Source organism: Phenylobacterium sp., from assembly GCF_041691455.1.
In the GTDB taxonomy this organism is placed as follows: Bacteria; Pseudomonadota; Alphaproteobacteria; order Caulobacterales; family Caulobacteraceae; genus Phenylobacterium.
Map to the genome: position 1 here is coordinate 1 of NZ_JBEPUO010000006.1, position 57,671 is coordinate 57,671.

The window sequence follows — 57,671 nt, forward strand, 5'->3', positions numbered from 1 at the left end:
TGGTGTCCGCCGCCATGGACACCGTCACCGAGAGCCGGCTGGCCATCGCCATGGCGCAGAACGGTGGGCTCGGCATCCTGCACCGCAACCTCACCGTCGAGGAGCAGGCAGACCAGGTCCGCGAGGTGAAGCGCTACGAAAGCGGGATGGTGATCAATCCGCTGACCATCCATCCCGACACCCCGCTCAGCGAAGTGCGCGAGATCAAGGCCCGGCGGAAAATCTCCGGATTCCCGGTGGTCGACGCCAAGGGCAAGCTCTGCGGCATCCTGACCAACCGCGACATGCGCTTCGAGGGCAGTAGAGATGTTCCCGCCAAAGACCTGATGACGCACGAGAATCTGGTCACGGTGAAGGAAGGTGTCAGCCAGGACGAGGCGCGTGACCTGCTGCGGCGGCACAAGATCGAGCGGCTGATCGTGGTCGACGACGACTACCGGGCGGTCGGCCTGATCACCGTCAAGGACATGGAGAAGTCCGAGGCGCACCCGAACGCCGCCAAGGACGCCCACGGCCGCCTGCTGGTCGGCGCGGCCTCCACCGTTGGCGACGCCGGCTATGAGCGCTCCATGGCGCTGGTCGACGCCGGCGTCGACGTGGTGGTGATCGACACCGCCCACGGCCACAACGCCGATGTCGCCAAGGCGGTCGGGCGGATCAAGCGCGAGACCAACCGGGTGCAGATCGTGGCCGGCAACGTCGCCACCTACGATGGCGCGAAGGCCTTGATCGACGCCGGCGCGGACGCGGTGAAGGTGGGCATCGGCCCGGGCTCCATCTGCACGACGCGGATCGTGGCCGGCGTGGGCGTGCCGCAGCTGACGGCGATCATGGACGCGGTGCGCGCGGCCGGCGGCTCGGACGTGCCGGTGATCGCCGACGGCGGGATCAAATATTCCGGCGACCTCGCCAAGGCGCTCGCCATGGGGGCCTCGGTCGCCATGATGGGTTCGGTCTTCGCCGGCGTCGACGAGGGCCCGGGCGAGGTGTTCCTCTACCAGGGGCGGTCCTACAAGACCTACCGCGGCATGGGCTCGCTGGGCGCCATGTCGCGCGGCTCCGCCGATCGCTACTTCCAGAAGGACGTCACCGACGCCCTGAAGCTGGTGCCCGAGGGCATCGAGGGCCAGGTGCCCTACAAGGGCCCGATCGCCCCGATCCTGCACCAGATGGTCGGCGGCCTGCGCGCGGCCATGGGCTATGTCGGCGCGGCCAACCTGGTCGAGTTCCGCAAGCGCGCCCGGTTCATCCGCATCACCGGCGCCGGCCTTCGCGAAAGCCACGTCCACGACGTGATGATCACCCGCGAGGCGCCCAACTATCCGAGCCCCGTCTAGGGCCGGCGAAGTCTCTACGGCCAGCCGGCCGATCCCGAGCCGGCGGCGCAATGGGGGAGGCAAGCTATGGGTACGGCTGTTCCTGTGGAGTTGAAGCTGCTGTTGGCGGCGGTGATCATCGGTCTGGTGCAGATCGTCTGGGCCGCGGCGGCTGGGAGCGGTGGCCAGCGCGACTTCGCCTGGCTCGCCGGTCCACGCGACGAGGCCCGGCCGGTCAGCGGGACCGCGGCGCGCCTCGACCGGGCGTTGCGGAATTTCCTCGAGACCTTCCCGCTGTTCGCCGCGGCGCTGATCGCCTGTGTTGTCACCCAAAAGCTGGGGACCCTTACGCTTTATGGCGCAGGCCTCTATGTGATCGGCCGGGCGCTCTATGTGCCGCTCTACGCCTCCGGCGTGGCGCTCGTTCGCACGATCGTCTGGACGGTCAGCATCGTTGGCCTCGTCATGGTGATCGTAGCTTTCTTCAGGTGATCCTCTTTGCGTGACGCCGGACGCCTCGCGGCGGCAATAGATGTCCTGACCCAGATCGAAGAGCGCCACCGGCCTGTGCGGATGGCGCTGAAGAATTGGGGCGAGGCGGCGCGTTACGCAGGCTCGAAGGACCGCGCCTTCGTCTCCGGCCTGGTGCTCGACGTGCTGCGCCGCCGCCGGTCGCTGGGCTGGCGTATGGGCGACGAGAGCCTGCGCGCCGCGGCCCTGGGCGCGCTGAGATTGGTGTGGGACTGGCCGCTCGATCGGATCGCCGAAGCCGCGGGCGAAGAGCCGCATGGGCCCGGTCCGCTCAGCGAAGCCGAGCGGGCGGCGCTCGAGGCCCCGCGGGACCTTGTCGGCGCGCCGGACCCCGTGCGTGGCGACTATCCGGATTGGCTCGACGCCTCCATGACCCGGGCCTTCGGCGAGGCCCGCGCGGAGGAGGGGGCCGCGCTCTCCGAACGCGCGCCGGTGGACCTGCGGGTCAATCTGCTGAAGTCCGATCCGCAACGGACGCTGAAGGCGCTGAGTTCGCTCCTGGCCGAGCCTACCGACCTCCTGGCGACCGCCCTGCGGATGCCGGCCCTCGACCCGATGACCCGCAGCGGGGCGGTCGAGACCATCCCGCAGTTCTCCAAGGGCTGGTTCGAGGTGCAGGACCTGGGCTCGCAGATCGCCGCGGCGTCGGCGGGCGAGGTGAAGGGCAAGCAGGTGCTCGACCTCTGCGCCGGGGGCGGCGGCAAGACGCTGGCGCTCGCCAGCGCCATGGGCAACTCGGGCCAGATCTACGCCTATGACTCCGACGCGCGGCGGCTGGCCGACACCATCCGGCGCGGGGACCGGGCGGGCGTGCGCAACCTGCAGGTCCGCTCGCCGGTGAACCCCGAGCCGCTCAAGGGCCTGGAGGGCAGGATGGACGTGGTGTTCATCGACGCCCCGTGTTCGGGCGCGGGCTCCTGGCGGCGGCATCCCGACACCAAGTGGCGGCTGACGCGGGACACGCTCGACAAGCGGATGGCCGACCAGGACGCGGTGCTGGACGCGGGCGCGCCCTTCGTGAAGCCCGGCGGGCGGATGGTCTATGTCACCTGCTCGGTGCTGCCGGAGGAGGACGAGGACCGCGTCGCGGCGTTCCTGGCGCGCACACCGGGGTTCGTGGCGGCCCCAGCCACCGTCGATCCAAAGCTCACCCGACACCTCACGCCTGACGGGTTTTTGCGCCTGACGCCCCGCACCTCCGGCACGGACGGCTTTTTCGTCGCCGTGCTGGAGAAACCCCGCTAACGGAGCCCCATGCCTACGCCCGCTCACGAACGCGTTCTCATTGTCGATTTCGGCAGCCAGGTGACCCAGCTGATCGCCCGGCGGCTGCGCGAGAGCGGGGTCTATTGCGAGATCCATCCCTACGACAAGGTCGAGCCGATGCTCGACGCCTTCGCCCCGAAGGCGGTGATCCTGTCGGGCGGCCCGGCCAGCGTGCATGAGGCGGCAAGCCCCGCGGCGCCGCAGAAGGTCTTCGAGCTCGGCGTGCCTGTGCTGGGTATCTGCTACGGCGAGATGACCATGTGCGCCCAGCTCGGCGGAGCGGTCGAAGGCGGCCATGACCGCGAGTTCGGCCGCGCCGAGATCCTGATCGAGCGCCCGTCGCCCTTGCTCGAAGGTCTCGGCGAGGCGGGTTCGCAGGAAACCGTCTGGATGAGCCACGGCGACAAGATCACCGCCATTCCGCTCGGCTTCGAGGTGGTGGCGGCGTCCGAGGGCAGCCCCTACGCGGTGATCGCCGACGAAGGCCGGCGGTTCTATGGCATCCAGTTCCACCCGGAGGTGGCCCACACGCCGCGCGGCGCCCTGATGCTGCGCAACTTCACCCACCGGATTGCGGGCCTCACCGGCGACTGGACCATGGCCTCGTTCCGCCAGGAGATGGTGGCCAAGATCCGCGCCCAGGTCGGCCAGGGCCGGGTGATCTGCGGGCTCTCGGGCGGGGTGGATTCCTCGGTGGCGGCGGTGCTGATCCACGAGGCGATCGGCGAGCAGCTCACCTGCGTCTTCGTCGACACCGGGCTCCTGCGGTTGAACGAGGCCGAGCAGGTCGTGACCCTGTTCCGCGATCACTACAACATCCCGCTGGTGCACGTTGATGCGTCGAAGGAATTCCTCGGCGAGCTGGCCGGGGTCAACGATCCGGAGACCAAGCGGAAGATCATCGGCCGAGTGTTCGTGGAGATCTTCGACCGCGAGGCCGCGAAGGTCGAGGGCGCGGCTTTCCTGGCGCAGGGCACCCTCTATCCGGACGTGATCGAGAGCGTTTCGGCGAGCGGCGGTCCCTCGGCGGTGATCAAGAGCCACCACAATGTCGGCGGCCTGCCGGACTACATGAAGCTGAAGCTCGTCGAGCCGCTGCGCGAGCTCTTCAAGGACGAGGTCCGCGCGCTCGGCGTGGAGCTGGGCCTCGACCCGGCCTTCGTCGGCCGCCACCCGTTCCCGGGCCCGGGCCTCGCCATCCGCATCCCCGGCGACATCACCCCTGAAAAGGTCGCGGTCCTGCAGCAGGCCGACGCCATCTACCTCGACGAGATCCGCAAGGCCGGCCTCTACGACTCCATCTGGCAGGCCTTCGCCGTGCTGCTGCCGGTGAAGACGGTCGGCGTCATGGGCGACGCGCGCACCTACGAGAACGTCTGCGCGCTCAGGGCCGTGACCTCCACCGACGGCATGACCGCCGACTTCTTCGAATTCCCCTGGGAGGTCCTGGGCCGCGCGGCGACCCGGATCATCAACGAGGTCAAGGGCATCAACCGGGTGGTCTACGACGTGACGTCCAAGCCGCCGGGCACGATCGAGTGGGAATAATCAACGAGCCCGGAAGGGGCTGGTTGAAAGTGTCGCAAACCACTGAAATAAAAAGTGAATTATCTCGACATCTATCGGCATCTATCGGCGGCCGACGGCATCGTTTGACGGTGGGAATGGCGGATGCCGTCAGGCTTGCGGGTCCCTGATTTGCTCCATACTGTCACGTGAGTTCGACCGCCTGACGGTCTTTTTCAGGGACCAAGGTACGGAAATAATTGATCTTTGTGGGTATTCGGAGGGTCCAAAAACCCCTGACGGTATTTCCGGGCTTGGCAGAGGCAATGCTGACCGACGCTGCACTTCAAAACCTTCGGCCCCGCTCGAAGATCTACAAGATGACGGACCGGGACGGGATGTACGTCGTGGTCGCCACTTCGGGAGCCATCACCTTCCGCTATGACTACCGCATGCACGGGCGCAGGGAGACGCTGACCATCGGCCGCTACGGCCGCACCGGCATCTCCCTGAAGCTGGCGCGCGAGAAGTGCCTCGATGCACGTCGGCTCGTGGAGCAGGGGGTGTCGCCGGCCCACGAGAAGCAGCGGGACAAGCGCCGGCTGCTGGAGGCCAAGAGCTTCGGGGAATTCGCCGAGAAGTGGTTCAAGGATGCGCCGATGGCCGACAGCACCCGGGCTATGCGACGCTCGGTCTTTGATCGCGACCTGACGCCGTTCAAGTCGAGGCTGCTGAAGGAGATCGAGCCGGGCGACCTGCGGGCGATGTGCGCCAAGGTTGTGGACCGTGGGGCGCCGGCGACGGCCCTGCACGTCCGCGACATCGTCAAGCAGGTCTACGGCTTTGCGATCCTGCACGGCGAGAAGATCGCCAATCCCGCGGACGAGGTGGGTCCGGCTTCGATCGCGCGGTTCGTGATCCGGGACCGGGCTCTGACGCCCGCTGAGATCCGGTTGGCGTTCGGGCAACTCGAACAAATCCCGACGCTGCCGACCATCCGGCTGGGGCTGAAGATCATCCTGCTCACCATGGTCCGCAAGAGCGAGCTGATGGACGCGGTCTGGGACGAGGTGGATTTCGAGAAGGCGGTCTGGAGCATCCCGGCGGCTCGGATGAAGCGGTCCAAGGCCCACAACGTCTACCTGTCGCGCCAGTCCCTCGACATCTTCATCGCGCTGAAGACCTGCGCCGGGAACTCCCGCTACGTCCTGCCGTCGCGCTACGACGCCGACGCGCCGATGTCGCGCGCCACCTTCAACCGGATCACCACGGCGATGGCGGCTCGCGCTCAGGAGGCCGGCCTGCCGCTGGAGCCGTTCACCGTCCACGACCTGCGCCGGACGGGCTCGACCCTGCTGAACGAGGTCGGTTTCAACGGCGACTGGATCGAGAAGTGCCTGGCCCACGAGAGCGGCCGAAGCTCCCGGGGCGTCTACAACAAGGCCGAATACGAACAGCAGCGCCGGCACATGCTCCAGGAGTGGGCGGACATGGTCGAAGCCTGGATCAGTGGTCGGCCGCACACAGTCACCCTGACCCCACCGGCCCTGGCGATGGGACCGCTGTCGGTGGCGGTTTGATCCCGGGCTTGAGGATGATGTGGCTGAGGCCCACCTGTCGCGGATAGCTGCCAAGCTAAAGGCCCGCGATACAGCCGGGCATGGGGTTCTGAGGCATGCGACGGATACTTTCTGGCATTGCTTACGACACTGAGACCGCGGAGTTCGTGGCGAGTGGATCCCATGGCGAAGATGCGCCATCGGCCGCTTACTGGCAGCTGTACCGGACGGACTCAGGCGCCTGGTTCGAAGTTGTCGCGGACCATGAAGGCATCGTGGAGGCGTTCGTTGCGCTCACCAGCGACGAAGCCTCGAAGTGGTTGGAGCGCAACGCGAACCACCTCGTCGAACGGTACTTCGGCAGGATGCCGGAGCTTCTGCCGAAGGAGCCGGACGGTGTGATCTCGGCGGTGACCCGCCGCAATATCTTCGACGCCATTGCATTGCAGGGGATCAACTGGTCGGGCCGCATGGCCGAGGATGAATTTCTGCTGCGGGTGTTCGATCTTGAGCAGCTGCCGTCGAACGATCACCGGTTCAAGACGATGCGCGGTGACGTCTGGCAGCACCGCGTCAACAATCCGAATGACTGGGAGGACGACTGGGTCTTCTCGGACCGCAGGCTAAGTCTCCTGAGCGCGCCCAACGAGGTCTTTCTGAAGTTCCTGTCCGAGATCGCGCACCCGCTTGTGCAGCCCGACCAGGCAGAAGCCGAAGCGTTCGTCGCCCTAGCCAACCGGCATCTTGCCCGGGACGGGTTCCAGCTAGCGGTCGTCGATACGATCTCCGGGCGCAACATCTATGCCGGAGGCCGAACCCTCAGCTTCCATTCCGATCTGAACGACGCGCGCCGGGTGGCCGATGCGCTTTCGTCCAGCCAGGTGTTCGCACAGATCACGCGGATGAAGGACAGCGTCGAGCGTGACCCGGCGCTCGCGATCGGGTCGGCCAAGGAGTTCGTCGAGACGATCTGCAAGGCGATCTTGGAAGCCCGTGGGGTTGCGCCGACCGGCTACCTCGACTTCCAGCCGCTGGTCACGATGACGCGCGAAGCCCTGGCCTTGAAGGTCGATCCGGCCGCCGAGCGGACGCTCAAGAGCTTGTTGGGCGCTCTGGGAACGATCGTGAATTCGATCGCGGAGCTGCGCGGCCAACTGGGGACGGGACACGGCGCGGCGGCGAACGCGCCGACGCCGCCGGTCGAGATCGCACGGCTCGCGGTGGGGGTCGCGACCTCCCTCGGTGTCTTCCTCTGGGAGCGCCACCGGGCTCACCCCTGAAGCTTCGCGAACTTGCGGGCAAGGGCCTTGACCCTTCGTGACGCCGCCGCAGCTCCGGACGGCAGGCGGGACCCGGGGACAGCGGACCGCAACAGCGGATTTCCCCTGGCCTGGCGGCCATTCCTCGCGGCGCCAATCCACCGTTTCCCTGCGGTGCGGAACGCCATCCCAGGGTCCTGGGGCTGGCCTCCGGAGCCGCACTGGGCGGCTCTCTCAGGAGACTCGTCATGTCCCAATCCGATCAAGATCGCGACCATCGCGCAGCGACCATCGCTCATCTCAACGACAAGCTGCGTCTCAACCCCGGCACGGGCTGGGTCATGACGTCGGGCGTCCATGCCAAGGGCGTCGCCTTCGTGGCCCACGCCATCGCCGCGGTCGGCGCCTTCAATGACTTCACCGACGGCGATGACCTCTACGGCGAGCGCGACTTCGGGGCCCTCCGGCTGGCCGGAGAGCGGCTGTTCTGGAAGATCGACTACTATGACCAAGCGCTGGAGAACGGCTCTCCCGATCCGGCTGATGAGGCTCTGACACGGCGCGTGCTGACGCTGATGCTGGCCTCGGAATATTAGACTGGTCCGCCTGCGGCGCCTTGTGTGCCGCAGGCGGACCTCACCGCGGACCCTGGGCGCGCGCGGCGACTATTTGAGTTGGTGTCGAGGAGATAGACGACGGGGAGGCCGTGGTCTGAACGGGAGCAAGCGCCTGAGGAAGTCCTAAAGATCGAGCGGCGACGGGCTTTTCGAGGTTGTCGCCCAGATCAGTTCCGGGAGCTCCCCGGGCGCTTCCGTGTCTGAAGCCTGGAGCCCAGCCAGGAGCCGAAACTTCCAAACCGTCAGCTGCGAGTCCTGGACACTCTGAAGACCCGAGTAGTCGAACAACCCGTCTCCGAGGGACCTTTCGACCCTATTGCCGCCATGCCTAATCAAGGACTCCAGGAACGCATTGCCTTCGGCCCGCAACATGCTCGCGCGAACATTATAAGTCTGCGGAATGATGACCCCGAACTCATAGAGGGCGAGGCCGCGCGCGATGTACGCGAAGAGCTCGGCCAAGCTCTCGCCCCGAAGCGGCAGGGTCATCATCCTCACAAAGCGGCCGCCAACGAATTGCACACTGTAGGTCTGATGAGCCGCCAGCTCGCGGCGCAGCTTCTCGTTGCCGGCAAGGCGTGCAGGGACAGAATCTTCAAGGGTTTGGGCTGCGTCTTCGTGCCGACTTCCAAACGGGAGAACCGCCGTCAGGTAGTGCTCAAGCTTCGCCTTGGATCCATTGCAGCTTTGGCACGCCGGCACCTTGGGAAGGTTGCCGCGCTTGCTGAGAGGGAAGAACTCGCGCGCGAACACGTGATCCGCCGTATCCGCAGCGCCGAGCCCTCCGCAGTAGGTGCAGGTTTTGCCTTTGGCACGCCTATTCGACATGCCCGCGCCCGGCGGACGGATGCTCGCGGTCAAGGTCGATGAATTGTCTTCCGCTAGAGGCAGGCGATGATGCCTCAGTGCTTCTATGAGGTCCCCGCGTTGGCGACTTGCCTCTGGCGAGAGGCGGAATAGGAAGTCGGCGTCGCGGGCGTAGATTTGACGTCGAGCGTTAGAGATCATGGCGCCGTTGAAGCTGGCAATCTCATCTTCCGTGGCGACACTGACGGTCTCTTCGCCTTCATAGTTGCCGATAAGCGCCATGCGTTCTGAAATCGCGAAAAGCACTACGGTGCCCGGTAACCCGTAGCCCAGCGGCCGGTGCTTCGGGGGTGCGGGCGGTGCGCTCCATAGGAGGCATACCGGCTGATCGCAGGTGATGAAGCCAGAGCCTTCAGGCCGCGCAAGCAGCACGCGCCAGGATCGTCGGAAAAAGAGCGGCAGTACATTCTCGAATACATCGAGTTCGCTGAGGACGTGAGTGGCTGGCGAAACCCGGATCTCGTACCCACCGGCCTCGAACATGGCCCGCATCTTCAGCCTGTCCACGACGACGTCGGACGGGATGAACCCATTAACTTTCGCGCGACGGACCTCGCTCTGGAAGAGATGCTCGGACGATGTCGCAAGATCGACCATCGCCTTCACTGTGGTTTCACGGGCGTTTGTTGCGCGGGCGCGCGTCCGGGGGTTCTTTACCGCGATCAAGGCGATGAGATTGAGTATGAAAGCCCGGTCTTGCTCATCAGACAGGTCGCCAGCCGCGACACGGCGTTCTATGGCGACGCTCAGTTCGCTCTCGAACTTGGAGAAGCCAGTCTCCAATGCGTCAATTGCCTGCCCAGCGTCGGCAAGCGAGTGGAAGTCCCGCTCTTGTGTCACGTTGAGCGGGCTGGTTGTGAAACTCTCCAGGCCCTGGACATCGACTACATAGAGCTGCGGGTTCCTAGGTTCTGTTGACGAAGTGCCTAACCCAGAGTCGGGTTGAGGCGATGAGTATGAAGCCGAGGTAGCTGTCGGCGGTCTTGTCGTATCGGGTGGCGAGCCTGCGGCTGTGCTTGAGCTTTGAGAAGCAGCGCTCAACCAGATTTCTCAAGGCGTATAGGTGGCCGTCGATGACGGGCTGGACCTTGCGATTGCGCCTGGGTGGGATGACGGCGGCGATGCCCTTGGCCTCCAGGTCGGCGAGGATGGCGTCGGCGTCGTAGCCTTTGTCACCGAGCAGGACCTTGGGTGCAGGCCCAGGCTCGGCCATGACCGGGGCGTAGCCGTTGACGTCGGAGACCTCACCGCCGGTCAGGACCACGGCGACGGGCAGGCCCAGGCCGTTGGCCCTCAGATGGATCTTGGTCGAGAAGCCACCTCGCGAGCGGCCAAGACCTTCATCCTGAGCATCTGCTTTTTTTGGGCGCCGGCTGAGTGCTGGTGAGCGCGCACGATGGTGGAGTCGATCATCTGCACGCTGTCCCGGCCCTCGCCGCTATCGTTGAGGGCCGCCAGCAGCACATCCCAGACCCCCGAAAGCGTCCAGCGCCGGAACTGCCGGTAGACCGAACTCCACTTGCCAAAGTGGTCGTGCAGGTCACGCCAGGGCGAACCCGTCCGCGCGATCCAGAACACTCCGTCCAGCACAAGGCGATGATCCCTCGGCCTCCGGCCGCGCCGCGGCCCCCGCTCGATCACAAAGGGCTCGAAGAACGCCCACTCCTCATCCGACATCAACCCACGAACCAACGCCGCTCTCCCAAAGAGCAGCCTTGAATCAGCGATCAGATGATTTGGGAATCCACTTCGTCAACAGAACCTAGGGTCCGGCGCAAAGCCCTTCAGGTAGCACTGGGGGACGTAGTGATGGCGGCGTGCGGTCATTGATCTGCATATGGGGCCGCGAACCCGCGTTACTGCGCCAGGAGTGAATTTGGATGTGGATATTCATTCCAGACCTCGACGATTCAAAAGAGCCGTGGGTGGGGACGGTTACGCCGCCGGCCCAGCCGGGGGCTTCCTGGACGTTCGAACTGATCCGCCAGGTGGAAGAAAGCGTAAGCTATGACGCTTCGACCCTGGATAATCGTCCAGCGGTGATCGGGCTGGTCAATTACCAGCAGAAATGCACGCTGCTTCGACCGCGGGTGCTCCACATAGACCCGGGGTCGCTGGGCGTCAGACTCCCCCTCCAACGCACTCGGATCACGGGCGAATTCGACGGATTGCTCACCGACCTGGCGGTCGAAGACGTGACGGCGGAGACCTTCGACGGGTTTGAACTCGACTCATCGAGCTTTGGCGTTTGGTACGCGCCGCCGGCATTCACGTCGCGGCTGGACGGCGCCACCCGCACCTACAAGATCGAGATTCCCGACACGAAGACGATCAAACTACCGTTGCAAGGCCTCGGCACGCTCACCGTCATGACCGCCGCACAGGTCGCGGAGAAGGGCCGCACGGCTCAGATTCGCTCGTCCGCCTTCCTTCACGTGGACTTCGACTATCCCGCGTCCCTGGAGTCGACCATTGAGCTCAGCCTCGAGCTCGAGCAGCTGTTTGGTTTTTTGATCGGCTACCGAGGACCGTTCCCAAAGATCCGTACATGGCTGAACAAGACCTATCGCGTCGGCTCTTACGACCTGCCGGAGGACGGCGTTCTCGAGATGGCCGGGATGGATTGGAAGCCCGGTGAAGAACCCCACAGGATGGAATGCATTCACCGCGACGGACTTGGCGGCGCAACGCTGGAAAGCGTCTTGGGCATCTACCTGGTGGACCGACCGGGTTTCCTCATCCGCTTCAACGCCATCGAGATGTGCCGTCATTTCACGAGCAACCTGAATACCCAGTTCTCGATCATCATCCCGGCTTTCGAGAGCTATCTGAAGGCGCGATACACGACCCCCGACGAAGCGGACTACACCTCTTCGGAGGCCGCGTTCTTCGCGTGGGTCGATACAGCGCCTGACGAGGCGATCAAAGACTTCTCCCGCAAGCACCTTAGCGTCGTCGAACGAAAGGCGCCGTCCCTCCAGACCCTCGTGGGCCGGGCGATTGCGATGGCCAACGAGAAGGGCTTCGTCTTTCCGACGACGCTCGCCAAGCGCATCGCAGCTCGGCGCGGAAAGCTCTTTCACAGTGTCGCGGGGTTTGAGGAAGGCGAGGCCCAACTCTTCTACGAGGAAGTTCGGGCTGTGGTCGGCCTGTTGTTGCTGCATACCTTCGACGACCTCGGTGTCGATGTCAGCTACATGGGCCAGGACTACAACGTGCGCGAACTGCGAACCTTCACGGCGAGGGGTGCGCCGAAGGACGGGGCCTAGGGCGGACCATTTGTTCGCGAAGTGCAGGGCTCATCGGCGGACGAGGGCCACCAGCCGGAGGAACCTCGGGTCGTTCATGAGAGCCTTGTCGCCCGTTGAGATCGCATCGAGGGCAAGCGCCAGGTCACGAGGGTAGACGGCCCCTTCTGCTCGACCGATCGAACGGTCGAGCAGATCGAGCCATGCGCCAGCCGTGTCCTTGTTCATGACGGGCGGAGTTTTGCTGCGTGACCCGTGCTCGTCTTCAAGTCTCGCGTAGAACCCGAAAGCGTGCAGGCTCCAGGCTTCAAACGGGACGACCAGCGGCGCGACGGAAGCCACCGCATCGGCGAAGGCTGCCCCGGCCGCTGCTGGGAGTTCGGCCAGGACGTCGGACAGGGGGCCTGACCTCAAGGTCTGATCGGACGGCCAGACTTGCGCCAGGAAGGGCTTCACTCCGGCCGTGAACTGGGTTTCCGGATCTGTTTTCTTGAACGCCAGGAAGCCATTCATCGCGCGCGCCGCGGCGATGCGAACCTGTTCGCCTCCAAGCCGCAGCATTTGCTGGGCGTCTGCCAGGGGAATAATGGGCTCGTCCCCATCGCGCATGTCCCGGAGCACGGAGTACACCACCGTCTGCGCGAGCCCGGCTCGGGTCTTGGACGGAAGCGACTGGCCGCGCGCGACCAGCACAAGCTTGGGCCCGACCGTCTTGAGGGAGTCCGGCGAGAGCCCGCGGCGTGCGATCGCGTCCCAGATCTCGAGATCCTGGTGTTCTGCCTGGGCAAGCGGCCCCAGCAGATGGACCTGCGCCCATTCTGGGTCGGCTTTGCGCATGTATTCCAGGAACGACAGGAACCGGTGCAGGACCTGCAGCCGGACATCTCCGGTGGCGGTGAACGCCAGATCGCGGACTGCTCGGAGGTCTCCTCCTTGGAAGGGATGCGGAACCAGGGTCAGGTCAGGAAGCACGTTGAAGAGCGCCGAGATCAGGTGGCCGGCGGACGAATTGAGGGACTCCATCGCCAGGCGGTCGTCTCGCTCTTTGCGCTGGCCGTCGAAGTTCGAACCCAGGATCGCCGGCGACCTGTTGCTCACCGCCACCGCGGCCGGCCACAGCCGCATCCAGGTCGCCCAGAATCGATGATCGGAGGGGAAATGCTTGGACCAGACATCGAGCCAACTCGCATATGCATCGACACCTCCTGCAAGGACCGCCGATGGCAGTCTGACGAGGGCGTCCAGCAATCTGGCGGCCAAAGCGTCTGGTCCGGCTGCGGCGCTGCGACCGCGTTCAGCGTCGGATCGCGCAAGATAGGCCAACACACGCGGATATCGGGCTGGCTCAAGGACTTCGAGAGCGTCCTCGGCATGATCCCGCAAATAGGCTCCCGCTGTCTCTGATTTTCCCCCGTACCCGCGCTCGCCGAGATCTTCTTCCAGGGTCGGCAAGAGGACTTTGATGTCGTCGACATCGTAGACGCCAGCCTCTGTGCGCCAGGGGAAATTATAAGCGTTGTCCATGTCGGAGGTCACGGTGGTCAACTCTGTGTAGGCCTCGCCTCGTGCCGCGAAGTCGGCGATCCAGGCCTGAGCCGCTTTGGACGCCGATCCGCCGCCGAGCTCGATCCGCCGAAGCTCCCGGCGAACCCAGCTGCGTCGCGCCGCGTCGCGTTCTGATTTGCCCAACCGGCGCAAGAAAAGATCCGCGGGAGGGGTTTGCAGCAGCCGTCGCTCGATAGCGGCTTGGTCATCAGGGGACAGCTCGGCAAAGCGCTTCGCCCGCAGTTCGGCGATCTCGGGGAAGTGGCCCAGGCTCCAGAAGCGGTCCCCATCGACGCCGCGAAGGAAGGTCGCAACCTCGGCGGGGCTTGCCAGGCCCGGCACCCGGGCTGCGGCGGCCCAAAGACGTTGGAATAGGGGATCGGGGTGGCGGAGCCAGCCAGCAACCCGCGCACGCGCTGCGTCGGGCGCGAGTATGAACAGCTTGCCGAGGATCTCGTGCAGCAGCTTCACCAAAGGAGCGAACCCATTGCGGAATTCGTCGGGATCGCTCTGGCCGCCGTTCACCTCGGGAAGCTGAACCGCATAGACCCGCTCGATCCAGTTGGCGAGATAGACGGCCGAACCGCCGATCCGCGCGGCGCGGGCGAGGCCGTATGCGAGCTCGCTTTCCAGCTTGTCGGCTAGCAGGCTGAAGAAGGCGACGTCGTCTACTGTGTCGAGGTGGAGATCCTGCAGTGACAGCAGGTTCTCGGCGCCGAGATTTAGGCTCACGAGGCGAGAAACTTCAGTGGGGCGAGCCTTGCGACGGGGGTCTCGCGCCGCCTCGAAGCTGAGCCTGGGCCGGACCAGCTCGACGACATGGCGCACGAACGTGAGGGGCGGCACGCCGTGCCCCAGGGCCTCGGTCATCTCGAGGCGGGCGTCTTCCGGCCATTCGGGCTCGTCCCAGGCCTCGCAAACCCAGGACCAAGCCGCCCGATAGGGCTCCTCGAGCTGGGGGTCTCTGTAATTCAGGAGGTTTCGTAGCGCGTTGCGCTCCGCGCTCGGTTGACTGCGTAGCCCGGCGGCCCAGTCAAAGGTGGCCTTCTCCGCGAGCCGACCTTCCAGGAAGGCGACTGTCGCGCGCTCGATCTCGCGCTCCAGGATCGAGGCTCCGGTTCCGCGCCGGATCACGAGCCCACCTCCCGCGCGATCCGATGCGCTTCGGTTAGCCAGTCGGCGCCGGCGCCGAAGCCGGAGAGCTTCGTGAGCATCTGAACGCGTTCCTGCGGCGTGGAGCGACGGATCAGATAGTTGAAGACGGAGCGGTCAGGCTCGGACGCCGTGGCGACAGCGGATTTCGCCAGCGCGCGAAGCCGACCCGTCAACCAGCGGTCGTCCAGGGCATCGGGGATGCTGTCGGCCCAGGCCTTCAGCAGGGCCGGAAGCTCGGCGTGGGAGTTGTCGGGACTGTAGCAGATCGGCTCGATCCCACGGTTCTTCCAGTCCGCGGCGGTGTGGTCGTCGTCGCTCTTGACCGGAACCAAGGCGTAGCGGGTCTTCAGGTCGGGAAAGTGCGTCTGGTCGCCGGCCACCGCATTCAGCAGGTAGCGCATCGGGGCATCGTTGACGCTGTACCCGACGATGACGAGGTAGAAGATGCGGGTGGCGTCGTAGACGAAGTCTGAGGTCACCCGCCGCCGCATGTAGTAGTCGCCGAAATCCTGGTCGGTCAGGATCAGCTCCGAAGTCCGCGATGCCTTTTCTGGCAACAGGCCGTGAATATGGAAGACGCCGCGGAAATCGGCCCGGCGGCTGGGCCGCGGCAGGTCGTTCAGCCCATAGGATGAGACGTCGGCGTCGGGGCCGGCCGCCGACTCGTGCAGTCGGTCAAAGTTGGTTGTGGCCAGGAAGAGTCGGCCTTCGCGCCGGGCCAGCCGGTCGATCGCCTTGTGAACCGCGTTGGGCGGGCGCTTACCGCCCAGGACCTCAGCGGCCGCTACGCGCATCCGCGACCCGCGCCCGGCGTCATCGTGACGCCGCTCGATCATGCCCAAGGCGACGTCGTAGTCTCCGTCCCTGAAGCGCTTGAACTCGGCCTTCTGGCCTGGATCCAGGCTGCCGGTGAAATCCGTCCAGGGACGGGGCTGGCGTGGCGGGACTGCTGCGTCTGCCTCTCGGGCGTCGTCAATCATCGCGGTCAATGCCGAGGCGAGCCCGGTATCCACCTTCGCGCAGATTTCGAGAACCAGGCCCCGGAAGTCAGGAAGATTTGACGGAGGTGGGCGGGAAACGCCGGCGCCGGTCAGAAACAGCACTTCGCCCCGGTCCCTGGCGAGCAGCAGCTCCAGGGGCAGTCCAGGCAGTCCAGGTCCCAGGAAGACGTGGTCATCGCTCACGCCCCCTTTGTCGCGGGCCAGCACCAACATCGCCAGCGTTTTCGGTGAAGCTTGTATTAGCCTTGACGGCGGCTGGCTGGGCGCAATCCATTAGGCGCTGTGTCCTGAGGATTCGGCGTGGTCTATGCCTAGGGTGAGGTTCGGGGATCTTCTGCAGGATGAGGCTGAGCATCTGGCGTTGACCGTCTCAAGGCCGACCGCCGCGGCGCCGGGGTACACGCCCACGATGCTCTTGACCGAGTGGCTGACCCTGAACCTCCGAGGCGATTGGGCGATGCGAGTCGACGCCCGGTCGGTGGCGCTCAGGTTCGCGAGTTCGGACGACCGCGAGCGGGCGAAAGCGAAGCTCGGCGAGAGCGGCACCGGCTAGGCTTCAGGTCGCCTTCAACGCTTTCGGCTTGTCCTTCAGCTTCGCCAGGACAGGGTGATCGATCGGCGCGAACTGGGTGTGGACCTGGGTGGTCGTCGAGAGCGCGCCGTCGCGCAGGTAGGTCTCGCTCAGCGGCCAGTCCGGGGTCTCGCGCATGATGAAGAACTGTGAGAGCTCGGAACGGTAGCCCAGGCCGTAGGGCCCGAACTGGGCGACCAGCATCACCGCCACCGCGCTAAGCGCCTGGAAGGCGCAGAGCAGGTTGGCGCGTTCGAACTCTCCCTCCCGGTTGTGCTTCACGGCGTTGTAGTCGGCGTACCAGGTGAGGTCGGTGGTCGGGTGGGCGCCGAGGCCCCAACCCTCGAACGGCCGAATGGGCTCAAGGTCGGGGAACGCGGGAAAGCTGACCAGAAAATCCCGCAAGCCCATGATGTCGACAAGCTTCACATAGTCGGCGGTTGTGAACACTTTTCGGTGCGCGCCGTTGGCGACGAGGACGCCCCGCCAATGGGTCTCGACCTCGGTGCAGGCGAGGATCAGCAGGTTGCGGATATCGTGGCCATAGGCGCTGAAGGTCATCGGGCCCGGCTGGACGGTCTGGCAGATCCGCTGCAGCTGGCGAAGCAGCGACAGCGCCTGGCCTCGCGCCGACGCGACCATCGCCGGCTCCAGATGGAGGGTCGGGTTGAACAACAGGTGCGCGTTCTCCTGGGCGTTGAGGAGGGGCCGCGCGATGCGCCGATGATATTGGCCCTGGTCGAGACGCAGTCGGACGAAGGGATCGCCCTGTTCAAACCAGGCGGGCGTGCGCTCGCGCATGACGTCGAGCGCCGTCTTTCCGGGCTCGGCGTGGAAGTCTCCCGGCACGACACCGCCCCGGTTGAAGACGTCGTAGGCGATCTTGTCGTCGACGAACCAGGCCTGGTTGGGGTGCTGGGGACTGACGAGGCGGATGAAGTAGGGCATGGCGGAGCCTCGGGCGACGAGAGAGGGCCATTCGGTAGCGTTCTGGGGGTGGAGGGGAAAGCCTTCCCCTGCCGCCGAACCAGTGTCTCGACGGACCCCTTCGAGCGGGGAGGTCCCCGCATCGCCCCAAGGTGGAGGGGGAGGAAGGACCGGGAGGTGCGGCCCCGCTTTGGGGGTCGCTGACCATCCTGGGAGGGTGCGATGTCCGCATCCCACGATCATCTCGCCGTTGAATACGAACCGTCCGAGGACTGGATGCCGGCGGCGCCGGCCACGCGCCGCCGGCCTGAAGGCGCCGCGGAGCGCCTGGCGCGCTGTGGCCCGCCGGTCCTGACTGACGCCGAGGCGTTGGCGCTGTTGGTCGGCTGCCAGGCTGACGAAGCGGCGGGGCTTATCGCCGCGTTCGGCTCCCTGACCGAGGTCCTGGCGCAGCCTCGAGCCGACCTGGCGCGACACATTTCGCCGTCCGCTGCCGCGCGGATCACCCTCGTCCACGACCTGGCGCGTCGAGCCCTTGAAGGGCCGCTTCGCCGTCGCGACGTGCTGTCGTCCTGGTCGGCGGTGCAGACCTACCTGAAGGCGGCCTTGGCGGGCGTGCCTCGCGAACAGTTCAGGGTCCTGTTCCTTGACAAGCGCAACCAGATCATCGCCGACGAGGTGCTGGGGACCGGCACGGTCGATCACGCCCCGGTTTATCCGCGGGAGATCGTCCGGCGGGCGCTGGAGTTGAACGCCTCCGCCTTGGTCCTCGCCCACAATCACCCGAGCGGCGATCCGACTCCGTCGTCGGCCGACATCCAGATGACCCGGGAGGTCGTCGATGCGACCCGGGCGCTGCGCATCGCCGTCCACGACCACATCATCGTGGGCGGCGCGTCGGTCGCCAGCTTCAAAAGCCTCGGCTTGATGTGAGGCTGGCGATGTCCCTGGCGTCCATCGTCCGCGTGATCGGCGGCGACCTTTATGCGGGCGGCCGTTGCGCCAGCGTGCCGGGGCCAGGGCATGGGCGCTGGGACCGTTCGGTGTCCTTGCTGCTGGTCGGCGACCGGGTGGTGATCAACACCTTCGCCGGCGAGGACTGGCGCCAGGTCGCCGACCAGCTGCGCAAGCTCGGTCTGATTGGACCCTCGGGCCGGCTTCTGGATGGCCAGTCGGTCGCCGCGCTTCCGGAGATCGAGCGCCCAAGCCCAAGGGTCCGCGTCGCCTGCGCGCGCCAGCTTTGGGAAGACTCCCGGCCGTTGAGCGGCACGCTCTCCGAACGCCACTGCGGCCTGCGGGGTGCCGATGGCACTCGTTCCGATGCGCTGCGCCACCACGTAGCCGTTCCTGCGGCGGTCTATCGGGGCGCCGGCATCCGGCGCCCAGCCCTGATTGCGGCGATCCAGACGGCCGACGGCGAGCTGTGCGGCGTGGAGGTGACCTACCTCGCGCCGAACGGCGAGCGGGCCCGCATGGCGACGCCGCGCAAGACGGTCGGCGCCTGTCCGGCGGGAGCCGCGGTGAGGCTCGATCCCTGCGGCCCCCGAATGCTGGTGGGAGAGGGGGTGTTCACCACCCTGTCCGCCGGTCGCCGCTTCCGCCGGCCAGCCTGGGCGCTTCTATCGGTCCGCAACATGGTGCGTTGGCGTCCGCCGCTGGGGGTCGCGGACGTTTTGGTGGCTGGCGACCGGGGCGCGGTGGGGGAGGCGGCGACCGAGGCGTTGGTGGGAGAGCTGAAGAGGGTGGGTTTCGGGGCCTTCGGGCGCTTGCCGCCGGCGCCGTTCGCCGACTGGAACGACGCTGTGCGGGGCGAGGGCCTGGAGGGGGAGGAAGGACTGGGAGGGGTGGGCGCGGCGGACGGATGGTCCGGGTCGCCGAAGCCCGAACCTGGAGTTTGACCATGCGTCTCGCTTTCGCGGATCCCCGCAACCTGACCACCTCACCGCTGAACATGAACCACGGCCGGCCCGCGCCGGACGTCAGCGACATCCTGCCGTCCGTGCGTAAGCGCGGCGTCCTCCTGACCCTGCTGGTGCTGGAGACGATGTCGGACGGCAGCGCCGTTCCCGACACCTTCGAAGTGGTGGCGGGACGCCGGCGCATGCACGCCGCCCAGGCGGCGATCGCCGAAGGCGTGGAGATCGACCCCGTGCCGATCGCCATCCTGGAGCCGGGTGACGATGCGGCTGCGATCGAGGCCTCGCTGATCGAGAACCTTGGCCGTCTGCCGCCCGACGAGGTCACCTGCTGGGAGACCTTCACCCGGCTGATCAAGTCCGGCCGTAGCCCCGAACAGATCGCGGCCACCTTCGGAATGTCCGACGTCGTCGTGAAGCGGACCCTGGCGCTCGGTGGTCTTCTGCCCCGGGTGCGCAACCTCTACCGGGCCGAGGAGATCGACGTCGCGATCGTGCGTCAGCTTACCTTGGCCACCAAAGCGCAACAGAAGGCCTGGCTCGCGCTCTACGACGACCCCGACCAGCGCGCGCCGCAAGGCGCGCAGCTCAAGGCCTGGCTGTTCGGCGGGGCGTCGATCCCCACGAAGCACGCCATGTTCCCGCTCGATGCCTATCCCGGCCAGGTGGTGGCCGACCTCTTCGGCGAGGAGTGCTACTTCTCCGACCCCGACGCCTTCTGGGCGCTGCAGAACGCCGCCATCGCCGACCGGGTTGAGGCGCTCAAGGCCAGCGGCTGGATTGACGTAGAGGTGATGGCCGCCGGCGACCACTTCTACACCCACGAATTCGAGCAGGTCGGCCGCAAGCTCGGCGGCCGGGTCTACGTCCAGGTGAGCGCCAGGGGTGAGGTGGCGTTCCATGAAGGCTGGCTCACCCGCAAGGAGGCCAAGCGGGCCCGAGCCTCGGCCGAGCGCGAGGCCCGCAACGCCTCGGGAGAGCCACCGCCCGCCGAAAGCCTCCGGTCGGAAATCACCGGCGCGCAGGAGACCTACATCGACCTGCACCGCCACGCCGCGGTGCGGATGGAACTGGTGAACAACCCCGCCGCCGCGCTGCGCCTGTTGCTCGCTCACGCCCTGACCGGGACCGGGCACTGGCGGGTCGACGGCGCCGACGGCCACATCGCCGATCCCGCTGTGGCCGAAAGCCTCGCGGCTAACTCGGCGGCTGAGGCTTTCGAGGCGCGGCGCCAGGATACGGCGAAGACGCTCGGCCTGGAGGTCGCTGGCCACGCCCTGGTCGGCAGTCGCTTCGCCGGGGCGGGTGCGGCGTTCGCGAAGCTGTTGGCAATGTCGGACGCCGACGTGCTCGATGTCGCGGCCGTGGTGATGGCCGACAGCCTGAGGATCGGCAGCGTCGAGGTCGATGTCGCCGGCGCCTGGCTGCACACCGAGATCGCTCAAGTCTGGCGCCCGGACGCGGTCTTCCTCGACCTGATCCGGGATCGTGAGACCATCAACGCGATGCTGCGGGAGGTCGGTGGCCGCAAGGTCGCCGAGGGCAATCTCACCGAGAAGATCAGGACCCAGAAGGGCATCCTTCGCGACTTCCTGGACGGGGAGGGCGACCGTCCGAAGGCCGAAGGTTGGACGCCTCGCTGGATGGGCTTCCCGGCCAGCGCCTACACCCGGCGCCCCTGCGGGCCCGCGGCCCGCTCGCGGTCGGCCGCGCAGACGCTTCGGAAGGTCGTTCGCGCTGCGCCGAAGTCAGGGTGGCCCGTCGCCGCGCCCGAGGCCATCGCCGCTGAGTGAGCCTGGCCGACTTGGCCCCCGTCTCGTGCGGGGGCCATTTCCGCGCTGGAAGCACCAAGGTGGTCCGGCGTGACGTCCTCCGCGTAAGATAACGCTGATGCGCCACGCGATCTTCTATTTCCTCGAACTCCGGATCCGGTTTCGCCGGAACCCCGAGGCGCGCGCAATCGTCGACCGGTGCCTCTGGCTGATCTCTGAGGCGGCCAAGGCCGATGACTTGCGGCTGGCCGAGCTGGAGCTCGAGGTCGAACGGCTTCGCGAGGACCTCGCGGCGAGGTTTGGGGAGAAGCCCAAGGTCACCCACCACTAACCGCCGATGGAGGGGGAGGGAGGGCCGAGCAGGTGAGCCGGGATAATGGATCCGGGCGCCTGGAGGCTCCCATGACGCATATCCCTCATCGTTCTCTGCCGCCGGCTGGAGGCAGTCGTCCAGCATCCGCATCGTCGCCCGACAGGTCCTGGTCCCATGCCCGGGTCGAGCGGCTTCGAGCCTTCTGGGTCGAAGAAGGCTTGAGCGCCACCGAGATCGGCCATCGCCTGGGTGTCACCCGCAACGCCGTGCTGGGTAAGGTCCATCGGCTGGGCCTGTCCAATCGACGGCCGGCCAGGACGTCGGGCGCTCCAGCGCCAAGGGCGCCTCGGCTCCCGAAACCGCCGCGCCCGGTTCGTGCGAAAGCAATTCCGACACTGCGTCAGGTCGAACCGCCCCGTGAATCGCCGCGGGCGGAGGTCGGCCCTGGGCTGGTGCCCCGCCTTGAAGACCTTGGGCCTTGCGCCTGCCACTGGCCAGTGGGCGACCCGAGCGCCGAAAGCTTCCGCTTCTGCGGGCGGCGCACTGGGGACCCGCCCTACTGCGACGCGCATCGCGCGGTGGCCTACAAGCCCGGCGGACCGCAGCCGGTCAGCGGGTTGATCCGCCAATTTGCTGGCCGATGAGTGGCCCTGGGTGGTTCGAGCGGGAGTGGGGAGTCGCGACGGGGCCGCCCCGACCGAACGCCGGCAAGGGTGCGCTATCGCCCCCTGCGGGGCCCTGGCCTGCGCCCGGACAGCGCGGCGGGAGGGTCGCGAGCTTCAGCTCGAACCCCAACCCAGGAGTCCAGCATGCGTACCCATCATCCCGGTTTCTTCAACACCGCCGACCTCGACGGTTTCGACGCCCTGACGGCCGCACTCGAGGATCCTCGTCCGCATCCAACCGAGCCGGCTCTGCGCCAGCTCGGCGAGGCCATCATGGCGGAGCTCCTCGACCTGGTCCTTGGAACGGCGTTGGAGGACCACGTCACCACGATCTGCGAGACCTTCATCGGCGGACTGCACGCCGGCGTGACACGGCTTGACCGGGACGCCGACCGGGCCCGGGACGACCTGGCGAGAGCCTTGCGCGATTTCGACGGCAGCGAGGTCGCGGACGGCGACCTGCAGGAAGCCAAGCATCGCGGCGACGCGGTCGATGTCGCCGCCCGGGCGCTTGAGCGCGTGCGCGACGCCGCGGCCGCGAGCTATTCGACGGCCACGGGTGAAGTCTGGAGCCCGTGGCGCGGGTCCATCCGGGGAAGCGCGGTCACCGCTGCTCAGATCGACGCTCAGGAAGCCTTGCGGGCCATCGAAGCCCGAAAGCTCAATTCCGCTGACGCGGGGGCTCAGGTGGTGGCGTTCCGCGCGTCCCCCCACGGCGACGCGCCGGAGGATGCGAGCCGCATCTTCGACGCCCTGAACTGGGCGCGTGAGGAATGGCCGACGATGAGCCTGGCCCTCACCGGGGCCAAGGGCGGCGAGCGCTTGGCCAAACGCTGGGCGCAGCAGAAGGGCGTGCCGCTGGTCCTGGCGAAGCCTGACTTCGAACGCCACGGCCGCAGCGCGCCGTTCCGCGCCAATGATCAGCTGATGGCCTTGCGTCCGGTGTGCGTGCTGGTGCTGCCGCAATCGCTTGGCGTCTGCGGCACGGTGGGAGCGCCGGACTTCGGTCCGGCCTTGAACCTGGCTGAACAAGCGCGCCACCGAGGCGTGCGTTGCGTGCGGATCGCTGCGCGCGGCGCCGGCTGATGGGCGCCATGCCGGCCGCGCGGCTTGCGCGCGGTCGGCAAACTCCTTGCGTGCATTCTGAATATTGTGCGGCAGCGCAGGCGCAGGCCTACGCCTCTGCGGTATATCCGGGTTGTAAGGCGGCGAGGCCGCCTCGACTTACTCCGTCTTTGCTTGCGCGCAGTACGGAGTACCCCATGGCCGAGACCGGGCCCGAGCCCTTTCATGTCGCCTTGGGCAGCTTGCGCGACCGTCTCCGCGACGGCGCATATCGGCCGGGCGCGCGGATCGCGGCGACGGACCTGGCCGACGAACTGCGCCTGAGCACGACACCCGTGCGCGAGGCCTTGTCACGTCTCGCGGGGGAAGGGCTGTTGGAGGACCGGCGGGGGCAAGGCTACTTCGTGCGCCTGCCCAATGCCCTCGACATCGCCGATCTCTACCGCATCAGCCTGGCGCATCTCCTGATCGCCCAAGAGCCGCATCGCCCCCTTCGTCGGCCCGTGGGCGCCCCGATAGAACCAGCCACGCCGGAAGGTGCGGTCAGGCGGATCGATCGGTTGCTGGTCGAGTGGGTTGCGGAGTCGGGCAGCCGGGCGCTCCTCAGCGCCTTTCGCTTGAACCAGGTGCAGTTGGGCGTCGTGCGCCAGCACGAAGGCGAAGTGATCCCTGATCTCGATGACGAGGCCCAGCGGCTGGTGATCTTGGAGAGCGCGGACCGGGCCACAAGGCTTGTGAACCTCCGCCAATTTCATGGGCGGCGAATCCGTCTGGCCGAGGCGCTAGGGGCGCTTTTGGCCCGCACCGGCGATGCCTGAAAATATAGTGTCGATATAGTTTGAATGCACACACCTCTGGTTGTGGACTTGGGTCGTCGCGATGTGCGGCAGACATGACCAGGGAGGTCATCATGACGACCCAGTTCAGCCTCCGGAACTTCCGGATCCTCACCCTCGGCGGCGCGAAGGCGTCGACCAATGGCGGCGAAGACGGCAACAAGAAGGAGCCGGATCAGACGCTTTACTTCGGCTGATCGGATGGCGCCGGGCTCCGGTCCGGCGCCGCTTCCAGAATGATAGCGGATATCAAACTACGTCAGGACGTGCGGATCGCTGCCGTGGAGCGGGATCTGGTGATCTTGGACATCTCCGGTGACACCTATTCTTGCCTGCCTGAAGCCGCGCAGGCTTGGTCAGACTTTGAGGCTGGTTCCGGCAGCGCCCAGGCGGAGGCCATCGCGGCGGCTCTCCTTGATGGCGGCTTGGCGGAGCGCGGTGCGAGAAGGACACCTGTGCCCAGACCACCGTCGCTGCCGAGCGAATGCTGTTTGGATGGCCAGCAAGACCGCCTGCGCTGGAGTGACATTGTCGCGCTCACCGGTTCCTACCTGGATTATCGGTTTCGATATGAAGGCCGGACCTTCGCGCAAATTCTGAAGTTTGTGCGCCGACCAGGCCGAGCGTCGGTGTCGGGTAAGTCTGACGCAGAACTCTACCGGCTCAGTCGGACCTTCCAGCGCCTCGTGATTTGGCTTCCGGCCCCCGGGAAGTGCCTCGTGCGCAGCTTTCTGCTCCTTCGCTTTCTGCAGCGATCCGGCGCCGACGCCATCTGGGTCTTTGGCGTCGAGACTTGGCCGTTCGAGGCACACTGCTGGCTGCAGAAGGGTGAAGTCGTCTTGGATGATAGGCCTGAAAGGGTGGCGGCCTATGAGCCGATCCACGCTGTCTAGATGAGCCGCTACGTAGCACTTGCCTGGCCTGCGCCGTCAGAAGACGGCAAGGCCCAGGCCGCACGCCTTTCGTCGCAGCTGCAAGACGCGTCCCGCTGGACGTTGGCGCTCGACCGGCCAGGACTTGAGATTTGGACAGCCAAAAGTGCGCGCCTGCCGGTTTGCGAACTTGGTCGTTCGGGTTGCGTAGTGGTCGGGGATATTTTTGACCGTCAGCCCCTTTCCTTGACTGGCCGGGCTGTCACCGCCGGGCCGCCCCACGCGGTCGCGAAGCAACTCATCTCCACACGATGGGGCGCTTACGTTGCTCTGCTTGAAGATCCTGCCGACATGTCTCGTTGGGTTCTTCGAGAACCGGGAGGCTTCCTCGAGGCTCACACCTGGACGGTTGGCGAGGTTGCGGTCGTCGCAGAAGAACTTCAGGCTCTGCCCATCGCGCTTCGGCCGGCGCATTCACGGCTCGATTGGGCGGTAATCACGGAACTGGCGCGCTACCAATCGAACGCCACGCACCTTGCGCCTCTCAGCGGAATTGCTCCCATCGTCCCCGGAGAGCTTCGGCGGGCTGGCGACGTCGAGACATCGCCCAAGCTGGCTTGGTCACCGCGCAATTGGATCGGCAACGATGAACCTGCCGCGGCAGCCGACCTTCGTTCCTGCGTGTTCGGCGCAGTCTCGTCTCTCGCAAACCCGGAACCCTCGCTGGTGGTGGAAGTGTCCGGTGGTCTGGACTCTGCGATCGTCACGGCCGCGTTGATTGAAACCGGTCATCGGCCTCGGATTGTAGAGGCCCTGAACTATTACGGCGCACGGCGAGCGGGCGATGAACGCCCTTGGGCGGCCGGGTTCTGCAATTCCTACAATTTGCCGCTAACGATGGTCGCTCAGGAGGTCGGCGAGCTGACGTTGGAGGACCTTGCAGAGTTTTCGACTTCGATGGGGCCAGCCTTCGGCGCCGTCGATGTATTCTATGACCGCGATGTCGCCGGCCGAATTCGGGACCTAGGCGCATCCGCGCTACTCGGGGGCAAGGGTGGGGACGCGGTTTTCTTCCAGATGCCGACCGCGGCGGTAGTTGCGGATGCCTTTCGCCACGACTGGCGAACTGAAGGCGGCCGGACTCTCCAAAATACAGCGCGCTGGCTGCGGCGGTCGGTCTGGTCCGTAGGTCTCGAGGCAGTGGGAAGGCGCGCGACCGCGGCGAGCGATCCTGAGCGCGCAGCCATGTTTTGGGGACCGCGAGCCTGGGAAACCGCGCCCGCAAGGCGCCATCCTTGGCTCACCGATCTTGCGGGCGTGCCTCCTGCCAAGAGGATCCAGATCCAAGCGCTGGTCGGGACCCAAGCTCACTGGAGCCGTAGCCGGCGCGGCCAGGCGACGCGCGTGGTGCATCCGCTGCTCGCCCAGCCGGTTCTCGAATTTTGCCTGGCAACGCCGGCTTGGCAGCTTGTTCAGGGTGGGCGCGACCGGGCGTTTGCGCGCGAGGCTTTCGCTTGCCTGTTGCCGCCGGCGGTGGCGCAGCGTCGGTCCAAGGGCGCCCTAGACGCACTCTTCAATCAACGCGCCGCCGCCAGTCTTGAGATGTTACGGCCACACCTGCTCGACGGCCTGCTCGTGGGCGCCGGCGTGCTGGATAGCGTTGCTCTCGATGCCGCGATGACGCCTGACAAGTTGATGTTGAAGGCGGATGGCGCTCAATTGATCCGGCTCGCGCTCCTGGAGTCTTGGGTCCGGCATTGGCAGACGAGGGCGCCGGATGCCGATGGCGTCCGTGGGCGCAGCGGATCAGGGAGCTAACGCCACGGCTTCCTCGACCTCCTTTGCCGGTGAGGTCTTAGCCGCGGCGCCACGCGGTAGTTTGAGGTAGTGGTCGAACCAGGTTCCAAATCGCTGCCACTGGTCTCGCACGACGGCCGGTTCGTACTGAAGATGGCCCTGACCCCAGTAGCGGACCAGCACCGCGGGATTGCCGTTGCGCCGCAGAGCCGCATACATCCGCTCGCTTTGAAGCAGGCTCGTAGAACCGAGGTCGAGGTCGCCAGCGGTCAGCAGCAAGGGGGTTTTGAGCTGCGCCACCGCGAAAAAGGGACTCGCGCGGTCATAGATTCCGGGCGCGGCCCAAGGCGGGCCGCCGAGGCCAATCTGACCATGCTCGACATAGCCGCGTGTCTCGAGCGCAAAGGCGTAGTTGCCGGGATCTATCAGTTCGTCTGCGAGCCCTCGCTCCGCCCAACTGGCGCTGAAGTCGAAGGCTCCGCTCATGGCGATCCCGGCGCGGAAGCGATCCGGCCGTTTTGAAAGGACTGCGGCGGTTGTGAACCCGCCGAAGCTGTGCCCGATGATGCCCACTCGATCGCGATCAACCAGGCCTTGGTCCACGGCGGCGTCGATTGCCGCGAGCGTCTCCAAGGCCAGGGTTTCGGAGACGTCGCTCCCAGACGCAGCTTGGAAGGGCAGGCTGGGGTAGAGCACGGCATAACCGCGCGCGGCCCAAAGCTGACCGCTGAAAACCGGCGTGGTCGCCAAGCCAGGGAGCGCATCGTCCGGGGGACCGAGTTCGAGGTTCTGTCCCCCGTACACCCAGACAATCGTCGGCAGCGGCCCGCCAGCATATCCCGGTGGCAGCACGATCCAGCCCTTCAGGCGGCGACCGCCACTCGTGTAGGTCAGCGACCGCACCTCACTCGATGGTCTCGACCGCCAAGACTCGTTCAGTGTCATAAGGACCTGGCCGCGACGACCCGTGATCGCCAGCGTCTGGGTCCAACCTGTTCGGAAGACCCGTGCGGCCATGTCCAGCCTTGGCGATCTCGCCTCTGCGTCGATCGCCGGAGCGATGGCTAGGAGGCGGCCCGATGAAGGTTCGATCGTTGCGCGCACGGGTCCGGTTTCGCCGGACCACGCGGTGACCAGCACGCGATCATCGGCGACGGCATAGGTGGCCGGGAGGCCCAGCGTCGGTCGCATGACCGCTAGACCGGACACCGTCAGTTGCTCTGGGGAAACTCTTCGCGGCGACTTGGCGCCTACTGCCCAAAGCGCGCCGTCGGCGACAATATAGCCGTCGCCGCTAGGCCCTGCGGCGAAGGCCGTCACGGACTGGCGGACAAAGGCGGTCAGCTCGCGCACGCCATCCGGACCGTCCCAGAAAAGGCCGAAGCTCTGATTTTGACCTTCGCCATAATCCGTGTGTCCATCGGACGGACCGGGAAGGCTGATGGGCTTCATGGCGATGAAAGCAGGACGATCCTGGATCCAGCCAATCGGGCGAAAGGCCTCGTAGGCTCCGCGCCGCCCTTGGCCCAGCCGAACGCCATCTGTAATGAGGATGCGACGGCTTGTCCGAGCTCGAAGGTCGACCACTGTAAGCACGAGTGACCCGCTGGAGCGCGCACGACCGGCCACCAGCAGCCGGCTTCCGTCCGCCGACCAGCAGACGCCAGCGTAGTCGGGATCAATGTCCGGCAGGCGGTACGCTACCCGCGCGCCGTTGCTGGTGAGCCTGAAGACTGAAAGCTCACCCCGACGGCCGCCGAAGAGGGCTGCTGGGTCAGCCTCAAGGAGCCGAACGGCTGCGAATGCGTCACCTTGAGGGGAAGGCGCAATTGAGTGGAACGTCCCTGCGGAGAGGCGGTAAGTTCGCCCGGTGGCAGGATTTGCTCTCAGCAGGGCGCCTTCTGCGGGCTCAGCGCTTGGGAACGCCGAGTTGCCCGAATGCACAGTGACAACGGCCGTGTCGCTGCGGCCGGCCAGAGCCCATCGGTCGCGCATGTAGTCGAGGTGGTGTGTGTAGGCGGCGCCGGCAGACGGCAGCGTCGGCGGAGGGGTCCCGAAGACGAGGTTCTCGCCCACCCAGGTCGGACAGGATGTTGTTGGCTGGTTGGGCAGAACCGTCTGTTTGCCGTTGGCGGGCGACCAAATGACCAGGCGCCGCTCACCATCCTTGGGTCTGAACCCGGCGACGAAGCGTCCCGAAGGTGACCAGGGATCGCAAGGGGCGGGCGTAAAGTTTTTGACCCCTGCCCGGGCGGGGGGCCCTGGGCGTTCGGAAAGCATCCAGGCGAACGTCTGAATGCCCGTGAGCTTGGAGGGAAATCCACCGCCCCGAGCTGACGCCTCGACGCTCGCCAGAAACTGATGGCCAGTCGGCGAAAACCTTACGTCGCCCAGGCTTTCGCCATCCCGGAGTATCTCCTCGAACGTCATGGGTCGGTTGTCGGTGGACGCGCAGGTCTGTCCTGCGACGGCGCCGATGAGCAAGGGGAGCACCCATCGGGCCGCTGCCCCACCCCGAAGGGAGGGCATCACCAGGTCCGGGTTAGATCGATGGAGATGAAGCGGCCAATGACGTCCCCGCTGCCCGGATCGTATCCGAAGCCAAGGGGGTTATCGTAGAACGGCGGTGCGCGATCGAAGACATTCCGGACAGAGAGCGTCACGGCGGACCGATCCCAGATGGTGTTCTTTTGGCCAGCCAGACGTAGGCGAACGTCGAGGGTGGTCTGACCGGCGACGTGGTTTCCAGGGGTATCCCCGAAACCACTGGTGTTGTTGAGCACGGCGCCGAGCGTCAGGGGCCCGCGTGTCCAATCGCCCGTCACGCGACCCCGAAAGCGAGGCGGAGATCCCACTTGGCCAACAAGCTCCGACGCTGTGACAGTCGGGGTAAGCGCCAGCTTGTAGTCAAGCATCCACGACGCGTCGGCCGCGAAGCTGAAACGCCCTCCGAACCCCTCGTGCTGGTAGCTGCCGATCAGATCGAAGCCGCGGACCAGCAGGCCGCCCGTGTTGACCTGACGCTCATCGATGATGGCGACGAAGTCGGTCGGGTTGAAGGTCCCGAACTGTTTGGTGGTCGCCGGGTCGTTGAGCAGGGCGGTGATCAGTGCGAGATCCTGCGCATTGGTCGTCGGCGAGATCCGTTGGATGAACGGTGCATAGCGCGGGTCCGCAAGTAAGGTCACGGGTGTGGCCGTGGCCAGGGCGCTGGCGATGCGGTTTCGGAACCTCGTTTCAAACACCGTTGCAGAGATCTTCAGGTCTGGAATTGCATGCGGCGTGTAGTCGATCCCCGCCGTCCACGACTTCGCGGTCTCCGGGCCCAGATCCGGGTTGCCGCCTTGCTTGCCGAGCGTCAGGACGCTCGCGGTTCCGAGGTTGGTGAAAATCGGTCCGTTGAGTAGGAAGTCATGCAGATCGAACAACGACGGCGCTCGGAAGGATTGGCCGTAGGTGCTCCTCACCAGCATATCTGAGACAGGTGACCATTGAAGGCCGAACCTCGGATTCACGGTGGAGCCAAAGTCGCTGTAGTGCTCCGCCCGGACGGCGGCGGAAAGGTCGAGACGCTGCACCCCCGGACGAGCGTTGTCGGGCCCCACCAGAGGAATCTGGAATTCCGCATAGGCGGCGCTCACGGTGCGGCCGCCGTCGTTGCTGTGAATTGGCGTCGGGGCGATGCCGGAGTTGAAGTTGAAGCCGGTGAGCGTGAAAGTCTCCTTGCGGACCTGGCCCCCAATCGCCAGGCGAACCTCGCCGCCGGGAAGGCGGATAACGGAGCCATCCGCTTCCAGGTTGGCCGAGCTTGTCTCGCTCCTTTCGCGCGCGGCCGAGAGACCGGACGTAATCGCGGCCAACGTCGCCGCCGTGTTGCCGCTGGCGATTGACGCATAGGGATTGAAGAAGCCGTCGCGGGCCGCGCTGTAGGCGGTGCCCGGATTGTCAGCCGTATTGCCGAGGGCTTCCGACAGGATGGTCGACTGAAGCGTATGGCTCTGGGTGTTCTCCGTGCGCTCTTCCGCAAACGCGCCGTAGGCAGATAGCCGCCAGTCACCGAATAGTTTCGCGTCGAACCCAAGCGTCGTCGAGAAGCTCGCAATGTCGGCTCGGCCTCTGGGGTGTCCCGCGACCCCGCCGAAGGCATACCGGATTGAATTCGAAGCCGCGCCATTAGGGGACACGAAGAAGGGGTTCGCCGGACGCACCGTGAAAGTCGACGTGATGCCAGGCAGCACGGCCTCGGCGATCCGGTAGCTGTATCGAGCGTCTCCGGAGAGTTCGATCCGCGGACTTATGTCCTGACGGAAGGCGCCGTAGACGCTCTGTCGCCGCTGGTCTGGGAGCAGGTCGAATCCGGCGATCTGGTTGTAGAGGTTGGGCGCACCAGCCAGGAAATCCGACGGCTTCAAGCCGACGCCGGACTGACCTGCCGGGATCCCGTAGTAAGGCGTCGTGGCTCCCGTAGCCGGGTCCGTTCGAAGAATGTTGCCGGGATAACTGAACGTATCCCGATGGTCGGCGCCGCCTAAGGCGCGCAGGTCCGACGTCCTCGAGAAGTCACGGGCGGACGTCGAGAGGGCATCACGGTGGTAGCCTTCATAGGTCAGGACGAAGTTGCCCGAGCGCCAGGCGTGACCGAAGGCCAAGCTCGCCAACTGTTCCTCCGGCCCGTCGCCGCCAGAGCCGGCGTGAACGCGGACCTCACCACCCTCAAGGTCCTTCCGCAGGATGAAGTTGACCACGCCGCCCACGGCGTCGGAGCCGTAGAGGGCCGAGGCGCCATCCAGCAGCACTTCGACCCGCTGCATCGCGATCGCCGGAATGCCGGACACATCGGAGAAGTCCCCCTTGTTGCCGGCGGCGGCGAGCCGGCGGCCATTGACCAGGACGAGCGTTGAGGTGCTTCCCAGGCCTCGGAGGTTCACGCCGGTCGAATAGCCATTGTTGGTGTGAAGAGGGTCAGCGCGGACGCCGCCCGCCGTCTGCTCCGTGCTTGTCCCGCCATAGTTTTGCGGGATCGCCTGCAGCGCTTCGCCGACCGTCGCATAGCCGGATGACTCCAAGGCGGCATGGTCAAGGACCAGGAGCGGAGCTGCCGGGCTACCGCCGTGGATGTGCGTGCCGGTAACGAGGACCTCACCGACGGTCGGCGGCGCCGATGGCGCTGACCGAGCGACCTCCTTCGCGAGGTCCTGCGGCGTGTCCTCGCCGATCCCCACCTGGGCGGCGGGGGATTCGCTAGGGTGCGTTGCGACGGGGGCGCCTCCCGGCCCCGATGTCCCGCTTGCGACCGCGCGCGTGGTCAATGCGCTCCGGTGCTTCAGCACGATCATTCCAGGCGCGGCATGCACCGCGACGATGTCGCTCGAAGCCAACAGCTTGGCCAAGGCGGTATCCAGATCAAGGCGGCCCACGAGCGGCGCGACGCGCCGGCCTGCGACAAGGTCGGGCGTGTAGACGAGCTGGTCGCCTGTCTGTGCCGCCAAGGCCGATAGCGCAGATTCGAGGGTGCCGCCGGGAAGGTTCAGGGCGCGAGCCTCGGCGGCCCCTGCCTGGTGGGCCAACAGCGCGCTGGCGGCCAGACCCCCCAGGAGCACCGACCGGAATCCACCGCCACACCGTCCTGAACGCACCATGCCCTGAATCCCCCGCGGGCTCATCGACGCGCTGGCCAGATCGGCCAGTCTTTTGACGTCGAGAACCGTCAGGCACCCAAGACGTAAAACGCGCGGTGAGACCCTACCGGGCATCTCAAAAAAACATTCACGCCGCGGCGCCCGGCTTGGTCCGAAGGTGGATCGTGCCGTCCGAACCGGTTGTCGATTGAAGATCAAAGAGCATGGTGATGCCCTTCACGAAGGCGTCGGTATCGCCGGTGTTGAACACGCCGTTGACCAGGCGGCCGGACAGGTCGGCGCTTTCCAGGTCGACCTTGTGCCGTCCATAGCGATTTATCTCGGCAACCGCCTCTGACAGGGGCGTCTGGCTGAAGACGAGGCGGCCTGTCGTCCAGCTTGAGGCGCGTGATGCGTCCGTGGCCACCCGGGTCGGGGCGGTGTTGGCAGGTAGGGTCAGCTGCTGGTTTGGCGCCAGCGTCCAGCTGCCTCTCCCTTGGGTGGGATCCACCCGCACGACACCTTCGAGAAGCGTCACCTGCACCTGGTCCCGGTCGCGTCGCACGTCGAACTTGGTGCCGACCGCGCGAACGCCCGCCCGTCCGGCGTCGACTATGAAGGGGCGGTTGGCGTCGTGCGCGACGTCGAAGAAGGCTTCCCCTCTCGTAAGGAGGATCCGGCGCTTGTCGCCGCTGAAGACCACGCGGACCTTGCTGCCCACGTTGAGATGAACACGCGAACCGTCTTGCAGAAGGATGACCCGCTGTTCTGTGGGACTTGTGGAGTAGGCAGGGAATATCGCGCTGAAGGTCGCCACGACCGCGACGGCCAACGCCCCGCAGGTTGTCACGGCTCCGAAGGCGAAGATCCTGGGCGTGAACCATTGTGGGGTGCGACGACGACGCTTCAACGCCGCGTCCGTCATGCGGAGGACCTCGGGATCGCTGGCGTGTCGGCCGGAAGCCTCCCAGAAGGCCTCAACCTTGAGGTAGGCCGCGTCGTTCGCCGGGTTGTCGCGCCAGGCTTCAAAGTCGCGAAGCAGCTTCGGTGTGACGGCACGGTTCCCGAGGCGCGCAAACCAAGTGGCTGCCTCGCCATCCTCGCGCGTCGAGAGCCGTCGTGTGTCGGTCATTCGCTAGCGCCTACGCTCGAAACCGAGCCGCGCAGAAACGAAGCGCCTTGGTCATCCGCTTCTCTACAGCCTTGACCGTGACGCCCTGGTGCGCGGCGATCTCTTCGTATGTCATGCCGCCGAAGCGGCTCAGGCAATATACGTCCCGCAGGTTGCGGGGCAACTGGGAGACCACCTGTCGGTGGAACAGCTCCTCGATCTGGTCGGGAAGAGAGACTCCCTGGCTCAGCTCAGGGACCGAGACCAGACGCGGTCGTCGCTGGGCGGACTCCCGACGGATATGATCCTGGCCAGCGTTGAGCGCGGTCCTGGCAAGTAGGGATTTGGGGCTGCGCCATTCCGGCGGCGACCTGGCCAGTTTCAGGAAGGTCTCCTGCGCCAGGTCTTCCGCGACCTCCCGGCCGAAGCGGCGGGCCAGAAACGCGACCAGCCAGCCGGCGTGTCGCCGGTAGACAGCATCTAGCCCGTCTCCCGTGACGTCCAAATCCGTCGGGATACGGGGAAGGCGTCGTTTGGGCTCTGACACCGGCTACCTCAGATGGGTCCAGAGGCGCCGGCTGGTGAGCCGGGTGTTGGAAACTCCTGCGTCGAGAAGCCCGCTAGTTAGCCGCCCGCAAGCACGCAGACCGAAGCCCACGCGTCACGACCAACCTATTTCACGGCACCCGGCTCATAGCGGGACGCACAGGGGTTTCCACGCCCCACCAACGCAGATGCGCCGGCCCACCGAGCGTGGCGCCTTTGTGATTCTGTGACAAGCCGAGGGGGAGGAGGGGTCGGGCGTTGGAAACTTCGTGCGAAGCCCGGTACTTAGCGGCGATCGCTGCCGACACGACCGAGGTCGTGTCCCCTGGCTCTCAACCGACGCCTGTCTCCCGGCGCCCGACGGCTATTGATAACATGGGGGGATCACGGTCTGCGAATCCAACGGCCGCTTCTGACTCTTGGCGGAAGTTCGGAAGGTCCGCTTCCAGACGCTAGGCCAGTGGCCGCTTTCGATCCGTTGCGGCCCCCGGAGAGCCGCCCAAAGGTGCTTGCTTCTAGCTTTCGCCGGGCGATCGCGGGCGCGAGCGAACGACGCTCATGCCTCGGCGGCGCAGCGCGGCGCCGGCTAGGCCAAAGCCGGCGATCATCAACGCCCAGGTCGCGGGCTCCGGAACGGCGGCCGAATCCAGTTCGAACGCAAGGAAAAATCTGGAGGGTTCGTTCTGCGTGAAATGCGACGCGGGCCCGAAGGGGTTCAAGGGCGGCAGTTCATCGAAATTGCCAGTGGTAGCGGAGTAGGTCCGTCCTAGGCTGAAGCCGTCCGCGAGGTTCAGGGTGTCAGCCGCGAAGCCCGAAAGGACCCCGCCGAACCAGGCCGCATTTTCCTGGGCTGGCCCGGCTGGCCCATCGAGCACGATATAGTAGGTTCCCGGGGCGAACGACAGCCCCGAGGCCAGCTCGATGCGGGGGATCGCATTGAGATCGCGCGGCGCCCCCTGAGAGCTGTCGATCGGGTTGTAGACGCCCGAAGCGATCACATTGGCCTGCGTGGTGTCTGAACCGAGCGAGGTGGTGATCCACCAGTTGGCGGGCGTAGTGATGCCCTCCAATGACCCCACAAACACCCGAACCGAAACGTCGCTCGAAGCCACTGTCTGGGTCCAACTGGCGGCTTGGTTGACCCTTAGGTCCGAAAGGAAGGCGAAAGAGCCTCCGGCGTTCGGGGTGGTGTCGGTGAAGCTGAGCAGAGGGGCGGCCGAAGCGGATGCTGCGCAGGCAAGGAAAGCTCCCGCGAGGGGAGCAAAAAGGAATCGCGCGGCACAATCTCCGGGTCGGATCGCCCGCACCGGCGGTTCCTCGACGCTTGACCGTAGGCGGGGGCCCCACATCTGCAACCCGAACCGCCGCGGGTAGCCCTTCGCGCCAGCGAACCGCTTGCGGCGGAGCATGGCGCCAAGTCCCGCGAACCCTAGGAGCATCAAGGCCCAGGTGGACGGCTCCGGCACGCCGCCGCCGCCGGCGGCGGCCGCGCCGTAGCCCGTGGCGAAGTCGAAGCCTGTGTCGCGGCTGACGGCGGTGAAGTCCGTCACCCCGACGCCGCCGACCGCAAGCGAGCGGATCCCCTCCCACGAGACCGTGTCGCTTAGGTCGGCGGTGAATTGCGCGACACTGCCGCCGGGCGCAACCTGAGCCGTGGCGCCGGTGTCGATCAACAACTGGACGTTCACGGTCTGACCGAACACCACATTGGCGGTGAAGGTGTAGAGGCCGAAGTCGTCGCCCGTGTCGGTTACCCCTAGGGCCCCGTTCGCGCGGTGTTCGAAAGACGTCTGGTAGAGAGTCCCGTTCACGATCGCCCGGGCCACCCAATAGCTTACGCCTGCCCAGCCTGCGCCGGAGCCGCCGCCGTCGGCGATTCCTTCGGCGAGGATGTCGAACGAGAGCACGCCGAGAGTCCCCGGCGCGATCGTCGACGAACTCAGGACGAAGCTGTCCGCGTAGCTGGCGAAGGCGGCCGACGAGCCGCGCGCCGTAGAGCAGCATCCTGACGATGCCGCACCGGCTGTCGAAAACCCGTGCACAGCGCCGACACCCGCAGTCGCGGAAGCGCTGGACGCGGACTGGGCGCCCTCTTCGAACGTGCGATCCGTCAGGCTGCCGGCGCCGGTGGTCACGCCAGACCCGCCACTGACGGTTTTGACGTCGTTCGGACCCTGGGTGTCCTGCGTCCTGGAGCTTGCGGACGCGCTTGCAATGAACGTCGCCGCGCGGGCTTCCGACGTCAAACCCAATCCCAGCGCGAGAGCCGAGAGGATCCCGATCCTAAGCGTACCAACCGTGTTCACTGCAAAATCCCCTTCGGCCGCAACCGTCGATCCGCATGGCCCGCGACGGGGCGGCGACCGTCGCGCGCGTCCGTCTTGCCGTCGGTGCGAGCCCGAAGTCCCGTTAACGGTTGCTCACGACGCGATGAGCCATACTGCTATCCTCATAGGCGCTTGGAGCCGGGGTGGTCTCAATAGTGCAAACATCCCAAATATACCGGGTCGCGCATCGATGAGATCGGTCGTGAGTGGCCTGAGCGTCCCGAAGTCGGTCCAGGCCGCGGTCGCCGACGTTTATCGTGGCGTCTTCACCCTGCCGTTCGAGGTGTTCAAGGAAACGACGCTGCGTCGTCTGCAGTCGGTGCTGCCGTTCGACTCCGCCGTGTGGGGTTCCGGCGTCCATTCCACCAACGAGCTTTTCAGCCTCAGCGCGGTCGACCAGTCCTTTGACACGCTGATGACCTATGCGGCGAAGTGGCAGCCCCACGACTTCGTCCGATCGGCCGCGGTCGCCAACCCGGGCCGAGCGCTTCGCAACGAAGACGTCATGCCGCTGGAGCGCTACCACGCCAGCGACATCTACCTCGAGTTCTCGAAGCCGGCGGGCATCGAGCACGCGCTGGGAGTCGCCGAGCGCGACGAGGTCACCGACGTCGGCGACGTGGTCTTCCTGTTTCGGGCGGATCCAAGACGCGCGTTCACCGCGGAGGACGTCGCCCTCTTGGAGCACCTCTCGCCCCACCTGGTGCTGGCGTGGCGGCAGTGTCAGATCGCTCATCACTATCGGCTTGCGGCAAGCGGCGCCGCGGCCGGCTTCCACGATTCCGAAGGCTATGCGGTGGCAAGCAATCAGGGCGTCATTCAAGCCGCCGGCGAGGACTTTCGCATTGCCGTCTGCGCGGCCGCTCCAGCCTGGCGGGGGCCGAAGCTGCCGCCGGCATTCGACCCGCTGCTGAACGGCGCGCGGTCCACAATTGTCCTCGGCGACTATGAATTCACGGTCCAGGCCGCCGACGAGCGTCGCCTCTTCGCCGTCGCCGCTCGCGCCGGGACGCTCGGCCTGACGCCAACCGAAGCGCGAGTCGCCCGCCTCTACGCCGGCGACATGACCCAGCGCGACATCGCGACCCGGGCGGGCGTCAGCGTATCGACGGTCCGCAACCAGCTCTCGTCCGTCTACCTTAAGCTCGACGTCCATTCGAAGATCGGACTAGCCCGCGTCCTGAACCGGTTGCGCGGCTGAGGGCAGAGGACCGCCGGATGGCCGTGGGGCAGGATAGTCATTCCCCCTGAAGGTCTCAATTCTGGACGAGAGCCAACTTCTGCTCCTGGCGCATAGCGGACGTGCAAGACAGGGCCGCTTCTGACTCGTTGCCGACGTTCGGGATGTCCGCTCTTTGGCGCCTACACGGGCCGCGGCCGCGACGCCGCAGGGTCGAGCCAGCGACTAAAGGTCCGGCCGGGCTATTATCGAAATTACTGACACAGTCGAGCTGGTCGCCTCAAGGCAGAGTGCGGCCAGCTGGCGGGTGGCGGTGCGCCGGTGCTGCAGGTTCAGGGCCAGAGCGAGCGACGCCCGGCCATGCGCCCGAACTTCCTTGTTGCTGGGCCCCGGAAAGGCGTAGGCGATATAGGCCTCTAGCATTCGGTTCGCGTCGGTGGCGCTGGGCGCCAACCCGTCGAGACTATCGTGCAGGGCCGGATCGTAGACCGCTTGCGCGAGCGAGATCATCGCTTCCCGGCACAACAGCCCGATGCCCTGCCAATCCTCTTCCGCCGAGGCGGCTTCGAGGGCCGCGCGGGCCTTGGCCACGGTGCGGTCCACCCGCTCCCAGCCAGTTGGCTCCCGGCTTCTCGCGGGGATCCACGAACGGGTCGCGATGGCCGCGATGGACCCCGCGAACAGCTCCCGGGCGTACTTCCGGCGATCCGCGTAGGTGGGCAGGCTGTCCTTCCAGAAGGCGTACCAGTCCCAGAGGCTGGGATAGGGGTTTCCGTAGACCACCGCCCCCGGCATCTGAGCTCGGATCCGCGCCTCTCGGGCGATGTAGTAGTCGTCGACCTCCTGGATCCGCGTGCCGCCCGTCGCGACGCTTATCATCGTTGCCCGTTGGATCAAAAGTTCGGCGAGCAGGCCCGGGGCGCCGCCGACCGGTTCGGCGCCGGTGCGGGTGACCTCGATATCTTCGGGCGCTAGATGTTCCGTCGCGCTGGCCGCCGCCTCGGCGATCCGCTTCCGGTCAAAATCCGGGAGGTTGGCCAAGCCCTCGTCGACGGGCGCAGGTGCCTCGACCGACACGACGACGATGGTCTGCCTCAGCCAGTCATCATTCGCGTCCAGGCGTGCGATTGTCACCCGACAGGCGCCGACCAGGGTCGCCAGGTCGTTGCGTTGCAGGCTCTCCAGAAAGGTCCGCGTCGGGGCTGAGACGTCCATCGTTGTCCTGCCGGTGCCGCGTCAGAAGACGCTCACGACTAGTAACTTTTGTGCGCCCGGCGAGCGCAAGTTAAAAGCCAAGCTGTGAATGTCACAGCCGATGGTTGCGGGGCGAGAAAATGAGTCACCTACCGGCGGCGAGGCCTGCATGAGCGTTGTGACTGAGGGGGTGGCCCGGATCCAGCACGTCGACACAGACGAGATCTACGACATCAAGGCCGACGAACTCGACTGGCAGGAGGGCGCGGCCGACGAACGCCAGATGGGCGTGGAGGTTGGCTACTTCGCCCAAGTGGAACACCCGCAGTTGGGCACGCTGGAGTGGGAGCTCTGGGAATACCCGCCGGGGATGGAGAACGACCGCAGCGTTAATGTCGGCCGCCACAGACTCCTGCAGAACTTCGAGATCTCGCTGGGCGGCAGTTCGTCGGATGGTGCGGAGGACGAGGGCGAGGACGAGGAGGACGTCGATCCCGAGGAGTTCCAGGCCAAGGTCGACGGCATGGTGGAATGGTTCCGCGAGCGATACGAAGATCCGGCGGAGCGGACGCCTTACGAGAGCGCCGAGGGCGGGTACCAGTGGATCTATGGCGGCCCCTACGACGCGCGCGAGCAGCTTGGCGACGAATTCCCGGACGATGAGGCCGCGCTCGACGCGGCGGTGAAGGAAATCGAGTCCGACGGGATTTACGACTGGTCGCCGACACCAGCACACGAGCACGGCCGATTCGACGACGACGATCCGGATGGCGATCCCGCGGACGACCGCGACGAGGACGACGACGAGCCGAGCGAAGCTCTGTCGTTCGCGCTTCAACTGGCACTTAACGAAGTGCCGGGTCCGCAGCCTGGACCGAGGTTCGGACCCGACGCGGTGGGGCGGCTTGAGCTGTTGGGCTGGCAAGAGGACGAAGAGGCGGCCAAGCTTCAGCCCCTGATGCTCCTGGCCGAGCTGTGCGAGGCGGCACGAGAGCTGGTGTCGGCCTTGATGGGTACCAACACTCATCCGGAGCTGCTTGCGGAAGCGCAACGCTACGCGGTCGCGGTGTCCGACGAAGCGCTGCCGATAGGACAGTTCTATGCCTGTGGCGTCCGACTTGAGAATACGGACTTCGCGCTCGCCGCTGAAATGAGAGAGGGCGACCGGCCACCTCTGCTGGCATCCCAAGCGGTGGCGCTGCAGTCTCTGCTCCATCTGCACGCCGCCACGCTCATGTCGCATCCGCAGGGTGCGGCCTGGGCAAGCGGTGCAGCGGCCTATCGTAGGCCCTCAGGCGCGACCGCCGACGCTCAGGCAGCCGCACGACGGTTCTCGGCGGCTGTCCAAGCCGCCGGAACTCTGATTGGCCCCCGCGCTCAGGCGGCGGTCGCCGAAGCGGCTGAGGCTCTAGGCGCCGGCCCCAATCCTGAGCGTTCGTCCCAGGTTTCCGGCGGCGTTCTCGGCGGGTTCGTCCGGGCGGTAGCCGGGGCGCTGAAGGTTGCAGATAGCGGCATGCTCGGGCGGTTTGTCTGGGACTCGCTGAAGGGCACTGTGATCGTCGGCACAGGCATCACGGGAGCGACCGGTGGGCTCGATCTTGTCTACCAACTCTTGCTTGACCAGGCGCCGAATCTTGCGGTCCTCGCCGCCTATCTCGGCACCGAGCTGCACTGGCTGGAGACCGTGGCCGGAGTCCTAATGCGGGTCCGCGATTGGGTGAAGCAACAGGGGGACCAGCCGTGAGTGCTGCCTTACGCCGAGAGATCGGGGAGGGTCCGATCTCTGACCGTGAGCCAACGTCCGCCCATGGCGCATCTCGGATGAGCGCTGCTTGCCGGTAGCCCTCCGCCTGAATCAACGGCGCATCGGTCAGGTAAGAGTATGGGAGGATCCGGTGGTCGGCCCCACTGACGAACAACTACGGCATGCAGCCACGAAGCTGAAAGCTGCACTCGACGCTATCGACCGCGTCCACTGGGAGCGCGTCTATATCGACAACTACCCGCGGGGCGCCTGTGGTCACTGCGCCGAACTTCTCGCGTTCCACCTGAACCGCAGCTTTGGCGTCGTTCCCGACTACGTATGCCGGGTCTTCTATGGTGACGATGGCGAGCGCCTCAGCAGCCACGCCTGGCTCGAACTCCACGGCCTGATCCTCGACATTTCAGGAGACCAGTTCGGGTGGCCGGGAGTCATCGTGACCCGCCGCTCGTCTCTCCACGAACGAGGACGTGAGGAAGAGCGCCATCGATGGGCGCTCGATCCCGGCTGGTGGGGGCAGTACTGCGCCGGAATATGGCGAGCCGCGGAAGTCCTCATGTCCGGCGAAGCTGGGGCAAGCACCTCCTGACAGCTTTCCGTGTGGGTCTGCTATCCGGCACGAATTCAACGTCCGCTCGTGGCGCATTGCGGGCTCGGGATCTGATCAACCGCTAGGGCAGCCGGTCGGTGATGAAGTTGGCCGTACCAGTCGCAGTCGGTGGGTCCCGATTGGCAAGGACGGCCACGGTGTAGGCGTCATGGCCTTCACCGGCCGGGAATATCCGCAGTTCGCCATTCATGCCGGGCGCGCCGCCGTTGTGGCCATAGAAGCGGCGGCCATCGCCAGCCGGGGCACCGAAGTCGTAGCGCCAGAACTTGCCGTCGACGCCGGTGAAGCCGCCGTCTGTCAGCATCTTGGTATGGGCGGCGTCGAGCAGGCGGGTGGCCATCAGGGCGTCGGCGAACCTGCCGAGGTCGCCCACTGTGGAATAGCCGCCGCCGGCCGGAGTACCGCTCCAAGGCTGGGTGTCGGCGGCGTTGTAAATCTTGCCGCTGGGGCCGGTCATGTAGCCGGTGGCGCGTTTGGGCAGGCGCACGTTCTCCGGCTGGTTACCGGTAGCGGTCATGCCGGCAGGCACGAAGATGTGGGCGGCGATGTAATCATCGTAGCTGCCGCCGCTGACGGTCTCGACGATACGTCCCAGCAGCATGAAGCCGTAATTGGAGTAAGCGTTGCGCGCGCCTGGCGCGAACAGCGCGGTCCGCGCGCCATATAGTGTGACGTAGTCGGCGGGGGTCTTGATCTCCAGGCGGTGGGCGAAGAATTCCGGCCCGAAGATGTCGCCCGTGCCGCCGGTGTGGGTGAGCAGGTTGTTGACGGTGACGTGCTCGGCGATGTCGCGGTTGGGATAGTTCGGCAGGTAGCGGCCGATGGGGGCGGTGAGGTCAATCCTGCCGGCCTGGACCAGCTGCATGATCGAGACCGCGGTGAACATCTTGCCCATGGAGCCAAAGCGGAACTGGGTGTCGACCGTGGCCGGGGTCTTGGCCTCACGGTCGGCAAGGCCGTAGGCGGCGGTGAGTACCGGCTGGCCAGCGTGGGCGATCAGGACGGCGCCGGAGAAACGATCCTCGGCTGCGGCCTTCTCTAGCCGCGCGCGGGTGGCTGCGGCCAGGGCGGCGGGCGCGAGGCGCGGCGGCCCGGCCACGCCGGGGGGAGGCCGACCGGGGCCCAGCCCGACGCCGGTGATTTTGTGCGGCTGGTCGGCGGTGATGTCGAGGCGGAGGATCGCCCAGCTCTCCATGTTTGGGTCGAAGACCGAGACTTCCGCATGGGTCGGCGTGGCGGCGATCAGGCCGTGAGGCTGCAAGGAGGCCATCTGGCGACGCATGCCCGGGGTGGCGGCTTCGGGCTGCTTGGCCGCTTCGTGGGCGAAGGCCTGGAAAGCGTCGTCGCCGGCCCTGGCGGCCGCGAGCATGCGGTAGGCCAGTTCGCTCGCGGGGCTCGGTGTGACGGGGCCCGAGGCGGGCGGTGGCGGCGGTGGCGGCGCTGGCTGCGCGACGGAGAAAGGGGCTGAGGCCAGCATGAACGCCGCCAGCGCCGTTGCGGAACCGATGCGATAACCCATGTCGCTCCCCTTACGCCGAACGGCGCTCGACGAAGCCTCGGAGGCGCTCATGGCGAGAATACGGCCCCGCTTGTCGCGGCGGATGCGGATCGCGGGCGCGCGACGCAAATTTCTAACCATCAGAGGCCGCCGCCGTCCTCCGTCGCTCGCGGACCCGCTTGAGCTAATGAATGTCCGCATTCTGGAGAAACATGAAGTTCCGCTCCTGGCGCGGAACTGCCGCTGATCGACTTGATGGCGCGAACGATGGGTGCCGATCAGACATCCGGAGCCAACACCCTTTGATCGGGAACGCCGACGCAGTCTCGCCGGCGCGACTTCAACCCGATCACATAGAGCCGGCGAGCCGATCGTTTGCTTCGTCGAGGAAAGCGACGAGATCGTCGGGTTTTCCCGTGCGCGTGGCGCGCCATTCCTCGATCGGCCTGGCCATAGCCAATTCGCGAGCCTGCCGTGACAACTCTTGAAGGCCGGCGTCTGGCCGGCCGGCGTCGCCTACATGGAACTCTCCCCATCGCGAGAAGGCGAGAACCCACATCGAGGTGATCAGGGCGAGATTCCAGCGCGACCAGTCCGACGTGCTCGCGAGGGGTTGCTGGATCGCTTGGCGCTGACGATTCAGAATGGCGCGCACCAGTTTCAAGCTGGCATTCTGCTGTGCGGGCGAGCTGTGCGCGAAGAGGAACGCCGCGATATTGGTTGTCTGCCCTTCACGTGGGCCCTGGAACAAGCGGGTCTGGTGATCCGGCCTTGGCTCCAGGAGTGCTGCGAGCTCGTCGATCCAGATCACCGAGGCGTCGTCGACGCTAGCGCGCTCGTTCACGAGCAAAGGATGGATCACGTCGCGAAAGAGCCACGGTTCGGACCACCCGAGCGCGCCCATGTGGCCACGCAGGGCGTCGATGAGAAACTTCAAGTCTACCACTGATATCTTCTCAGGAAGGGCGTCGTGCAACGCGGACGTCACGCTCTCGTAGGTTTCCGATAGCTCGGTCCTCTGAGCAGTTCGCCGAAGCATCGAACCCAAGACCTGAATCCGCTCTTCTTTAGAAAATTGCGCGAGTAACGGCAGGACGGCGCTGAGCCCAGCGGGCTCTTCAAGCGCTTTCACAAGCACCTCGAAGCCGAACCATCGGAACAGCCCATTGGGACTTTGCAACAAGCGATCGCGCTGTTCATCGGCGATGTCGAATGTCACCGACAGCGTGATCTCGCTGACAATCTGACTCAGAAGCGAAAGCCGCTTCCATTCCAAAGCGTCCGGCTTTGACGACGTTCGCGCCAATTCAGCTTCGGCGACTTGAAGCAGTACGCTGGGCGCATGCCACCAAAGAAGCCGGATCGCGAAAAACTCGGCCCAGGTCAGGGCGACGTATTTCGTGGGGTGATAGAGGTGTTCCAAGCGGCGTGTGCTGCGGAGCAGCACCTTAAACGATGTGTGAAACAACTGAGGATCGATGATCGCGATCTCGTCCTCAGGCTCGCCTTCGGAACGTTCGAAGGCGGCGCCCAGGAAGGCTCCAAGGAAGTTTAGGAAGTCGGCTTGGGACTCGATCTCCCGGAATTTGCGATCGTCTGAGCTCGAATGCGCAAGGAGTTCACCGAGCACGTTCCAATATCCAGAATCGGTGGCGAAGTCGCCGCTTCGCTCTTGCAGCCAGCGGCGCAGGCCAGCCGCGTTCGGTAATGCGAGCGACTCGCCGTCGAGCCAGCCGAGCTCCGCCAAGCGTGCCTTCAGCGGATCGCCCGACAAGCCATTTAGCGATGCTTCGCCGGTCCAAAGCGCCAGACTGCTTCCGGAGAGGTCGCCTTCCAGAGACTTCAGCGGCTCGTAGCGCCGCTGCCGCGTCGAGTACGCCGTCGAATCAAACAGCAGTTCGATGGCGGGACTTGCGCCAACAGCTTCGGCTGCTGACGCCTGTGCCTCGCGAACTAAATCGGTCGTGTATTCCTCAACCGCAAGGAGCACGTCCTCCGGGATCGGCGTGACCAGCAACGGGTAGTTTTCGGCGGCCTTCTGAAATGAATTCGAGAGATTGAAGCCAGCGGCCGGCAATCCATCGCGTCCAAGAATGACGATGTAGCGGTCATGCAGCCGGCCTTCCTTCAGGCCGTAGATCCGCAGCTTTAATCGGCTCAGGGGCCTTCGGTTTTGCTCACAGCTGGCGACGAGATTGTTGACGCGGTCGCTTCCAGGCGGGTTCGCTTCCGACGATGCGTCGTCGCCTTCCTTCGCCGGTTTGGGGAGGCTCGTGAAGACGATGTAGTCGGTGTCGGAGGCCGCTTGGAGAAGCAACAAGGCCAGCCCGGCGGTCTCGAAATACGGGTCGAAGATGATGATCTGGTGTTGAGCGTATTTGCCGAGGAGGGCTTTGAGCCACTCGACGAACTGTAGTCGGCCGTCGCCGTCGCCTTGTGACATGCGAGGAAAGAAGCGGCCTTCCGATTTCGGGGGGTGAAGTCGTGAAAGCAATGAACCGATGTTCCGATTCACCGGAACCCACGGATCGCGTTTGCGATCGCCAACAACGCTGCCGAAGCCCGCGTTTCCACGGCTAACCGTTGTGGCGGCGGCCACCCGGGGCGCCATGGACGGATGGGCCGTCTTCTCCAGCCAATCGAATTTCACGGCGCTGGCGACTGCGCCCAACATCGTCCCTTGAAAATGAATCTCTCGGATGTAACTGCCACGCCAACGGCAGCACAGCGCACCGCTCCGAGCATCGGCGTCCTTTAGGCCGAAGACCTCGACCTCGGCAGTGTCAATTATCGCGCGCAGCTCGGCCCCGACGACAAAAGCGCATTCGAACCCGTCGGTGTCGCGACGCTGAGCGGCGGAGATCGCGGTGTACAGCACTTGGCCGTTGTTCTCGAGACAGAGGCGAAATTGAAAGTCGTTGAAGTGGCTGGGCGCGACCGGGTTGAACTGCACAGTCACAACCGCATCAGCATCCGTCCAGGTGACGTCGAGAAGTGTGTGCTCGGCGCTGTCCAACGCGGGGAACACCATTAACTCCACGTCTCCGATGCGTGGCGCGTCGACACTGCCGAAGTCGAGGCCGGTGTCTTCCTTGAGCCGCCTCACAATCAGGGCCGCGAGCGCCGGATCGTAGCCTCCACCGACCTGAAACAGGATCTCCTTGTCCGATCGCATGATCGATGCACTGAACGCGCCGGCTCCGCCATGGGGACTCGACGGTGTTCGTCGGTCGTAGGCGTCGCGATTGAGGAGAGCTGCCGCGGGCCGGTAGATCATACGGTCGGCCGGCAGGGCGGCTTCTCCGACGCGAGCGCTTAGCTTGCCGGAAAAGAGGAGCTTCAATTCGTCGCTAAGCGCAGCGAGCGGCGCGCCGCCACTCAGACGTCGGAGCAGATCCGGACAAATGCTGCTCTCGACATACAGGTTGAGACGGATGACTTGTGCTTGGATTTGGCCAATCGTTTCAAAGTCATCTTCTTCTCTCGCTGACCAACTGTCGTTGGAGAAGTTGTACGGAACCAGGCGGCCGTAAACGACGTGCGACTCGGTCACCCCGTCGGATTTGATCTGCAAGATCCACAGCTGCAGAGCACACGGACCGGCGTCGACGGCAAACAGCCGCCTAAACCGCTCATCTTGGATCAGATCGTCCAGGGTAGCCATCTCATCCCCGCGAACACTCACCGACGAACACCGCCCAGATGAAGCGCCGGTCAGCCGTTAAGTCGTCCCGGAAGCACCTCGGTGCCTCGCGCGCCATCTATCCGCGCGAAGCGACGGTCAACAATCTCAAATTGAGGGGGCTCAGCGCTCCCGGCGTCGCCGGCGTCTTCGCGTCTCGCCGAAAAGAGTCAGTTAGCCTTCGACACGAACCAGGCTTTGGGGTCGCACCTGCTTTGATCCCCGCAGGTTCGAGGCGAAGGTCTCCGTGGACGAGGCGATTGCGAGAGCTCTTGATTGCGCGGAGGGCATCATGGCCAGCGGCCCATGCGCCGCACCAACAGGTCGAAGACATGGCCGCACCGACCAACCGTCACAGAACTCCCAGATCAACCTTGCCAACGGGGAGCCGTCCAGACATGGCGCTTAGGCGACACCTGCCCAACCTGTCTGGTCTCCCAACAGCGGAGGTGGACGCGTGAGGATTCAGGTGCTTCGAGCTGCGAGGTGTTCGTCGCAGATGTTGCTCACAGTCTGCTGCAGGACGGCCACGCGCGCTACGAGCCACGCGAGTTCTTCCAGAGAAATCTTGTAGTGTTTCGAGTAGCGGGCATCCACATAAGCTCGCCGCAAGAGCTCCCAGGCGCGCTGTTCGAACCGTGTATCTCCTGGCCACGCTGCGATGGTGAGCGGGGCCAGACGCTCGGCCTGTGACCGCAGGAAGTTCAGCTTGTGGGACTTCGGGCTGTACAGCGTCAGGACGAGCAGTAGGCAGTGGTAGAGCCGTTCTGTTGCTTGGTGCAGCAGGAATGCAGCGTCCTTGAATTCATTTTCGCCAATGGCGAACCGGGCCACCTTGAGTGCGCTCAGCGCCTTGCCATTCCAGTCGTCGAAATACCCCTGCGCTTCTACGGCGGCTTCTGCAGCCGAGAGTGGCTCGGGGTGTTCGAACGGGTGGTCGGGGGCTTCGTAGAGGACGACGCCGTCCCGCACGATGTCGATGAAGAACGGGCGGCCGCGCTTGAGCTGCTTGTTCACGTCGGCGAGGTCGTGGACGATGAAGTTCGCCGGCGCCGTCAGCTCGTGCGCTATCTGGTAGGCGCGAAGGAGATGGTCGTCGGCCTTCCCCCAGTAGTCGGGGAGGTCGGTGAGCTCGGGGTGGTTCACGACGACCAGGAGGTCGTAGTCGGACTTGTAGCCACCCTTGGGATCGTCGACCCAGTCGCCGCGGGCATAGCTGCCGAACAGGATGATCTTCAGGATGCGCCCAGCTTTGCGGTGTGGGGCGTTGCGACCTTTGAGCGCGTCCTCGAACTCGGCGAACAGGATTTCCACGACGCGGCTGAGCTCGCGTCGCTTGCCGTCCGGCAGATGGTCGAGGCTGGTCTTCACCCGTCTTCTGTCCCGTGAACCGCCCGTCGTGACAAGGCAGGGATTTGGGTCGCAGGAGGAGCGTCTGCTGTCTCGTGAAGTCTGGTTGAGTCGCGGCGTCGCGTCTCCTTTGCCGGTGTCTGCGCTGACGCGGCCTCTCGTGGCTTGATCTGGTCGGGTCCGGTCCGCCCGCAACGGCGGGCCCGGCTTTCTTCCCCTGGCCCCTTCGGGTCCATTCCTCGCGAGGCAGGAAAGCCGGGCCTTCGCCGTCCTCCGCTGCGCTGCGGGCCTTAGGGCTGCGGGCGGCCCTGTTGGACCTACGACTTTGGGATCGCCATCGAGGCGGCGGCAGGCGCGGCACGACAGATCAGGAGACCTACCATGGCGAACATCGGCACCTTCACCAAGACTAACGACGGCTACACCGGCGTCATCCACACCCTCACCATGAACCTCAAGTCGGTGACGTTCCGCCCGACAGACAAGACCGAGGGAAAGGGCCCCGACTTCCGCGTGATGGCCGGCGCCGCCGAAGTGGGCGTGGCGTGGAAGAAGATCGCCAAGAACGAGCGGGACTACGTTTCGGTGAAGCTGGACGACCCCAGCCTGCCGCGGGCGATCTCCGCCAACCTGTTCGACGGCGAGAACGGCTACGACCTGGTGTGGTCCCGTCCCCGGCCCAAGGACAAGGCCACTCGCAAGGCTCCAGCCGAGTGACCCGAGCGCGCCCCACCGGTCTCCGGTGGGGCGCTTTCTTCGGGCTGGAATGAGATCTCGCAGGACCACGACGCGCGCCGGCTTCGGCGCGCGTCGTGTCGCGTGGACGCAGCTTCGCGCGGTCCGCTGGCCAACAACGTTGCTTCCGTTCAACGCCGGGCACTCGATCCGCGGTCTGATTTTGCAATCGAACCGCTGTCTTGATGCTGTTGCCTCACTCCAGGAAGGTCGGTTGACATCGCCGAAATTGAAATGGATTTTCCGATTTAACGAATTCAAGGCGTTTTCGCGTTCTCATTCCCGCTTTGTCCGCGGGTCGACAATCGAGGATCGGATGATGATGGGCGGCGTGGTCGCGATGAAGAAGACGGTTCTGCGGCTCGCGCTTGTCGCGACCGTGCTGAGCGTGCCCACGGCCCTGATAGCGCAGGGCCGAGCCACTGCCGACATGCCCGGAAAGACAGCTTCCGGGATCGCCTACGTCCAGCCGAAGGACTGGGTGGTGACCAAGCAAGGGTCCGCCACCGTGTTCGCGACGCCGGAAGCTGATCTCAATATAGCCGTCGTGGAGGTCGGAGCCGCGGCGAACGCCCAGGCGGCCGCGATGAAGGCCTGGTCGCTTTACAAACCCAGCGCCAACCGAACGGTGCGACTGGCCACGCCGGGCACCGCCGCCGACGGCTGGGAAGAGCGCGTCAACTTCGCCTATGACACCTCGCCTGGGGAACGCGCGGTGATTTCGGCGCTCGCGATGCGCAGGGGCGCCGCATGGACCGTCGCCATCGTCGATGGCTCGGACGCGACCATGAACAAGCGCGCCGCCGCCGCGTCGATCATCGAACGCAGCCTGCGGCCAGCCGGCTATGCGCCCGAGACCTTCGCCGGCAAGACGGCCCATCGGCTGACGCCTGAGCGGATCCAGGCGCTTCGCGACTTTATCGGCGAGTCCGCGCGTGAACTCGACGTGCCCGGCGTCGGAATCGCCTTGATTGATCAGGGTAAGGTCGTCTGGGAAGGCGGCTATGGCGTGCGCGAACTTGGCCGCCCCGAACCCGTCGACGCCCACACCAAATTCATGATCGCGTCCAACACCAAGGGCATGACGACGCTCCTGCTGTCGGTGCTGGCGGACGAGGGCAAGCTGCGCTGGAACCAGAAGGTCACCGACCTCTACCCGTCATTCCGCCTGGGCAGCGACGCCACCACCAAGTCGACGGAGATCCAGCATCTGGTCTGCGCCTGCACCGGCCTGCCGCGGCGCGACTACGCCTTCATTCTGGCCGACGGCAAGGCGCCTGCGTCCGACACCTTCCGCCAGTTGTCGCAGACCGAGCCGACCAGCACGTTCGGCGAGCTCTTTCAGTACAGCAACCTGATGGCCGCGGCGGCCGGCTACGTCGGCGGCTCCCTGGCCTATCCGAAGCTCGAGATCGGCGCCGCTTACGACAAGGCCATGCAGACCCGCATCTTCGGGCCGCTCGGCATGGGCGACACCACCTTCGACTTCAATATCGGCGAAAGCGGCGACTGGGCGCGGCCGCACGGCTTCAACGTCGATGGCCAGATGACCGAGATGTCGAACCACTTCAACCATCTCATCTCGCCGTACCGCCCGGCCGGCGGTGCTTGGTCGAGTGCGGCCGACGTGGCGCGGTATGCTGAGCTGGAACTGTCGAAAGGCGTCACGCCCGACGGCAAGCGCCTGGTGACCGAAGCCAACCTGCTGGAGCGGCGCAAACGGGGCGTGCCGACGGGCGAAGGCGCCTGGTACGGGATGGGGCTCTTCAACGAGGTGGTCTCCGGCGTGCCGGTGATAACCCACGGCGGCACCCTGCAGGGCTTCCATAGCGACTGGTGGATCCTGCCGGGTGCGAAGATGGGCGCGGTGCTGCTGACCAACGCTGACTCCGGCCCCGCCATGTTCGAGCCCTTCCTTCGCCGGCTGTTGGAGGTGGCCTATGACGGCAAGCCGCAGGCAGCGCTGGACGTGGCCACCGCGGCGGCTCGGATGAAGGCGCAGGCCAGGGCCAAGCGTGCGCGCCTGACGATCCCCGGCGATGCCGCCGCGCTCGCGGACTTAGCGGCGAAGTACCGCGACCCCGAGTTCGGCAATGTCATCACCCTGCGGGACAAGGGCGGCGCGAAATGGGTGGAGGCCGGGGCTGTCGAAGGCCCGGTGGCGACCCGACAGAACGCCGACGGAAGCATCTCGCTGGTGTCCATCGGTCCCGGGGCCATCGGCCTCGATGCCGCGATCGGCCGCGCGAATGGCCTGCGCACCTTGACGGTACGAGATAGCCAGCACGACTACGTCTACACCGAGGTCCGCTGACGCCTAGGCTCGCAACCTGCGCCATGGGCTGCGGAAGATCGCTCCGAGGGCTAGAAGCTGACGCCCGTACCGATCAGGTGATAGGTCAGGGCGACGTAGAGCATGAAGCCGAAGGCCGGCACGAGCGCGACGGCGAAGACCTTCGCGAACCAGCCGGACCCGGGCTTGAAGACCTGCAGCAGGTTCCACAGTGCCACCAGAAGCCCGCCGACGAAGGCGACGAAGCACGTTAGCTGGGCCAAGTGCATCCAGAGCGCGAGGCTGCCGCCCTTTGTGGAGAGCGCCTGGCTGAAGACGAACAGCCACAGGCCCACGCCGCCCAGCGACAGGGCGGCCCCGATCCTCACCGCGCGATAGGCCTGCGCGCGGGGGCCCTTCAGGTCGAAGGACCGGCCGTAACGCCGCCGCGCAATGGCGATGACTGGCCAGAGGAGCGCCGTCATGCCCAGCAGGCAGAGGCTCGCGATCACCAGCGGCACTTCCAGGCCCGTCCCGGCAAACCCGGTGGGGCGCACATAGATCTCTATGGGGGCGACGCCGTCGCCCGCCCAGCGGACGACCTTGCCGTCCTTCACGGTCGCCTGGATTTTGTCGTGGCCGCCGACCTCGTTCCAGAGGAACGGCTTCACCTCCACGAACTTGGCGGGGTGATAGAGCGGCTGGGCAGTGATGGTGCCGTCGGGGTTCGCCTTGAGCTTGTTCTGGGAGATTAGGCCCAGCAGCGAGATGAAGGTCGACTTCGAGCCTCGCGTATTGCCGTAGGCCCCGGCGATCATCGCCGCGTGGGTCTTGGCGGTGGCCGCATCGACCCGTGTCGTCGTTGTCGCGGTCGCAGGCAGGTAGCGGTCGGCGAATTCCTCCAGCAGCGTCTGGCGCAGGATATGGCCAGCGCCGTCCTTCCCCGGCGCGTTCACCGAGATGAAGATGCCCATCTGATCGTCGGGAAACAGGATCAGGTCGGTGTGGAAGTAGTTGGTGTCGCCGGCATGCCCGATGGCGCGGTGACCGTTGATGTCCCGCTCCATGAAGCCCAGCAGGTTGCCGTTCAGGTCGGGAAACGCTCGCCACGCTGTGGTCTGCATGAGTGTGGCGGTTTCGGGCTTGAGGATATGGGCGTCGCCGAGCCGGCCAAGCTGGAGTTGGGCAATCATGAAGCGCGCCATGTCGTCGCCGGTGGAGGCGAGCGCGCCGGCCGGGGCCGGTCCCACGATTTCATAGCCTGCGCCGGGCTTGTCCCAGGTCTCGTAGCCCTTGGCCATGTGTGACGCCAGGGCCGCGGGCAAGGGCTGTCGGAACGTCGAGCTCTTCATCCCCAGCGGGTTCAGGATGTGGCGCTCGATATAGTCGTCGTAGGGCTCGCCGGAGACGCGTTGGACGATGTAGCCGGCGAGCGCGGTGGCGTAGTTCGAATAGCCGGGTCCCTCGGCGGGCAGGAAGATGCGTGGCGGGACATAGCTCTTGAGAAAATCGCCAAGCGCCGGCGGCGGGCGGCCAAACTCGATGACGTCCATGGCGCGTTCTTCGAAGCCCGCGCGGTGCGTCATGATCTGGCGAAGGGTTACGGGTACCCCTTTGTAGGCGGGAATCTTGAAATCGATATAGCCGTTCACGTCGGCGTCAAGGTTGAGCTTGCCCGCTTCAACCAGCTGCATCACCGCGGTCCAGGTGAACAGCTTGGACGTCGATCCGGGCCGGAACAGGGTGAGCTTTGGATCAACGGGGGTGCGCTTTTCGTAGTCGGCGAAGCCGTAGCCCTTCTCCAACAGGACTTGGCCGCCCTTAACGACGACGACCACCGCGCCCGGTACGCGGCCGGTGTTCAGGGCGTTGGGAATCAGGCCGTCCAGCCAGGCTTCGGCGTCGACCGCCGTCAGCGCGGTAGCCGGTGAAGGTGCGGCGGCCAAGGGCGTAGTAAGGGGCGCGGCGCTCGGCGACGGCTTTGGGCTGGGCTCCCGCGGAGCCTGGGCCCAGGCGAGAGGCGTCGTGAGCAAGCCAAGTCCGAGCGCCAAGCCTGCGATGATGAATGTTGGCCTCATGGCGCTAGGTCTCCAGGATCTCATGGTTCAAAGCCGGTCCAGGCAGGTTCGTCGGGCGTGCGCGCTAACCGTGCGGCGGCATAGTTGGGCCGAGCCCGCAGGCCGGCGCAGAAGCGGGTTGTCATCTGACCTATGGCTGGATCGGATTCCAGTTGCCGGATCCAGCCATGTGCGGCGCGGAAGTCGCGATGACGCGAGAACAGCCGGTAGTCGGAGTTCCCTAGAATCAGGTCGGCGACCAGGATCGCGGGATCCATGCATATGCGCCGTTCCAAGGCTGCCTGATCGCTGACCCGGCTCCAGTCGATGCGGACATGGCTCACGCAGTCGCAGGACTCGGGCGGGGCCTGTACGGCGTCTGCAAGGCGCAGCACGCCCCGCTCGCGGAACCTGGTGACGAACCGCCGAGCGGCGGCTGCGTCGCAGCCCAGCAGCACTGCCAGCGCCTCGCCACGCGGAAGCGGCCGGCCTTCGAGCTTGGCAAGCAGGCGCAACTCCTCGCGAGACGGGGCGTTGGTGGGGTCCGAAGCCCGTCTCATTGGCTGCCGTCGCACTCACCCTGCACGTGATCTCCATAAGGCACGTCCCAGACAAGCCACGCGGGTCCGCGAGCAGTGAGGGCCTGCGCCGTCAGAAATTCGCCGACAGCGCGACGCCGACGGTGCGCGGCCGGACCAGGCCGGCCTGAAGTGCGCCGGCGGGGGTCGAGCCGAACCCCGCGAGCGAAAGGATGCCGCGTTCGTCGGTCAGATTCTTCACAAAAGCCTCGATCCGGTACGCCCGGATCGTCACGCCGCCCCGGAGATCGACGGTCGTGAAGGCCGGCACGGAGATCTGGCCGATCGTGGCGTTGAAGTCCGACCGCCGGCGTCCGGTGAACCCGACGCTGGCGCCCAGGAACAGGCTGGTGTCGCCGGCTAGGGGGTGGTTGTAGTCGGCGTTCAGGGAGCCGGTGATAGGCGAGGAATACGGCAGCCGGTCGCCGTCGTGACCGCCGAGCAGTGGGCCGGTCGCGGCGGTGAGGTGGGCCTCGGTATAGGCGCCGGTGGCCGAGAGCGTCAGCTCGGTTGTGGCGGCCCAGGTGACCGCGCCTTCGACGCCCTTGCTTTCGGCCGAGCCGCCGTTGGTGTTGACTCCGAACCCGCCCACGTTCGCCAGCAGCTGGATCTTGTCCCAGGTGATGAAGAAGCCGGTCAGCTCGTAGGTGATGGCGCGCCCGACGTCGCCTTTGACGCCGACCTCGTAGTTGATGATCGAGTCGGATTCGAAGACCCGCGGCACCGCCAGCGGGACCAGCGGGTTCAACGCGTTCGGGCCACCGGGGCGATAGCCCTTCGCGACCCGCGCGTAGAGGGTGGTGTCGTCATTCAGCTTGTACTTGGGCGCTACGGCGAAGGTGAACACGTTCTCCGAAGACCTGCCGGTCACCAGCGAGGCTCCGCCGGCCAGCGGTCCGCCGTTCAGCTGGTTGTCGTGCTGATCATTGCGGCTGATGCGGCCGCCGAGGCTGACGTCGAAGCGGTCGGTGAAGTGATAGTCGGCGTTGGCGAAGGCCGCGTACTCCAGGTAGTTCGACTTGAGGATCACCGTTTGCAGGCCGCCAAGGCCGGGGACGACTTGCGGGGCGTTCGGGATGCTGATCGCACTCAGGTTCTGGTTGAGCACGTTGTCCTCGCGCGTGAAGAACCCGCCCACCAGCCACTCGAACTTCTGCGCGGGCGAGGCCAGCCGGATTTCCTGGGTGAACTTTTTCTGATCGAGGAACTGCAGCACGTTGGAGCCGACCGGCTGCTTGAAGATGGTCGAAAGTAGTGCGCCCAACTGAGCCGACGCATCCTGGTTGGTGTCCTGGTGCAGGGTGCCGTAGCTGGTCGCCGAAACGAGGTCGGCGGGGCCGAAGTCGTAGTCGATGGTCGCGTTGTAGATGCGGTACTCGATCTTGTTGGGCGAGGAGAAGGTGCGGCTTTGGGTCAGATCGCCGTAGAGGGGTGAAAGCGTCGTCCGGTTCACATCCTCCGTGTTGGTGCCCTTGCCGTCGATGTTCTGGCCCACGGCCGACAGGCGAATGCTCAGCTTGTCGATCGGCCGGACCAGGAAGCCGAGCCGCAGGCCGGTGTAGGTCGCGCCGTTGACGTTGCGGACATGGCGAAGCGGGTCGTCGATGAAGCCCGGCTGGTTGTCGTAGTAGCCGCCGACGCGGATCGCGGCGCGGTCGCTAAGGGGCAGGTTGACCACGCCCTTGATCGCTCCGCCGGTCGCCGCGGAATTGGTACTGTCTATCTCGCTGTCGAGACGTCCCGACATGGCCGAAGGATCCGGTGGGTTGGTGACGAACTTCAGCAGTCCGCCCAGGCTGCTGGCGCCGTAGAGCGTGCCCTGCGGCCCCCGAAGGACCTCGATCCGACGCATGTCGAAGGTGTCGAAGTCGGGCGCATGGATGGCCCCATTGGCGAGGCCCGTAACCGAGCCATAGGGGGTTTCGTCGACGTAGGTTCCGATCGTCGCGCTCACGCCGCCGGCGTTGATACCGCGCAGCACCAGCCGGTTGGAGCCGGGCTGAGAGGCGATCAGCGCCATCCCAGGCACGCGGCTTACATAGTCCTGGAAGCCGACCGCGCGCTGAATAGAGAGGGTCTCGCCCGAAATCGCGGTGACCGATTGCGGCACGTCGCGCAGGTTCTCTTCGCGCTTCTGGGCGGTGACGACGAGCTCTTGAACCGATGGCGCTTTCGCCGACGCGGCTTCAGCGGCGTAGCTCGCCGCCGGAAATGCCAAGGCACAGAAAGCTGCTCCGACAAGCAAGTTAAGCTTAGTGACAGCGTTCATAGAAATTCCCCCTGCAGAGCTCTCTAAGTCGAAGATGACAATAAATTTTCATCGCTGGCAAATGCTTTCCGAATTGGAACTTACGGTCGACGTCCCGCCTCCGGCGCCGCTAGTCCCCGGGCAGTTTTCGCCTGGTATTTCCGATCGCCGGGGTCACAGCATCCGCCGACCGCTCGGTCCGCCGGAATGCCCGATGCGGGATCGCCAGCTTCGCGTGGCGACTTCAGTGAAAGCGGTCCGGGCGCAGGTCATGCGCATCGACGCCGAAGGCCGCCAGATCGTCCGGTACGGGCTCGCCTTTCACCAGCGCGCAGGCCAGCCGGCCCATGGCCGGCGCTGTCTGGATCCCGTAGCCGCCCTGGCCTGCGAGCCAGAAGAAGCCCCGGGCATCGGGCGCATAGCCCACCACGGGGCTGCGGTCGGCCACGAAGCTGCGAAGGCCCGCCCAACTGCGCCGGATGCGCCGAACTTCAAGCGTCGTGGCCTGCTGAACCCGGTCGACCGCGATGGCCACGTCGAGTTCCTCCGGCTGCGCATCGCAAGGCTCCGTCGGCGTCTCGTCTCCGGGCGATAGCAGCAGGGCGCCCGCATCTGGTCGGAAATAGAACTGCTCATCGATGTCGATGACCATCGGCCACTGATCGCTCTGCGAGTCGGCGGGCGAATCGACGATCAGGGCGGTGCGGCGGTTTGGTTGAAGTCCGACGGTTTTCACGCCGGCGAGCTCAGCGATCACATCGGCCCAGGCGCCGGCCGCATCGATGACGACCCTGGCCTCGATGCGCAGGTCCGGCGTTTCGACCCGCCATCCTATCGCGATGCGGCTGAGGCTCACCACTTCGGCGTCCACGATGAGCTTGCCGCCCCGAGACTTGAGTTGCCGCAGCCACCCCTGATGCAGCAGATTGACGTCAACGTCCGCGGATCCGGTTTCAAGCGCGGCCGCCTCCACATAGTCTTCCTTGAGGATCGGGCACAGGGTGCGAGCTTCGGCCGCCGTCAGACGTTGGATCGACGGGCCGACGTCCGGCAGCATGCAGAAGCTATCCAGGGCGGCGAGTTGCGCGGTGGAGGCGATGTGGAGCGCGCCGCGCTGGCGCACCACTGGCCCGTCCACGAAACCGGCAGGTGGCGCGTAGAGGAAACTGCGGCTGGCTCGCGACAGCGCCCGGATCGGTGCGCTGCCGTAGATCTCGGAGAACAGCGCCGCGGATCGACCCGTCGAGTGCATTCCTGGAAAGGACTCGCGCTCGAGGACGATGATCCGGTGCGTTTCCGCAAGGGCCGCGGCGGCTGAGGCGCCCGCGATCCCGGCGCCGATGACAACGATGTCGGCGGTCTCGGTCTTCATGTCCTGTCGATCTTTCGGGCCTCTGCCAGGGCGACGCGGTAGAGCAACAGAGCCATGACAGCGCAAGGCAGAGCCACGATCGTGATGGCCGCGCCGACCGCAGTGGAACTGCGCAGCACATGTTCGAGGATGAGCGCCGGCAGGGCGGCGCCGAGCGCCAGGCCGATGCCGATGTTGATCAGGGAGGCCAGGCTGACGCTCAGGCCGCGCGCGTCGCCGGGCGCCAACTCCTGCAATACCGTGAGACCCAGCGCCTGGCCGGTGGTGGAGGCGAAGATCCACAGGCCCGCGAAGGCGAAGACAACGGCCGGCGAGGGCGCGACGATGAACAGGGTGCTGACGATGCCCAGCACCATCGTTCCCACGGCTAAGCGCAGGCGAGACGACCCGCCGCCGCTTGCGGCCATCCGGTCGCCGATCAGGCCGACGCCGAAGGACCCCGCGATCCCGCCGACGATCACCACGCCGCCCAGGACGACTCCGATCTCGGCGACGCTCACCGAGAATCGGCGGGTGAGGAAGGTCGGGAGCCAATTGAGGATGGCGAAGTCGCAGAGGCTCGCCAAGCCCATGGCTGCATAGAGCGGCGCCAACGTCGGCCAGAGCGCGGCCAACCGCCCGGCCGCATCGCGGAAGGGCGCGGGGCGGTCCGACGTCCCGCCGATCAGATGGCGGCGAGCAGGCTCGGGCACGGTGGCCGCCAGCACGGCGACCGGCAGGCCCAGCAGCCCTAGGATGACCAGGCTGGCCCGCCATGGGGCGAGCGCGCCCAGCAAGGGCACGCCGTGTAGCGCACCCGCCTGCGCGGCCTGCAGGATGAAGCCGCCGAGCGTGATGGCGACGCCACCCCCGATGACCATGCCCATCAGGAAGGCGCCGGTGCCGGCGCCGCGGCGATTGAGCGGGAAGCTGTCGGTGATGATCGAC

The 57,671-nt window shown here is 65.9% G+C and carries 42 protein-coding genes and 1 pseudogene (1 of these 43 running past the window's edge); 24 read left to right on the forward strand and 19 right to left on the reverse strand.

The genetic code is table 11. The features are described from left to right. The 7 genes from guaB to ACESMY_RS10745 form a co-directional block, all read left to right on the forward strand. On the forward strand, window positions 1–1,337 hold a 1,337-nt coding region (gene guaB, locus ACESMY_RS10715), incomplete at its 5' end, for an IMP dehydrogenase (RefSeq protein WP_372784576.1). Window positions 1,338–1,403: 66 nt separating this feature from the next. Beyond that, window positions 1,404–1,808, forward strand: a complete 405-nt coding sequence (locus tag ACESMY_RS10720) for an MAPEG family protein (RefSeq protein WP_372784577.1) — start codon at window positions 1,404–1,406, stop codon at window positions 1,806–1,808. 6 nt (window positions 1,809–1,814) lie between these two features. Continuing rightward, window positions 1,815–3,092 carry an RsmB/NOP family class I SAM-dependent RNA methyltransferase gene (locus ACESMY_RS10725; protein WP_372784578.1) on the forward strand — a complete coding sequence of 426 codons (1,278 nt, stop codon included), beginning with the start codon at window positions 1,815–1,817 and terminating at the stop codon, window positions 3,090–3,092. Between the two features lie 9 nt (window positions 3,093–3,101). Next, entirely contained in the window at window positions 3,102–4,661 is a 1,560-nt protein-coding gene (gene guaA / locus ACESMY_RS10730; RefSeq protein WP_372784579.1) for a glutamine-hydrolyzing GMP synthase, read from the forward strand. A gap of 284 nt (window positions 4,662–4,945) precedes the next feature. Next, on the forward strand, window positions 4,946–6,199 hold the full coding sequence (locus ACESMY_RS10735) for a tyrosine-type recombinase/integrase (protein WP_372784580.1): 1,254 nt from the start codon (window positions 4,946–4,948) through the stop codon (window positions 6,197–6,199). 95 nt (window positions 6,200–6,294) lie between these two features. Beyond that, window positions 6,295–7,458, forward strand: a complete 1,164-nt coding sequence (locus ACESMY_RS10740) for an abortive infection family protein (protein ID WP_372784581.1) — start codon at window positions 6,295–6,297, stop codon at window positions 7,456–7,458. A gap of 227 nt (window positions 7,459–7,685) precedes the next feature. Next, window positions 7,686–8,033, forward strand: a complete 348-nt coding sequence (locus ACESMY_RS10745; protein ID WP_372784582.1) for a DUF3768 domain-containing protein — start codon at window positions 7,686–7,688, stop codon at window positions 8,031–8,033. A 144-nt stretch (window positions 8,034–8,177) separates the two neighbouring features. Here ACESMY_RS10745 and ACESMY_RS10750 read toward each other — a convergent pair. Together ACESMY_RS10750 and ACESMY_RS10755 are read right to left on the reverse strand one after the other, a co-directional pair. Beyond that, a pseudogene (locus tag ACESMY_RS10750) lies at window positions 8,178–9,815 on the reverse strand (DUF4238 domain-containing protein); the annotation flags it as partial. A 10-nt stretch (window positions 9,816–9,825) separates the two neighbouring features. After that, a protein-coding gene (locus ACESMY_RS10755) for an IS5 family transposase (protein WP_372784711.1) occupies window positions 9,826–10,598 on the reverse strand; the annotation gives its coding sequence in 2 pieces (ribosomal slippage) (window positions 9,826–10,284 and window positions 10,287–10,598; 771 coding nt in all). Window positions 10,599–10,801: 203 nt separating this feature from the next. Between ACESMY_RS10755 and ACESMY_RS10760 the strand changes: the two genes are divergently transcribed. Further along, window positions 10,802–12,190: a hypothetical protein gene (locus ACESMY_RS10760; RefSeq protein WP_372784583.1), complete on the forward strand. Its 1,389-nt coding sequence runs from the start codon at window positions 10,802–10,804 to the stop codon at window positions 12,188–12,190. 30 nt (window positions 12,191–12,220) lie between these two features. Here the strand turns inward: ACESMY_RS10760 and ACESMY_RS10765 are convergent, their stop codons facing one another. Then, a complete protein-coding gene (locus ACESMY_RS10765; protein ID WP_372784584.1) occupies window positions 12,221–14,848 on the reverse strand; it encodes a hypothetical protein in 2,628 nt (875 codons plus the stop codon). Then, a complete protein-coding gene (locus ACESMY_RS10770) occupies window positions 14,845–16,083 on the reverse strand; it encodes an SIR2 family protein (RefSeq protein ID WP_372784585.1) in 1,239 nt (412 codons plus the stop codon). The genes ACESMY_RS10765 and ACESMY_RS10770 overlap by 4 nt, the downstream gene beginning before the upstream one ends. 94 nt (window positions 16,084–16,177) lie before the next feature. Here ACESMY_RS10770 and ACESMY_RS10775 point away from each other — a divergent pair, with 94 nt between their 5' ends. After that, the gene (locus ACESMY_RS10775) at window positions 16,178–16,423 is read left to right on the forward strand and encodes a hypothetical protein (protein WP_372784586.1); all 246 of its coding nucleotides are present in this window, start codon (window positions 16,178–16,180) and stop codon (window positions 16,421–16,423) included. Between the two features lie 3 nt (window positions 16,424–16,426). Here ACESMY_RS10775 and ACESMY_RS10780 read toward each other — a convergent pair whose 3' ends face one another. Beyond that, the gene (locus ACESMY_RS10780; protein WP_372784587.1) at window positions 16,427–17,389 is read right to left on the reverse strand and encodes a hypothetical protein; all 963 of its coding nucleotides are present in this window, start codon (window positions 17,387–17,389) and stop codon (window positions 16,427–16,429) included. A gap of 201 nt (window positions 17,390–17,590) precedes the next feature. Between ACESMY_RS10780 and radC the strand changes: the two genes are divergently transcribed. The 10 genes from radC to ACESMY_RS10830 all read left to right on the forward strand — a co-directional run bounded on the left by radC (window position 17,591) and on the right by ACESMY_RS10830 (window position 26,625). Continuing rightward, window positions 17,591–18,301 carry a DNA repair protein RadC gene (gene radC / locus ACESMY_RS10785; RefSeq protein WP_372784588.1) on the forward strand — a complete coding sequence of 237 codons (711 nt, stop codon included), beginning with the start codon at window positions 17,591–17,593 and terminating at the stop codon, window positions 18,299–18,301. 8 nt (window positions 18,302–18,309) lie between these two features. Next, window positions 18,310–19,266, forward strand: a complete 957-nt coding sequence (locus tag ACESMY_RS10790) for a toprim domain-containing protein (RefSeq protein WP_372784589.1) — start codon at window positions 18,310–18,312, stop codon at window positions 19,264–19,266. Window positions 19,267–19,268: 2 nt separating this feature from the next. After that, window positions 19,269–21,077 (forward strand): ParB/RepB/Spo0J family partition protein, encoded by a 1,809-nt coding sequence (locus ACESMY_RS10795; RefSeq protein ID WP_372784590.1) that lies wholly within the window; start codon window positions 19,269–19,271, stop codon window positions 21,075–21,077. A gap of 97 nt (window positions 21,078–21,174) precedes the next feature. Beyond that, window positions 21,175–21,387: a hypothetical protein gene (locus tag ACESMY_RS10800; protein ID WP_372784591.1), complete on the forward strand. Its 213-nt coding sequence runs from the start codon at window positions 21,175–21,177 to the stop codon at window positions 21,385–21,387. Between the two features lie 71 nt (window positions 21,388–21,458). Further along, on the forward strand, window positions 21,459–22,013 hold the full coding sequence (locus ACESMY_RS10805) for a GcrA family cell cycle regulator (protein WP_372784592.1): 555 nt from the start codon (window positions 21,459–21,461) through the stop codon (window positions 22,011–22,013). A 165-nt stretch (window positions 22,014–22,178) separates the two neighbouring features. Next, the gene (locus ACESMY_RS10810) at window positions 22,179–23,120 is read left to right on the forward strand and encodes a DUF2493 domain-containing protein (RefSeq protein ID WP_372784593.1); all 942 of its coding nucleotides are present in this window, start codon (window positions 22,179–22,181) and stop codon (window positions 23,118–23,120) included. A 176-nt stretch (window positions 23,121–23,296) separates the two neighbouring features. After that, window positions 23,297–23,917 (forward strand): GntR family transcriptional regulator, encoded by a 621-nt coding sequence (locus ACESMY_RS10815; RefSeq protein WP_372784594.1) that lies wholly within the window; start codon window positions 23,297–23,299, stop codon window positions 23,915–23,917. Between the two features lie 92 nt (window positions 23,918–24,009). Beyond that, window positions 24,010–24,132, forward strand: a complete 123-nt coding sequence (locus ACESMY_RS10820) for a hypothetical protein (protein ID WP_372784595.1) — start codon at window positions 24,010–24,012, stop codon at window positions 24,130–24,132. A 39-nt stretch (window positions 24,133–24,171) separates the two neighbouring features. Next, on the forward strand, window positions 24,172–24,828 hold the full coding sequence (locus ACESMY_RS10825) for a lasso peptide biosynthesis B2 protein (protein ID WP_372784596.1): 657 nt from the start codon (window positions 24,172–24,174) through the stop codon (window positions 24,826–24,828). Continuing rightward, entirely contained in the window at window positions 24,829–26,625 is a 1,797-nt protein-coding gene (locus ACESMY_RS10830) for an asparagine synthase-related protein (protein ID WP_372784597.1), read from the forward strand. On the opposite strand, the gene ACESMY_RS10835 is transcribed toward ACESMY_RS10830, so the two are convergent. The 5 genes from ACESMY_RS10835 to ACESMY_RS10855 form a co-directional block, all read right to left on the reverse strand. Then, window positions 26,614–29,088, reverse strand: a complete 2,475-nt coding sequence (locus tag ACESMY_RS10835) for an alpha/beta hydrolase family protein (RefSeq protein ID WP_372784598.1) — start codon at window positions 29,086–29,088, stop codon at window positions 26,614–26,616. The two genes, ACESMY_RS10830 and ACESMY_RS10835, sit on opposite strands and share 12 nt — an antisense overlap. Window positions 29,089–29,132: 44 nt before the next feature. Beyond that, a complete protein-coding gene (locus ACESMY_RS10840) occupies window positions 29,133–32,243 on the reverse strand; it encodes a TonB-dependent receptor domain-containing protein (RefSeq protein WP_372784599.1) in 3,111 nt (1,036 codons plus the stop codon). 127 nt (window positions 32,244–32,370) lie between these two features. Further along, complete coding sequence (locus ACESMY_RS10845; protein ID WP_372784600.1) at window positions 32,371–33,354, reverse strand: FecR domain-containing protein; 984 nt, start codon at window positions 33,352–33,354, stop codon at window positions 32,371–32,373. Between the two features lie 10 nt (window positions 33,355–33,364). Then, complete coding sequence (locus tag ACESMY_RS10850; RefSeq protein WP_372784601.1) at window positions 33,365–33,880, reverse strand: RNA polymerase sigma factor; 516 nt, start codon at window positions 33,878–33,880, stop codon at window positions 33,365–33,367. A gap of 514 nt (window positions 33,881–34,394) precedes the next feature. Continuing rightward, complete coding sequence (locus tag ACESMY_RS10855) at window positions 34,395–36,125, reverse strand: PEPxxWA-CTERM sorting domain-containing protein (RefSeq protein WP_372784602.1); 1,731 nt, start codon at window positions 36,123–36,125, stop codon at window positions 34,395–34,397. A 283-nt stretch (window positions 36,126–36,408) separates the two neighbouring features. Between ACESMY_RS10855 and ACESMY_RS10860 the strand changes: the two genes are divergently transcribed. After that, on the forward strand, window positions 36,409–37,407 hold the full coding sequence (locus ACESMY_RS10860) for a helix-turn-helix transcriptional regulator (RefSeq protein ID WP_372784603.1): 999 nt from the start codon (window positions 36,409–36,411) through the stop codon (window positions 37,405–37,407). A 204-nt stretch (window positions 37,408–37,611) separates the two neighbouring features. On the opposite strand, the gene ACESMY_RS10865 is transcribed toward ACESMY_RS10860, so the two are convergent. Beyond that, the gene (locus tag ACESMY_RS10865) at window positions 37,612–38,601 is read right to left on the reverse strand and encodes a hypothetical protein (protein ID WP_372784604.1); all 990 of its coding nucleotides are present in this window, start codon (window positions 38,599–38,601) and stop codon (window positions 37,612–37,614) included. Window positions 38,602–38,749: 148 nt separating this feature from the next. On the opposite strand from ACESMY_RS10865, the gene ACESMY_RS10870 reads away from it, so the two are divergent. Together ACESMY_RS10870 and ACESMY_RS10875 are read left to right on the forward strand one after the other, a co-directional pair. Beyond that, entirely contained in the window at window positions 38,750–40,324 is a 1,575-nt protein-coding gene (locus ACESMY_RS10870; RefSeq protein ID WP_372784605.1) for a hypothetical protein, read from the forward strand. Window positions 40,325–40,412: 88 nt separating this feature from the next. After that, window positions 40,413–40,931, forward strand: coding sequence for a hypothetical protein (locus tag ACESMY_RS10875; RefSeq protein ID WP_372784606.1), 519 nt, complete (start codon window positions 40,413–40,415; stop codon window positions 40,929–40,931). Window positions 40,932–41,013: 82 nt separating this feature from the next. On the opposite strand, the gene ACESMY_RS10880 is transcribed toward ACESMY_RS10875, so the two are convergent. From ACESMY_RS10880 to ACESMY_RS10890, 3 genes are all read right to left on the reverse strand, one after another. Beyond that, entirely contained in the window at window positions 41,014–42,471 is a 1,458-nt protein-coding gene (locus ACESMY_RS10880) for a serine hydrolase domain-containing protein (RefSeq protein ID WP_372784607.1), read from the reverse strand. Window positions 42,472–42,799: 328 nt separating this feature from the next. Continuing rightward, entirely contained in the window at window positions 42,800–46,114 is a 3,315-nt protein-coding gene (locus ACESMY_RS10885) for a VPA1262 family protein (protein WP_372784608.1), read from the reverse strand. A gap of 483 nt (window positions 46,115–46,597) precedes the next feature. Next, window positions 46,598–47,503 (reverse strand): HEPN domain-containing protein, encoded by a 906-nt coding sequence (locus ACESMY_RS10890; protein WP_372784609.1) that lies wholly within the window; start codon window positions 47,501–47,503, stop codon window positions 46,598–46,600. Between the two features lie 360 nt (window positions 47,504–47,863). Here ACESMY_RS10890 and ACESMY_RS10895 point away from each other — a divergent pair, with 360 nt between their 5' ends. Further along, a complete protein-coding gene (locus tag ACESMY_RS10895; RefSeq protein WP_372784610.1) occupies window positions 47,864–48,199 on the forward strand; it encodes a DUF736 domain-containing protein in 336 nt (111 codons plus the stop codon). A gap of 25 nt (window positions 48,200–48,224) precedes the next feature. Further along, a complete protein-coding gene (locus ACESMY_RS10900) occupies window positions 48,225–50,531 on the forward strand; it encodes a serine hydrolase domain-containing protein (protein ID WP_372784611.1) in 2,307 nt (768 codons plus the stop codon). A gap of 50 nt (window positions 50,532–50,581) precedes the next feature. On the opposite strand, the gene ACESMY_RS10905 is transcribed toward ACESMY_RS10900, so the two are convergent. From ACESMY_RS10905 to ACESMY_RS10925, 5 genes are all read right to left on the reverse strand, one after another. Next, window positions 50,582–52,567 (reverse strand): serine hydrolase domain-containing protein, encoded by a 1,986-nt coding sequence (locus ACESMY_RS10905; protein WP_372784612.1) that lies wholly within the window; start codon window positions 52,565–52,567, stop codon window positions 50,582–50,584. Between the two features lie 20 nt (window positions 52,568–52,587). After that, window positions 52,588–53,061, reverse strand: coding sequence for a hypothetical protein (locus ACESMY_RS10910; protein WP_372784613.1), 474 nt, complete (start codon window positions 53,059–53,061; stop codon window positions 52,588–52,590). Between the two features lie 136 nt (window positions 53,062–53,197). Continuing rightward, window positions 53,198–55,342 carry a TonB-dependent receptor gene (locus ACESMY_RS10915; RefSeq protein ID WP_372784614.1) on the reverse strand — a complete coding sequence of 715 codons (2,145 nt, stop codon included), beginning with the start codon at window positions 55,340–55,342 and terminating at the stop codon, window positions 53,198–53,200. A gap of 274 nt (window positions 55,343–55,616) precedes the next feature. Further along, on the reverse strand, window positions 55,617–56,744 hold the full coding sequence (locus ACESMY_RS10920) for an NAD(P)/FAD-dependent oxidoreductase (RefSeq protein WP_372784615.1): 1,128 nt from the start codon (window positions 56,742–56,744) through the stop codon (window positions 55,617–55,619). Continuing rightward, on the reverse strand, window positions 56,741–57,671 hold the 3' portion of the coding sequence (locus tag ACESMY_RS10925; protein WP_372784616.1) for an MFS transporter. 329 nt of this gene lie beyond the right edge of the window; the window shows 931 of its 1,260 coding nt (coding positions 330–1,260); the start codon falls outside the window, past its right edge — the gene reads right to left on this strand; the stop codon is at window positions 56,741–56,743. The genes ACESMY_RS10920 and ACESMY_RS10925 overlap by 4 nt, the downstream gene beginning before the upstream one ends.

What these genes read in the sequence shown, in the direction of transcription:
- ACESMY_RS10735 (WP_372784580.1), top strand. Translation starts at nt 4,946, where the DNA reads ATGCTGACCGACGCTGCACTTCAAAACCTTCGGCCCCGCTCGAAGATC.
- ACESMY_RS10825 (WP_372784596.1), top strand. Translation starts at nt 24,172, where the DNA reads ATGATAGCGGATATCAAACTACGTCAGGACGTGCGGATCGCTGCCGTG.
- ACESMY_RS10830 (WP_372784597.1), top strand. Translation starts at nt 24,829, where the DNA reads ATGAGCCGCTACGTAGCACTTGCCTGGCCTGCGCCGTCAGAAGACGGC.
- ACESMY_RS10760 (WP_372784583.1), top strand. Translation starts at nt 10,802, where the DNA reads ATGTGGATATTCATTCCAGACCTCGACGATTCAAAAGAGCCGTGGGTG.
- ACESMY_RS10810 (WP_372784593.1), top strand. Translation starts at nt 22,179, where the DNA reads ATGCGTACCCATCATCCCGGTTTCTTCAACACCGCCGACCTCGACGGT.
- ACESMY_RS10745 (WP_372784582.1), top strand. Translation starts at nt 7,686, where the DNA reads ATGTCCCAATCCGATCAAGATCGCGACCATCGCGCAGCGACCATCGCT.
- ACESMY_RS10895 (WP_372784610.1), top strand. Translation starts at nt 47,864, where the DNA reads ATGGCGAACATCGGCACCTTCACCAAGACTAACGACGGCTACACCGGC.
- ACESMY_RS10720 (WP_372784577.1), top strand. Translation starts at nt 1,404, where the DNA reads ATGGGTACGGCTGTTCCTGTGGAGTTGAAGCTGCTGTTGGCGGCGGTG.
- ACESMY_RS10865 (WP_372784604.1), bottom strand. Translation starts at nt 38,601, where the DNA reads ATGGACGTCTCAGCCCCGACGCGGACCTTTCTGGAGAGCCTGCAACGC.
- ACESMY_RS10815 (WP_372784594.1), top strand. Translation starts at nt 23,297, where the DNA reads ATGGCCGAGACCGGGCCCGAGCCCTTTCATGTCGCCTTGGGCAGCTTG.
- ACESMY_RS10870 (WP_372784605.1), top strand. Translation starts at nt 38,750, where the DNA reads ATGAGCGTTGTGACTGAGGGGGTGGCCCGGATCCAGCACGTCGACACA.
- ACESMY_RS10770 (WP_372784585.1), bottom strand. Translation starts at nt 16,083, where the DNA reads ATGTTGGTGCTGGCCCGCGACAAAGGGGGCGTGAGCGATGACCACGTC.
- ACESMY_RS10800 (WP_372784591.1), top strand. Translation starts at nt 21,175, where the DNA reads ATGCGCCACGCGATCTTCTATTTCCTCGAACTCCGGATCCGGTTTCGC.
- guaA (WP_372784579.1), top strand. Translation starts at nt 3,102, where the DNA reads ATGCCTACGCCCGCTCACGAACGCGTTCTCATTGTCGATTTCGGCAGC.
- ACESMY_RS10840 (WP_372784599.1), bottom strand. Translation starts at nt 32,243, where the DNA reads ATGGTGCGTTCAGGACGGTGTGGCGGTGGATTCCGGTCGGTGCTCCTG.
- ACESMY_RS10845 (WP_372784600.1), bottom strand. Translation starts at nt 33,354, where the DNA reads ATGACCGACACACGACGGCTCTCGACGCGCGAGGATGGCGAGGCAGCC.
- ACESMY_RS10880 (WP_372784607.1), bottom strand. Translation starts at nt 42,471, where the DNA reads ATGGGTTATCGCATCGGTTCCGCAACGGCGCTGGCGGCGTTCATGCTG.
- ACESMY_RS10820 (WP_372784595.1), top strand. Translation starts at nt 24,010, where the DNA reads ATGACGACCCAGTTCAGCCTCCGGAACTTCCGGATCCTCACCCTCGGC.
- ACESMY_RS10905 (WP_372784612.1), bottom strand. Translation starts at nt 52,567, where the DNA reads ATGAGGCCAACATTCATCATCGCAGGCTTGGCGCTCGGACTTGGCTTG.
- ACESMY_RS10780 (WP_372784587.1), bottom strand. Translation starts at nt 17,389, where the DNA reads ATGCCCTACTTCATCCGCCTCGTCAGTCCCCAGCACCCCAACCAGGCC.
- ACESMY_RS10740 (WP_372784581.1), top strand. Translation starts at nt 6,295, where the DNA reads ATGCGACGGATACTTTCTGGCATTGCTTACGACACTGAGACCGCGGAG.
- radC (WP_372784588.1), top strand. Translation starts at nt 17,591, where the DNA reads ATGTCCGCATCCCACGATCATCTCGCCGTTGAATACGAACCGTCCGAG.
- ACESMY_RS10795 (WP_372784590.1), top strand. Translation starts at nt 19,269, where the DNA reads ATGCGTCTCGCTTTCGCGGATCCCCGCAACCTGACCACCTCACCGCTG.
- ACESMY_RS10920 (WP_372784615.1), bottom strand. Translation starts at nt 56,744, where the DNA reads ATGAAGACCGAGACCGCCGACATCGTTGTCATCGGCGCCGGGATCGCG.
- ACESMY_RS10790 (WP_372784589.1), top strand. Translation starts at nt 18,310, where the DNA reads ATGTCCCTGGCGTCCATCGTCCGCGTGATCGGCGGCGACCTTTATGCG.
- ACESMY_RS10805 (WP_372784592.1), top strand. Translation starts at nt 21,459, where the DNA reads ATGACGCATATCCCTCATCGTTCTCTGCCGCCGGCTGGAGGCAGTCGT.
- ACESMY_RS10885 (WP_372784608.1), bottom strand. Translation starts at nt 46,114, where the DNA reads ATGGCTACCCTGGACGATCTGATCCAAGATGAGCGGTTTAGGCGGCTG.
- ACESMY_RS10775 (WP_372784586.1), top strand. Translation starts at nt 16,178, where the DNA reads ATGCCTAGGGTGAGGTTCGGGGATCTTCTGCAGGATGAGGCTGAGCAT.